The 57,671-nt window shown below is 65.6% G+C and carries 37 protein-coding genes (1 of these 37 running past the window's edge); 19 read left to right on the plus strand and 18 right to left on the minus strand.

What is annotated here, in order from left to right:
* The first annotated feature begins 74 nt into the window (after positions 1-74).
* Positions 75-1,493 carry a TIGR00366 family protein gene (locus tag N7422_RS06660; protein ID WP_279805767.1) on the plus strand — a complete coding sequence of 473 codons (1,419 nt, stop codon included), beginning with the start codon at positions 75-77 and terminating at the stop codon, positions 1,491-1,493.
* Between the two features lie 178 nt (positions 1,494-1,671).
* On the plus strand, positions 1,672-3,897 hold the full coding sequence (locus N7422_RS06665) for a TonB-dependent siderophore receptor (RefSeq protein WP_279805768.1): 2,226 nt from the start codon (positions 1,672-1,674) through the stop codon (positions 3,895-3,897).
* A gap of 133 nt (positions 3,898-4,030) precedes the next feature.
* Here the strand turns inward: N7422_RS06665 and N7422_RS06670 are convergent, their stop codons facing one another.
* The gene (locus tag N7422_RS06670) at positions 4,031-4,924 is read right to left on the minus strand and encodes a dihydrodipicolinate synthase family protein (protein ID WP_279805769.1); all 894 of its coding nucleotides are present in this window, start codon (positions 4,922-4,924) and stop codon (positions 4,031-4,033) included.
* Between the two features lie 33 nt (positions 4,925-4,957).
* The gene (locus N7422_RS06675) at positions 4,958-5,740 is read right to left on the minus strand and encodes an aldolase (protein WP_279805770.1); all 783 of its coding nucleotides are present in this window, start codon (positions 5,738-5,740) and stop codon (positions 4,958-4,960) included.
* A 152-nt stretch (positions 5,741-5,892) separates the two neighbouring features.
* Here N7422_RS06675 and N7422_RS06680 point away from each other — a divergent pair, with 152 nt between their 5' ends.
* Genes N7422_RS06680 through N7422_RS06690 form a run of 3 tightly spaced genes read left to right on the plus strand, consistent with a single transcriptional unit; the run spans position 5,893 to position 7,995 of the window.
* Complete coding sequence (locus N7422_RS06680; protein WP_279805771.1) at positions 5,893-6,435, plus strand: XRE family transcriptional regulator; 543 nt, start codon at positions 5,893-5,895, stop codon at positions 6,433-6,435.
* 10 nt (positions 6,436-6,445) lie between these two features.
* A complete protein-coding gene (locus tag N7422_RS06685; protein WP_279805772.1) occupies positions 6,446-7,246 on the plus strand; it encodes an AraC family transcriptional regulator in 801 nt (266 codons plus the stop codon).
* Entirely contained in the window at positions 7,243-7,995 is a 753-nt protein-coding gene (locus N7422_RS06690) for a helix-turn-helix transcriptional regulator (protein ID WP_279805773.1), read from the plus strand. The genes N7422_RS06685 and N7422_RS06690 overlap by 4 nt, the downstream gene beginning before the upstream one ends.
* Positions 7,996-8,034: 39 nt before the next feature.
* Here N7422_RS06690 and N7422_RS06695 read toward each other — a convergent pair whose 3' ends face one another.
* The 3 genes from N7422_RS06695 to N7422_RS06705 form a co-directional block, all read right to left on the minus strand.
* Positions 8,035-10,203 carry a TonB-dependent siderophore receptor gene (locus tag N7422_RS06695; RefSeq protein WP_279805774.1) on the minus strand — a complete coding sequence of 723 codons (2,169 nt, stop codon included), beginning with the start codon at positions 10,201-10,203 and terminating at the stop codon, positions 8,035-8,037.
* A 240-nt stretch (positions 10,204-10,443) separates the two neighbouring features.
* The gene (locus N7422_RS06700) at positions 10,444-11,283 is read right to left on the minus strand and encodes a TIGR03915 family putative DNA repair protein (RefSeq protein WP_279805775.1); all 840 of its coding nucleotides are present in this window, start codon (positions 11,281-11,283) and stop codon (positions 10,444-10,446) included.
* Complete coding sequence (locus N7422_RS06705) at positions 11,280-12,500, minus strand: putative DNA modification/repair radical SAM protein (RefSeq protein ID WP_279805776.1); 1,221 nt, start codon at positions 12,498-12,500, stop codon at positions 11,280-11,282. The genes N7422_RS06700 and N7422_RS06705 overlap by 4 nt, the downstream gene beginning before the upstream one ends.
* Before the next feature lie 187 nt (positions 12,501-12,687).
* On the opposite strand from N7422_RS06705, the gene mqo reads away from it, so the two are divergent.
* The 3 genes from mqo (at position 12,688) to N7422_RS06720 (ending at position 28,477) form a co-directional block, all read left to right on the plus strand.
* On the plus strand, positions 12,688-14,262 hold the full coding sequence (mqo, locus tag N7422_RS06710) for a malate dehydrogenase (quinone) (RefSeq protein WP_279805777.1): 1,575 nt from the start codon (positions 12,688-12,690) through the stop codon (positions 14,260-14,262).
* Positions 14,263-14,785: 523 nt separating this feature from the next.
* Positions 14,786-15,931 (plus strand): substrate-binding domain-containing protein, encoded by a 1,146-nt coding sequence (locus N7422_RS06715; RefSeq protein ID WP_279805778.1) that lies wholly within the window; start codon positions 14,786-14,788, stop codon positions 15,929-15,931.
* 276 nt (positions 15,932-16,207) lie between these two features.
* Positions 16,208-28,477, plus strand: coding sequence for a filamentous haemagglutinin family protein (locus N7422_RS06720; RefSeq protein WP_279805779.1), 12,270 nt, complete (start codon positions 16,208-16,210; stop codon positions 28,475-28,477).
* Between the two features lie 39 nt (positions 28,478-28,516).
* Here N7422_RS06720 and N7422_RS06725 read toward each other — a convergent pair whose 3' ends face one another.
* A complete protein-coding gene (locus N7422_RS06725) occupies positions 28,517-29,101 on the minus strand; it encodes a LysE family translocator (RefSeq protein ID WP_279805780.1) in 585 nt (194 codons plus the stop codon).
* 261 nt (positions 29,102-29,362) lie between these two features.
* Between N7422_RS06725 and N7422_RS06730 the strand changes: the two genes are divergently transcribed.
* Entirely contained in the window at positions 29,363-30,934 is a 1,572-nt protein-coding gene (locus tag N7422_RS06730; protein ID WP_279805781.1) for a TerC family protein, read from the plus strand.
* On the opposite strand, the gene rarD is transcribed toward N7422_RS06730, so the two are convergent.
* Both rarD and N7422_RS06740 read right to left on the minus strand, forming a co-directional pair.
* On the minus strand, positions 30,897-31,784 hold the full coding sequence (gene rarD, locus N7422_RS06735; protein ID WP_279805782.1) for an EamA family transporter RarD: 888 nt from the start codon (positions 31,782-31,784) through the stop codon (positions 30,897-30,899). The genes N7422_RS06730 and rarD overlap by 38 nt on opposite strands.
* A 36-nt stretch (positions 31,785-31,820) precedes the next feature.
* Positions 31,821-33,407: an EAL domain-containing protein gene (locus N7422_RS06740; protein ID WP_279805783.1), complete on the minus strand. Its 1,587-nt coding sequence runs from the start codon at positions 33,405-33,407 to the stop codon at positions 31,821-31,823.
* A 307-nt stretch (positions 33,408-33,714) separates the two neighbouring features.
* On the opposite strand from N7422_RS06740, the gene hppD reads away from it, so the two are divergent.
* The gene (hppD, locus tag N7422_RS06745; RefSeq protein WP_279805784.1) at positions 33,715-34,791 is read left to right on the plus strand and encodes a 4-hydroxyphenylpyruvate dioxygenase; all 1,077 of its coding nucleotides are present in this window, start codon (positions 33,715-33,717) and stop codon (positions 34,789-34,791) included.
* 78 nt (positions 34,792-34,869) lie between these two features.
* Here hppD and N7422_RS06750 read toward each other — a convergent pair whose 3' ends face one another.
* A complete protein-coding gene (locus tag N7422_RS06750) occupies positions 34,870-35,559 on the minus strand; it encodes a type 1 glutamine amidotransferase domain-containing protein (protein WP_279805785.1) in 690 nt (229 codons plus the stop codon).
* Positions 35,560-35,704: 145 nt separating this feature from the next.
* Here N7422_RS06750 and N7422_RS06755 point away from each other — a divergent pair, with 145 nt between their 5' ends.
* Positions 35,705-36,163, plus strand: a complete 459-nt coding sequence (locus tag N7422_RS06755; protein WP_279805786.1) for a nucleoside deaminase — start codon at positions 35,705-35,707, stop codon at positions 36,161-36,163.
* 64 nt (positions 36,164-36,227) lie between these two features.
* The gene (locus N7422_RS06760; protein ID WP_279805787.1) at positions 36,228-38,216 is read left to right on the plus strand and encodes a PAS domain-containing sensor histidine kinase; all 1,989 of its coding nucleotides are present in this window, start codon (positions 36,228-36,230) and stop codon (positions 38,214-38,216) included.
* A gap of 15 nt (positions 38,217-38,231) precedes the next feature.
* On the opposite strand, the gene N7422_RS06765 is transcribed toward N7422_RS06760, so the two are convergent.
* Both N7422_RS06765 and xthA read right to left on the minus strand, forming a co-directional pair.
* Positions 38,232-39,287, minus strand: coding sequence for a tetratricopeptide repeat protein (locus N7422_RS06765; protein WP_279805788.1), 1,056 nt, complete (start codon positions 39,285-39,287; stop codon positions 38,232-38,234).
* Positions 39,288-39,448: 161 nt separating this feature from the next.
* Positions 39,449-40,261 (minus strand): exodeoxyribonuclease III, encoded by an 813-nt coding sequence (gene xthA / locus N7422_RS06770; protein WP_279805789.1) that lies wholly within the window; start codon positions 40,259-40,261, stop codon positions 39,449-39,451.
* 163 nt (positions 40,262-40,424) lie between these two features.
* Between xthA and N7422_RS06775 the strand changes: the two genes are divergently transcribed.
* Genes N7422_RS06775 through N7422_RS06785 form a run of 3 tightly spaced genes read left to right on the plus strand, consistent with a single transcriptional unit; the run spans position 40,425 to position 46,548 of the window.
* Positions 40,425-41,081 carry a GNAT family N-acetyltransferase gene (locus tag N7422_RS06775; protein WP_279805790.1) on the plus strand — a complete coding sequence of 219 codons (657 nt, stop codon included), beginning with the start codon at positions 40,425-40,427 and terminating at the stop codon, positions 41,079-41,081.
* Between the two features lie 53 nt (positions 41,082-41,134).
* Positions 41,135-42,877 carry an autotransporter assembly complex protein TamA gene (locus tag N7422_RS06780; protein WP_279805791.1) on the plus strand — a complete coding sequence of 581 codons (1,743 nt, stop codon included), beginning with the start codon at positions 41,135-41,137 and terminating at the stop codon, positions 42,875-42,877.
* Positions 42,877-46,548 carry a translocation/assembly module TamB gene (locus N7422_RS06785; protein ID WP_279805792.1) on the plus strand — a complete coding sequence of 1,224 codons (3,672 nt, stop codon included), beginning with the start codon at positions 42,877-42,879 and terminating at the stop codon, positions 46,546-46,548. Before N7422_RS06780 ends, N7422_RS06785 begins: the two co-directional genes overlap by 1 nt.
* Before the next feature lie 114 nt (positions 46,549-46,662).
* Here N7422_RS06785 and N7422_RS06790 read toward each other — a convergent pair whose 3' ends face one another.
* On the minus strand, positions 46,663-47,043 hold the full coding sequence (locus N7422_RS06790; RefSeq protein WP_279805793.1) for a Mor transcription activator family protein: 381 nt from the start codon (positions 47,041-47,043) through the stop codon (positions 46,663-46,665).
* A 454-nt stretch (positions 47,044-47,497) separates the two neighbouring features.
* Between N7422_RS06790 and N7422_RS06795 the strand changes: the two genes are divergently transcribed.
* Complete coding sequence (locus tag N7422_RS06795; RefSeq protein WP_011533313.1) at positions 47,498-47,686, plus strand: hypothetical protein; 189 nt, start codon at positions 47,498-47,500, stop codon at positions 47,684-47,686.
* 36 nt (positions 47,687-47,722) lie between these two features.
* On the opposite strand, the gene N7422_RS06800 is transcribed toward N7422_RS06795, so the two are convergent.
* Positions 47,723-48,085, minus strand: coding sequence for a fe2+ zn2+ uptake regulation protein (locus N7422_RS06800; RefSeq protein WP_279805794.1), 363 nt, complete (start codon positions 48,083-48,085; stop codon positions 47,723-47,725).
* Positions 48,086-48,257: 172 nt separating this feature from the next.
* Between N7422_RS06800 and N7422_RS06805 the strand changes: the two genes are divergently transcribed.
* Entirely contained in the window at positions 48,258-50,600 is a 2,343-nt protein-coding gene (locus N7422_RS06805) for a penicillin acylase family protein (RefSeq protein WP_279805795.1), read from the plus strand.
* 45 nt (positions 50,601-50,645) lie between these two features.
* Here N7422_RS06805 and N7422_RS06810 read toward each other — a convergent pair whose 3' ends face one another.
* Both N7422_RS06810 and N7422_RS06815 read right to left on the minus strand, forming a co-directional pair.
* Entirely contained in the window at positions 50,646-51,368 is a 723-nt protein-coding gene (locus N7422_RS06810) for a UDP-2,3-diacylglucosamine diphosphatase (RefSeq protein ID WP_279805796.1), read from the minus strand.
* Positions 51,369-51,866 carry a peptidylprolyl isomerase gene (locus N7422_RS06815; RefSeq protein WP_279805797.1) on the minus strand — a complete coding sequence of 166 codons (498 nt, stop codon included), beginning with the start codon at positions 51,864-51,866 and terminating at the stop codon, positions 51,369-51,371.
* Between the two features lie 247 nt (positions 51,867-52,113).
* Here N7422_RS06815 and N7422_RS06820 point away from each other — a divergent pair, with 247 nt between their 5' ends.
* Together N7422_RS06820 and cysS are read left to right on the plus strand one after the other, a co-directional pair.
* Positions 52,114-53,817 carry a glutamine--tRNA ligase/YqeY domain fusion protein gene (locus tag N7422_RS06820; protein ID WP_279805798.1) on the plus strand — a complete coding sequence of 568 codons (1,704 nt, stop codon included), beginning with the start codon at positions 52,114-52,116 and terminating at the stop codon, positions 53,815-53,817.
* 9 nt (positions 53,818-53,826) lie between these two features.
* Positions 53,827-55,209 carry a cysteine--tRNA ligase gene (cysS, locus tag N7422_RS06825; RefSeq protein ID WP_279805799.1) on the plus strand — a complete coding sequence of 461 codons (1,383 nt, stop codon included), beginning with the start codon at positions 53,827-53,829 and terminating at the stop codon, positions 55,207-55,209.
* A gap of 122 nt (positions 55,210-55,331) precedes the next feature.
* Here cysS and N7422_RS06830 read toward each other — a convergent pair whose 3' ends face one another.
* The 3 genes from N7422_RS06830 to N7422_RS06840 form a co-directional block, all read right to left on the minus strand.
* A complete protein-coding gene (locus tag N7422_RS06830) occupies positions 55,332-56,723 on the minus strand; it encodes a HAMP domain-containing sensor histidine kinase (protein ID WP_279805800.1) in 1,392 nt (463 codons plus the stop codon).
* Positions 56,701-57,381 carry a response regulator transcription factor gene (locus N7422_RS06835; RefSeq protein WP_279805801.1) on the minus strand — a complete coding sequence of 227 codons (681 nt, stop codon included), beginning with the start codon at positions 57,379-57,381 and terminating at the stop codon, positions 56,701-56,703. The genes N7422_RS06830 and N7422_RS06835 overlap by 23 nt, the downstream gene beginning before the upstream one ends.
* Before the next feature lie 142 nt (positions 57,382-57,523).
* Positions 57,524-57,671: the 3' end of a branched-chain amino acid aminotransferase gene (locus N7422_RS06840; RefSeq protein ID WP_279805802.1), read on the minus strand. The gene runs 872 nt beyond the window's last position; the window shows 148 of its 1,020 coding nt (coding positions 873-1,020); its start codon lies off the right edge, out of view — the gene reads right to left on this strand; it ends in the stop codon at positions 57,524-57,526.

Raw genomic sequence — 57,671 nt, forward strand, 5'->3', positions numbered from 1 at the left:
CAAGGCCGCTCCTACAGGGGTTTTGCAATACCTGTTGAAAAATCCACCAATAAAACCAAAAAAGGAAAAACATCGTGGCCGCTGAAATCCAAGATAGCCGCTCCGCCCGTTTTGCCCTGCGCTGCTCCAACTGGGCCGAACGCTGGTTCCCCGACTCCTGGGTGTTCGCCGCCCTGGCCGTCATGCTGGTATCGCTCGGCGCCCTGGTCATGGGCGGCAAGCCGACCGACACCGCCAAGGCTTTCGGCGATGGTTTCTGGAGCCTGATCCCGTTCACCATGCAGATGGCCTTCGTGGTCATCGGCGGCTACGTGGTGGCCAGTTCGCCACCCGCCGCGCGCCTGATCGACCGCCTCGCGCGCTTGCCGAAGAACGGTCGCTCGGCGGTGTGCTGGGTGGCCCTGATCTCGATGCTCGCCTCGCTGCTCAACTGGGGGCTGTCGCTGGTGTTCGGCGGCCTGCTGGTACGCGCCCTGGCGCGTCGCACCGACCTGAAGATGGATTACCGCGCCGCCGGCGCCGCGGCCTACCTGGGCCTGGGCGCGGTCTGGGCCCTGGGCCTGTCTTCCTCGGCCGCGCAGCTGCAGGCCAACCCGGCCAGCCTGCCGCCGTCGATCCTGTCGATCACCGGGGTGATCCCGTTCACCGAAACCATCTTCCTCTGGCAGTCCGGCGTGATGCTGGCCGCGCTGGTGATCGTTTCGCTGATCGTCGCCTATGCCACCGCCCCCGGGCCGAACAGCGCCCGTAGCGCGCAGGACTGCGGCGTCGACCCGAGCTTCACCGCGCCGCCTTCGCCACAGCGCACGCGTCCGGGCGAGTGGCTTGAATACAGCCCGATCCTGATCCTGCTGCTGGTGGCCCTGGCCGCTGGCTGGTTGTACCAGGAGTTCGCCACCAAGCCTGCGATCACCGCGATTTCCGGGCTGAACACCTACAACCTGCTGTTCATCATGCTCGGCGCCTTGCTGCACTGGCGTCCACGTAGCTTTCTCGACGCCGTGGCCCGCGCCGTGCCGACCACCACCGGGGTGCTGATCCAGTTCCCGCTGTATGGCTCGATCGCCGCCATCCTCACCCAGGTCAAGGGGGGCGACGGCGAGACCCTGGCCCACCATATCTCGCTGTTCTTCACCCAGATCGCCACCCATGACACCTATGCGCTGCTGATGGGCGTGTACTCGGCGGTGCTCGGCTTCTTCATCCCCTCCGGCGGTGGCAAGTGGATCATCGAGGCGCCGTACGTGATGCTGGTGGCCAACGACCTGCAGTACCACCTGGGCTGGGCGGTGCAGATCTACAACGCCGCCGAGGCGCTGCCGAACCTGATCAACCCGTTCTACATGCTGCCGCTGCTGGGCGTGCTGGGGCTGAAGGCACGCGACCTGATCGGCTTCTCGTTCGTGCAGTTGCTGGTGCACGTGCCCCTGGTGCTGGTGTTGCTGTGGGCGCTGGGCACGACCTTGCAGTACGTGCCGCCCGTGATGCCGTGACCCTGTAGGCCCTTTCGCTTATTGGCGAGTGAAAGGGCCTCATCCCACGCGAAGCCCCCCTTTCTTTACGTTCTGATGATAAATCGATAATGAATCTCAAACGAGATTCGTTTTCATGTGAATGCCGCCTGCCGGCAGTCAATGGACTTCATCGAAACGAACAAGGAGAAAGGCAGCGATGTTCGCGCCCATCAGCCGTTCCATGACCCTCACCCTGGGCCTGTGTGCCACCGTGGCCAGCCCGCTATCGCTGGCCGAGCAGACCGAGCCCAGGCCTGAAGGCGAGGCCCTGGAACTCGGTTCCACCGAAATCTTCGCCCTGGGCCTGGGCAGCACCACAGAGCACACCGGCTCCTACACCACCGGTAGCATGAGCGCGGCGACGCGGCTTAACCTGTCGATCAAGGACACCCCGCAATCGGTGTCGGTGCTGACCCGCCAGCAGCTCGACGATTTCCAGCTTGGCACGCTTTCCGAAGCGATGGGCCGCGTCACCGGTGTCACCGTACAGCGCCGCGACTCGGAGCGGCCGGCTTACTATTCCCGTGGCTATGAGATCAACAACTTCCAGGTCGACGGGATGCTCAACACCTTCGCCGGGCTCAAGTCCGACTCGGACACCATCATCTACGACCGCATCGAAGTGGTGCGCGGCGCCACCGGCCTGACCACCGGGGCCGGCGACCCGTCCGGGACCATCGCCATGGTGCGCAAGCGCCCGACCGCGCAGCTGGCGGTACAGAGCGGGGTGACTGCCGGCAGCCATGACGACTACCACAGCTACGTCGATGTCGGCGGGCCGCTGGGCTGGGATGGCCGCCTGCGCGGACGCACGGTGCTGGCCTACCGTGACAGCAAATCGTTCATGGACCACTACGCCAGCCAGCGCGAGGTGGCCTACGGCATTCTCGAGGCGGACCTGAGCGACAGCACCGTGCTGGCGGTGGGCTACGACTACCAGAACAAGCATGTGCAGGGCGCCTCCTGGGGCACCGTGCCGTACTGGAACGCCGACGGCGGCAAGGCCAACCTGCCACGCTCGACCAACATGGCCGCGCCATGGTCGTCCTGGCCGCTCAAGGACCAGACGCTGTTCGCCACCCTGGACCAGAACCTGGGCAACGACTGGCTGCTCAAGGCGGCCCTTACCCATCGCTGGAGCGACAGCGACGGCAAGGTCTATTACGGCGGGGCGGGCTTCCCCGCCGCCGACCGCAGCGGCATGGGCGCCTGGTACAGCCATTTCTCCGGCGAGGAGAAGATGACCGCCGTCGACCTGAACCTGGCCGGCCCTTATCAACTGTTCGGCCGCCGCCACGACTTCATGGTCGGCTACGGCGAGTCCGAACGCCGCAACGACTCACCTTACCTGCTCGATCCGGTGGTGCCCGCCGACTACGGCAAGATCCCGGACTGGAAGTACCTGAGCTCGATCGCCAAGTTCCATGACCCGTCCACGGGCCTGGATGGCTCGCGCGATGAAACCCGCCAGAAGGCTGGCTACATCGCCACGCGCCTCAATCCCACCGACCGATTGCACTTCGTGCTGGGCAGCCGCTACGGCAGCTGGGAGACCCGAAGCCGCGAGTGGCGCTACGACGAGAACCTGGTCTTAACGGGCGTGTCGACCAGCTCCCAGACCCACAACGACCAGTGGACGCCCTATGCCGGCGTGCTCTACGACCTCACCGAGCAATACACCGTGTATGCGAGCTACACCGACATCTTCCAGCCCCAGGATGTGCGTGACGTCAATCGCAAGTACCTGGAGCCGGTGGTTGGCAAGGTGTACGAGATCGGCCTGAAGGGCAGCCTGTTCGACGACCGCGCCAACCTGAGCACCGCGGTGTACCGCAGCAAGCAGGACAACGTGCCGGAAATCGACGATTCGGTGCCCTTGGGGCCCAATGGCGAGCAGTACTACAAGTCGGGCGGCAAGGGCGTGGTGGTCGAGGGCTTCGAGGCCGAGCTGGCCGGCGAGGTGATGACGGACTGGCAGATGAGCCTGGGGTACAGCTACACCCATGCCAGCCGCGCCGACAAGACCCGCAAGAACACCGAGCGGCCGCTGAACCTGGTGCGCTTCTCCACCACCTACAAGCTGCAGCCGAAGCTGACCGTCGGCGGCACGCTCGACTGGCAGAGCGACACCTTCGGCACGGGCCGACGCCCGGTGGGCCGCGACGCCGACGGCAACATCGTCACCACCCCGGGGCGCATGACCCAGGATGCCTTCGCCGTGGTCGGGCTGATGGGACGCTACCAGTTCGACGAGCACCTGTCGGCGTCGCTGAACGTGAAGAACCTGTTCGACCAGCACTACTTCAACAACGTCGGCTTCTACAACGGGGTGTACATGGGCCAGCCGCGCACGTTGATGGTGAGCCTGGACTGGAAACTGTAGGACCGTGATCGCGCGCGACGCAGGCGGCTCGCAGCCTGGCACCTGCTGCGCAGGTGTTCGCGGTTGAAGCCGCTCCCACAGGAGTCGCAGCTGCGCTGCTGCCGTGGGAGCGGGGGTGGCCGGCGAAGCCGCGCTAGCTCCCTTGTGACAACGCCTCGAGCAGCGCCTCGAGCTTCACCCGGCCGGGTTCGTCCAACCCGAACACCGGCCGCCGAGGCTCACCCACCGGCAACCCGGTCATGCCCAGGCCGGCCTTGATGGTCGCCGGCAAGCCACCCTTGAGGATGAAGTCCAGCAACGGCAGTTGGCGGTAGAACAGCGCCCTGGCCTGTTCCAGCTCGCCCGCCAGCACCGCCTGGTACAGCCGCTGGTTCAAGCTGGGGATCAGGTTGGCCGCCGCCGTGCACCAGCCCTTGGCGCCCGCGACGAAGGCCTCCAGCGCCAGCGGGTTGCAACCGTTGTAGAACGGTACCTGGCCCTCGCCGAGCAGCTGCAGCTTGTGCATGCGCTGGATGTCGCCGGTGCTCTCCTTGACCATGGTCACGTTGTCGACCTCGCGCACGATGCGCAGGATCAGCTCCACCGGCATGTCGGTGCCGCTGGTGGCCGGGTTGTTGTAGAGCATGATCGGGATATCGACGGCGGCGCCGATGGCGCGGTAGTGCTCGAGGATCTCGGCTTCGCCGAGCTTCCAGTAGGCCGCGGGCAGCACCATCACCGCATCGGCGCCATGCTGCTGGGCGAAGCGGGCGCGGCGCACGGCGCCAGCGGTGGTCAGGTCGGAGACGCTGACGATGCTCGGCACGCGCTTGCCGATGCGCTCGAGACTGTACTGGGCGACCCGCTGCCATTCGCTGTCGCTCAGATAAGCGCCTTCGCCGGTGCTGCCCAGCGGGGCGATGGCCTGGACCTGGCCGTCGATCAGGCGGTCGATGGACTGGCCGAGGGCGGGCAGATCGAGCTGTTCGCCGTCCTGGCTGAACGGGGTGATGGTGTAGCCGATGATGCCGTGGAATTCAGTGGTCATGGTTTTAGGCTCCGCAAGCAAGGCATTCAGGGATCAGTTCAGGCAGTCGGCGTGGGCGCGCAGGGCCTGTCGGGCAAAATAGTTGAACGCGGCGCCATGGCGCTTGGGCCGGTCGATCCAGTCGTGGGCGTCACGGCCCAGCTCCGGGGCGATCGGCTTGATGGTGCCAGCGGCCATGGCCAGCAACTGCAGGCGCGCGGCGCGCTCGATCAACTGGGCGTACACGCAGGCCTGTTCGATGCTGGTGCCGGTGGACAGCTGGCCGTGGTGCGAGAGCAGGATGGCGCGCTTGTCGCCGAGCGCGGCGCTGATGATCTCGCCTTCCTCGTTGCCCACCGGCACCCCTGGCCAGGCCTCGAGGAACGCGCAGTCCTCGTACAACGGGCACAGGTCCATGTGCGAGACCACCAATGGCACTTCCAGCATCGACAGTGCCGCGACATGGGTGGGGTGGGTGTGGATGATGCAGTTGACGTCGGGGCGGGCGCGGTACACCCAGCTATGGAAGCGGTTGGCCGGGTTGGGCATGCCTTCGCCCTCCAGCACCTCGAGGTCTTCGTTGACCAGCAGCAGGTTGCCGGCGGTGATCTCGTCGAAGCCCAGGCCCAGTTGCTGGGTGTAGAAAGTACCGGGTTGCGGGCCGCGGGCGCTGATCTGCCCGGCCAGACCGGAGTCGTGGCCGTGGTCGAACAGAATTCGGCAGGTCAGGGCCAGCTTTTCGCGCACAGTCCACGTATTATCCGCGAGCGAGCCTTGCATCTGCGTCAGCGCCTTTTGCACCAACTGGTCTTTGCCGAGTGTCAGGGTAGTGGCCATGGGCTCAGTCCTCTGTGACGTGATGATGGGTGTCATGGCTGGCCCGCCCCGCTGCTTGGACGGTGGAGGGGCGGTCAACCAAATGACACAAATAATCCTATATGACACAAAGTGTCATAAGCAAGTGCGTTTGTTCGGGAAACCTGCGTTACATGTCTATCCGACTGAAACTGTTGAGAAAGAAACTGGGCATCACCCTTGAGCAGCTGGCCGAGAAGTCCGGCATGACCAAGAGCTACCTGTCCAAGGTCGAGCGAGGCCTGAACACGCCGTCCATCGCTGCCGCGCTGAAGCTGGCACGGGCGCTGAACGTCAATGTCGAGGAGCTGTTCGACGCCGAGCACGCCGACCAGGCGCGCTACAGCCTGGTGCGCCGCGGCGAGCGCCAGGCGCTGGTGGGCAGCGGCGAAGGGCCAGGTTATGCGGTGCTGACCTCGCAGGTCGGCCGGCGTAGCCTGTTGCCGTTCCTGATCCAGCCTCCGACCGAGTTCACTGACCCGACATTCAAGGAACACGAAGGCGAGGAATTTCTGTTCGTTCACGAAGGCCAGGTGGAAGTGGACTTCATGAGCGAGCGGGTGCTGCTGGAGGCCGGCGATGCCCTGCATTTCAATGCCCAGACCCCCCATCGCCTGCGCTCGGTGGGCGAGCGCCAGGCGCAGTTGCTGGTGGTGGTGCAGGGCGGCGAAGGGTGAGGGCAGGGCGATGATCGAGGTCTCGCGGTTCTGGCGCGATCCGGCATTGCCCTTCGTCGAAGCGCGGCGCGTGGGTGACGGGCGCCAGGTGTGCTACGCCGCGCATTCCCACGCAAGCTTTTCCCTCGGTGTGATCACAGGGGGGCGCAGTACCTACCTCACGGGGGATGTCCAGCATGAGGTGGCGGCGGGGGCCACGGTGCTGATGAAGCCCGGCGTGGTGCACAGCTGCAACCCGATCCAGGGCGAGCCCTGGTCGTACCTGATGCTGTTCGTCGACATGCCGTGGTTGAACGAGCGCGACTTCGTGCTGCCCGAGGCGACCCTGAGCTGGTCGCCGGCGCTGTATGGCCGGTTGCTGGAGCTGTTCGCCGAGCTGCTCGACGCCCATGTCACGGCCTTCGACAAGCAGGCGCACCTGGCCGCCTTCTTCGAGGGCCTGCCGGCGCATCTGGACCTGCCGCCAAAGGCTCCTGAAGCGGCGCATGCGTGTCTGGACAGGGCGGCGGCGTTCATCCGCGCGCATTGCCTGGACCCGCTGACGCTGGACGACATCTGTGCCGCGGCCGGATTGTCCCAGGGTTACCTGACTCGCGCGTTCGGCAAGCGTTTCGGGTTGTCTGCGCATGCTTACCTGCTCGACCAGCGGGTACAGCATGCCCGGGCTCAGCTGCGTCAGGGGCGGCCGATCGCCGAGGTGGCGCTGGAGTCGGGGTTCGCCGACCAGGCGCACCTGCAGCGGACATTCAAGCGGCACCTGGCGGTGACGCCGGGGGTTTATCGCCGCGCAGCGCCACGGTCAAACCGATGAGCCGCCCGATCATCCTGCCGCTGGCCGAGAACTACCGCCACGGCGAGCACATCGCGCCGCATTGCCATGACCGTGCCCAGCTGATCCACGCCATCAGCGGCGTGGTCACGGTCAATGCCCGCGAGGGCAGCTGGGTGGTGCCGCCCGGGCGTGGCGTCTGGGTGCCGGCGGCGACCGAGCACGAGCTGCGCATGGCCGGCGTGGTACGTATGCGCACGCTGTTCGTCGACTCCGACGCGCGCCCCGACCTGCCGCTTCAGTGCCAGGTGATCGAGATTTCGCCGCTGTTGCGCGAGCTGATCATCCGCGCCATGGATATCGCCCCCGACCACCCGCCCCAGGGCCGCGATGGGCGAATCATGCAACTGATCCTCGATGAAATCCGTGTCTTGCCAGTGTTCGCCCTGCATGTGCCCAGCCCGCACTCTGCGCACCTTCAGGTCCTGTGCGACGCCTTGCGCCAGGCCCCGGCCGAGGACTGGAGCCTGGCCCGCGCGGCGGCCCACAGTGGCTTGAACCCACGCACGCTGACCCGCGCGTTCCAGCGCGAGACCGGACTGAGCCTGGTGCAATGGTTGCGGCGCATGCGTCTGCTGGCCAGCCTCGATGCCCTGGCTGCGGGGCAATCGGTGCTGGAGGTGGCGCTGGACCTGGGCTACGACAGCCCCAGTGCGTTCAGCGCGATGTTCCGGCGCACGCTCGGGGTCTCGCCGGCGGTGTATTTCGGCAGGATGGTCGAGCGCTGGTAGGCTCGCGAGGCGAGTGGCGCGTCCGTGCGCCGACAGAGGTCAGAAGCTGTATTTGGCGGTGAGCATGAAGTTGCGCGGATCACCGAAGGTGTCGCCACCGTAGTCCACCGACTTGGAGATCGACGAGTAATAGTGCTTGTCGAAGACGTTGTTGGCGTTCAATTGCAGGTCCAGGTGCTGGCTGACCTGGTAGCCGGCCATCAGGTCGGTGACGGCGTAGGCGCCCTGGACCAGGCGGTAGTTGCCGTCGCTCAGAGCGATGTCGTTGTACATGCGGCTCTGCCAGGTGACGCCGCCACCGACTCGCAGTTTCTCCAGCGGCCCCTGGAAACGGTAGGTGGTGAACAGCTTGAACTGGTGCTCGGGGGTATCGGGGTTGAGCGGCTTGTTGATGCTGGCCGGATTCTTGTCGTCCTTGACCGTGTGCACGCGGGCATAGGTGTAGCCGGCGCCGATCTGCCATTGTTCGGTCAACGCCCCTTGCAGCTCGAAGTCGATACCCTGGCTGCGCACTTCGCCGGAGGCGGCGTAGCAGGTCATCTGCGGGCAGTTCGCTACGCCCACCTCGACCTGGCGGTTTTCCTGATCGATGCGGAACACCGCCAGGCTGGCGTTGAGCGCGCCATCGAAGTACTCGCCCTTGATGCCGACCTCGTAGTTCTTGCCGACGATCGGAGTGACCGGCTTGCCGGAAGTGTCGCGGCCGTCCTGCGGGGTGAAGATGTCGGTGTAGCTGGCGTAGACCGAGTGATGGTCGTCCAGTTCGTAGATCAGGCCGCCATAGCGGGTGACCTTGCGGGTCACCTTGTAGTCGCCGGCGTCGTTGTCGCGCTGGTCGTAGTCGTACCAGTCCAGGCGCCCGCCGAGGATCAGCTTGAGCGGGTCGGCCAGGCTCAGGCGAGTGGTGGCGTAGACGCCGTCCTGGTCGATGACGTGGCGGTTGTTCGAGGTATGCAGGAAGTTCGGCTTGCCGCTGCTCAGCGGGTAGTTGGTGTCGTACGGGCTGTAGTTGCGCTCGTTCATGTCGTACAGGCGCTTGCTGGCGCCGAGCACCAGTTCGTGGGTGCGGCCGAAGGCCTGGAACGGGCCGCTGGCGAAGGTGTCGAGCCCCAGCTGGTTTTCGTCGTGCGCCGACTGGTACACCGTTCGGCTCAAGGTCTTGGCGGCGTTCCAGCGCGATTGGTAGGAGCCGCGGAACAGCGCGTTCTGCTCGCTGTAGGTGGCGTTGACCTGCAGCTTCCAGTCGTTGGCCAGGCGCTGGCGCAGCTCGGCGAACAGGGTGTTGATCTCCTGGTCCTTGGACTCCCAGTCGGTGGCCGGGTTGTACGAGCGCGACACGTCCAGGTGATGGCCGTTGAGGTCGGTGGGGATCGCGCCCCAGAAGAAGTTGGTCTTGTCCTTCTGGTGGGAGAGGCCGAGGGTGAGGGTGGTGTCCTCGCCCAGGTCGGCCTCGGTCACGGCGTAGAACAGCCCGTGATCTTCCTCCTGGCCATCGCGGAAGCTGTTGGCGTCGCGGTACGACGTCACCACCCGACCGCGCAGGGTGCCGCTGTCGTTGAGCGGGCTGGAGGCGTCGAGTTCGCCGCGGTAGTTGTCCCAGCTGCCGGCGGCACCGGTGAGGGTGACCTTCTGCTCGGCCAGCGGTCGCTTGCGCACCAGGTTGATCGCCGCCGATGGCGTACCGGCGCCGGTCACCAGGCCGGTGGAGCCGCGCACCACTTCCACCCGGTCGAACATCGCCAGGTTCGGCTGGGCACCGACCACCCAACCGGTGTAGGCGCTGGGGATGCCGTCGTACATGATGTTGTCGACGTCGAAGCCGCGGGCGGTGTAGGACTGCCGGCCTGGGCCGCTGGATTGGTTGAGGAACAGGCCCGGGGTGTACCTGGCCACGTCGTTGATGCTGGTCATGCCCTGGTCGTCCATGCGCTGGCGGGTGATCACGGTCACCGCCTGCGGGGTTTCGCGCATGCTCAGGGGCAGCTTGGTGGCGGTCGACATGGTGCCGGTGGTGTAGGACCGCGACCCTTCGGTGGTGCTGCCCAGGCTGCTGTCGTTGATGGCGGTGGCGCCCAGCTCGAGCACCGCCGGTGCCTCGCCTGGCGGCTGCTCGGCGGCGATGGCGGGGCTGAGGCTGGCCATGCAGATGGCCATGGCCAGCAGGTTGTGCGTGGGCGTGAAGCGGTGGGGCGCAGCGAGCGGTGACATGCCTGACGTGTCCTTGTTGCTAGTAATTATGAGAATGATTAGCAATAAGTTTGTCAGGAATATCGGATCTGTAACAGTCTGAATGGATATTAATTTGACAAGATTTTCACGAAATACACTCAAGTGAATATCTTTGGCGACAGAGCCATACGCAGGCCTTTCGTGACACAAGGCCGGCCCGCCAGCAAACGTGTCAGTCCTGGCCATCATGCAAGGCCGTCGCTCCCGCTTGGTGTGGGCCTATCCGCCTGTTCTGCCGACCACCTGCTTGCCGCGTTGCAGCGCCACTTCACGGGCTTGCCCGTCACGTTGCTTGCCCTGGCGCGCCTGCCCGACCAGCTCGGGGATCAGCGGCCCCTCGGGCAGATTGCGCCAGAACCGCGCAGGCAGGTGCTGACGCAACGCGTCGGGGTTGACGCGCGCCGGGTTGAAGGTGTGCCGGTAGTAGGCCAGCCACAGTTCGGCACCCGGGTCCTCGGCGTTGAGCGCCCACTGGCGCCACTCATCGGGGCAGCGACGCCGATAATCGAGGGCCTGGCCATCGTGACGAATGCCGTCGGTGGGCGTCGCGATCAGCCAGCGCTGGCGCCCCAGGCGCTCGGCGAAATGCCCGCTGGCGCTGTCGAGCACGTCGTGCGCCGGTTCGTGGTAGGCCACCAGGTCCAGTTGCAGGCGCTCGGCGAGGGCCTCGGGCAGCGGTACGAAGCGCACGAAAGCATGCAGGTGGTGGGCCTCGCGGCCGACCTGACGGATGCGCCGTTGCAGTTCGCTGCCCAGGCGGTCACCGGCAAGCATTGCGGTACGGTCACCGTGGGCGACGCGCCAGAGCACTTCGTACAGCAGGTTCCAGCGCTGTTCGCCGCGAAAGCGTGCGGCCTGTTCGAGTTGGGCCAGCAGCGCTGCCGGCACGCGGGCGCGGAACGGGCCCGGGCCTTCGGGCAACGGCGTGGGCTGGGCCAGCAGATCGTCGATCGGGCCCTGGCTCCAGGTCACCTCGGCCGGGTCGATGCCATGGCCGAGCAGCGCGCGGGCTTGCTCACGCCAGGTGGCGAAGTGATCGGCGCAGTCCAGCGCGATCATCCCCACAACCCCATCTGCACCGGCGCCTGGGGTTCGCGCAGGCGTGCGCGCAGCAGGCCGCTGCGCAGCTCGGCCTGGGCTGGGCGGTAATCGCTGGTGACGACGAAGGGCCGGGCTTTCTCCAGTACACAGCGCAACTGGATCAGGTCGTCATAGCGGATACGTCGTTCGCGGCGCAGGGCCACCATGCGCTGCACGCTGCGCAGCCCGATCCCCGGGATGCGCGCCAGCAGCGCGGGGTCCGCGCGGTTGACATCGAGTGGAAACACCTCGCGATTGGCCAGGGCCCAGGCCAGCTTGGGATCGATGTCCAGGGCCAGGTTGCCGGTGTCGCCGAGCAGTTCGCCGGCGCTGTAGCCATAGCCGCGCAGCAGGAAGTCGGCCTGGTACAGACGATGCTCGCGCAGTAGCGGCGGGGCGGCCAGCGGGACACTGGAGGGGCTGTCGGGGATCGGACTGAAGGCGGAGTAGTAGACGCGCTTGAGGCCGTAATCCTGATACAGCGCCTGGGCGTTGCGCAGCAGCGTGCTGTCGTCGGTGGCATCGGCGCCGACGATGACCTGGGTGCTCTGCCCGGCGGGCGTGAAGCGAGGGGCCCTGGGTTCGCCCGCCACCGACTGCTGGCCGTGGTGGATCACCCCCATGGCCCGGCGGATGGTGCTGGCGCGCTTTTCCGGCGCCAGGCGCTCGAGACTGGCATCGGTCGGCAGTTCGATGTTCACGCTCAGGCGATCGGCCAGGCGCCCGGCCTGCTCGATCAGCAGCGGGTCGGCGTCGGGGATGGTCTTGAGGTGAATGTAGCCGCGAAAGTCATGGGTTTCGCGCAACAGGCGCGCCACCCGGATCAGCTGCTCCATGGTGTAGTCGGGCGAGCGGATGATGCCTGAGCTCAGGAACAGCCCGCTGATGCAGTTGCGCCGGTAGAAGTCCAGGGTCACGCGCACCACTTCCTCCGGGCTGAAACGGGCCCGCGGCACATTGCTGGAGCGGCGGTTGACGCAGTACTGGCAGTCGTACAGGCAGAAATTGGTCAGCAGTACCTTGAGCAGCGATACACAGCGGCCGTCGGGTGTGTAGCTGTGGCAGATGCCGGTGCCATCGGTGGCGCCGATTCCGTCGCGGCCGCGGGAACTGCGTTTGGGCGCACCGCTGCTGGCGCAGGACGCATCGTACTTGGCAGCGTCGGCGAGGATGCCGAGCTTGGCGATCAGTTGCATGGGAAGGCACCGAAATACTGAATATTCATACAGTATTTCGAGATTGGGATGATGGCAAGCGCCTGTTGTCAGGGCAAGGCGACGCCAGGGTGGATTGGCAATAAAAAACACGGCAACGATACCCGAGCGGATCGCTCGGCTAAGCTTGATCCCGCAGGCGCACGGAATGTCGAACACGGGAGAGCACATGAACATCAAGAACAAGCCTAAATGGGCGGTGGCGGCCCTTACCCTGGCCCTGGGGCTCCACGCCCACGCCGCGGACAGCAAGCGCGTGGATGTGTTGCTGGTGGGGGGCGGCATCATGAGTTCCACGCTGGCGGTCTGGCTCAACGAGCTGGAACCGGGTTGGTCGATGGAGATGGTCGAGCGCCTGGACAAGGTGGCCGAGGAGAGCTCCAACGGCTGGAACAACGCCGGCACTGGCCACTCGGCGCTGGCCGAGCTCAACTACACGCCGGAGAAGGACGGCAAGATCGACATCAGCAAGGCGGTGGAGATCAACGAGTCGTTCCAGATCACCCGTCAGTTCCTCGCCTGGCAGGTGAAGCAGGGCGTGCTGAAGAACCCACGGTCGTTCATCAACACCACGCCGCACATGAGCTTCGTCTGGGGCGACGATAACATCCGCTTCCTCAGGAAACGCTACGAAGCGCTGCAGACCAGCCCGCTGTTCAAGCCCATGCAGTATTCCGAGGACCCTGTGCAGATCGCCAAGTGGGTACCGCTGATGATGGAAGGGCGCGACCCCAACCAGAAACTCGCGGTGACCTGGACGCCCATCGGCACCGACGTCAACTTCGGCGAGATCACCCGCCAGTATGTGGGCTACCTGCAGACTCGGCCCAACTTCGACCTCAAGCTGTCCAGTGAGGTGGAAAACATCACCCGCAACGACGACGGCAGCTGGCACGTCGAATACAAGAACCTCAAGGACGGCAGCACGTCCGCCACCGACGCCAAGTTCCTGTTCATCGGTGCCGGCGGCGCCGCGTTGCCGTTGCTGCAGAAATCAGGCATCGACGAGGCCAAGGACTATGCCGGGTTCCCGGTGGGCGGCTCGTTCCTGGTCACCGACAACCCGACGATCGCCCAGCGCCACATGGCCAAGGCCTACGGCATCGCCGCCACCGGCGCGCCGCCCATGTCGGTGCCGCACCTGGACACCCGGGTGCTGGACGGCAAGCGCATGATCCTGTTCGGACCGTTCGCCACCTTCTCCACCAAGTTCCTCAAGGAAGGCTCGCTGCTCGACCTGTTCGCCAGCATGTCGCTGCACAACACCTGGCCGATGGTGCGGGTCGGGGTGCGTGAGTTCGATCTGGTGCAGTACCTGATCGGCCAGCTGATGCAGTCCGACGACGACCGCTTCGCCGCGCTGCAGACCTACTTCCCCGAAGCGAAGAAGGAAGACTGGCGTCTGTGGCAGGCCGGCCAGCGGGTGCAGATCATCAAGAAGGACGAGAACCAGGGCGGGGTGCTGAAGCTGGGTACCGAGGTGGTGACCTCCAAGGATGGCAGCATCGCCGGATTGCTGGGGGCATCGCCGGGTGCCTCGACCGCGCCACCGATCATGCTCGACCTGCTGAACAAGGTGTTCAAGGACAAGGTGGCCACGCCTGAGTGGCAAGCGAAGATCAAGCAGATCATCCCGTCCTATGGCATTCGCCTGAACGAGCATCCGGACAAGGTCCAGCAAGAGTGGGCCTACACCAGCGAGGTCCTGCAACTGGCCACGCCCAGCGAGGTGGCCGCACCCTGAATGGCCAGCAGCCACGGGTGCAGCACATGACTTGAGGTCAGCGCGGTCGCAGGGTTCGCTCCACAGGTACGGCGCTTAGCGTCAAAGCGGCGCGTATCCTGTGGGAGCGGGCTTGCCCGCGAACACCGGCGCAGCCGGTGCCAGGTACCGCGTCGCCTGCTTCGCGGGTAAATCGCATCGGCGATATGACGCCCCAGGCGCTGTGAACCACTCGACACTGACGGATTCTTTTTCTCTTCGCTGACCAAGCTCCCGAGTGCTTCGTCCGCCATCCTCCGGAGCGATCGCTCCCGCATCGTCTGTCCGGGCGCCTGGCGACGCTGTCGCAAGCGCAAAAACCACCCCGCGACACCCGAGCTTTTCCCTGCCGAACTCCCGATGTTTTTTCCTCTGGCTGTCACCACAAGCTGCGAATGTTGCCTGCGTGGACAGGTCGCCAGCCCCTCTGGAACAGGGGCTCGGCCTGTGCCATGGCAATGCGCGACCCACTCAACGTATGAACACGACGATAGGAGATTGCTTCATGTTTAAGCGTACTGTGATCGCCGCCTCCCTGGTGGCTGCTACCCTGGCTTCGGCCCAATCCATGGCTGCTGTTGTCGGTGGCGGGGCCACCCTGCCTGAGCCGCTGTACAACGGCAACGCTACCTGGGAAGGCATCCTGCCCAGCGGCTTCAGCTACACCGGCGTGGGCAGCGGCGGTGGCAAGACCGCTTTCCTGACCAATGCGCCTGCGTCGATCAACCAGCCGGCCGGCACCAACGTCGACTTCGCCGGTTCCGACTCGGTGCTCAGCGCCAGCGAACTGTCGACCTACGCGGCCAACCGCGCCGCGGCCTGGGGCAACCTGATCCAGATTCCGGCCGTCGGTACCACCGTCACCATCCCTTACCACCGCAACGGCGTCAGCGACCTGCAGGTCAACGCTTCGCAGCTGTGCGGCGTGTTCTCCGGCAGCATCGCCACCTGGGGCCAGTTGCTCGGCACCGCCGACACTACCCCGATCAAGGTGATCTACCGTTCCGGCAGCAGCGGTACCACTGAGCTGCTGGCTCGCTTCCTGAACGACTCCTGCCCGACCACCTTCTCGGTCAGCAGCACCTTCACCAGCGCCAACGTCGGTGCCGAACCAAGCACCTGGCAGGGCGTGGCCGGCAGTGCCGACGTGATCACCGCCGTCAACGCCACCGATGGCGCCATCGGTTACGTCAGCCCTGATTTCGTCGATACCTCCAACAACGCTCAGGTTGCCCGTGTCAGCAAGCTGGCCACCGGCACCGCCGAGCTGCCCACCGTCGCCAACGCCCAGGCTGCCCTGGAAAGTGCCGTTGCCCCGACCGCCGACCGTGACAAACCGGCCAACTGGGCTGTGACCTTCGGCCGTGGCGCCACCGACAAGCCGGTTCCTGTCACTGGCTATCCAATCGTTGGCTACACCAACCTGCTGGTTGGCCAGTGCTACCAGGACGCCGCCGACGCCGCCGCCATTCGTGGCTTCCTCAACGACCTGTACAGCGGCAACCACGACCTGGCCATCGGTATCCACTCCTTCGTACCGGTTCCGGCTGCCTTCGCCGCCGAAGTCAAGAAAGCCTTCCTGACCAACGAAGGCAACGAAGGCCTGGATATCGCCAACAGCAACGTGTGCAACGGTATCGGTCGCTCGTAATCCACCCATCCCCAGCGGTCCGTACCCCTGGGGTGCGGGCATGGGCCCTGGTGGTGCCTGCGGGCGCCGCCGGGGCCTTTTCATGTTCATGTCTGCGCCAAGGGCACCGAGATCGGTCTGTCCTGGCTTGCGGTGGACACGGGCGCTCGCCATACCCCAGCCCCATGAACTTTGCATGACAAAGCTTCGGTCCGGTGGCGACCCAGGCGCCTTATGGCAAAGCGGCATCATCGCCGCCCTTTGCTGATTTCGAGAACCCGTACAAGGAACCCTGCGATGTCGCTCGGCATGCCCCAGCCAGCCCTTTCAGCCACCGCCGTGCAGCGTCGCGGCAAACCTGCCGGCAGCGAACCGATGCTGCTCAAGCCCCTGGCCCAGGCCATCGCCTTGCTGATGCTGGCGAGCGGTGCCCAGGCCGCCCAGCCGTTCAGCTCGGCGTGGTTCAACGCCAAGGGGGCCTCCGGCGCCCCGGGCGGCGCCGTCGGTGCGGGTGGGGCAGGGCAGGTGCTGCCAGGGTCGCCACCGCCACTGGCCCAGCAGCAACGGCTGAACCAGCAGTTCCAGCGTTCGGTGGGCAACCTCAACAACACGGTGGCCGCCATCGCCGCGCAACAGGCGGCTCAGGCCAATGGTCGCACCCTGGCCCAGGTGCAGCCGCAGGTGGTGCCCAATGGCCTGGGCGAAGGTGGCCTGAAGGTCGACGAGAATCCTCTCACCCAGGGCTGGCTCAACGCCAAGGCGCCACAGCAGAGCCAGGCTGGCGGCAAGACCCAGGTGAGCATCGAGCAGACCGCCGACAAGGCCATCCTCAATTGGGAGACCTTCAACGTCGGGCGCGATACCACCGTGCGATTCCAGCAGCAGGCGGACTGGGCCGTGCTCAACCGGGTCAATGACCCGAGCGCCCGGCCGAGCCAGATCCACGGCCAGATCGAGGCGCCCGGCACGGTGATGCTGATCAACCGCAATGGCGTGGTGTTCAACGGCGCCAGCCAGGTCAACGTGCGCAATCTGGTGGCCGCCGCCGCGCAGATCAGCGACGAGCAGTTCACACAACGTGGCCTCTACGTCGACAACAACGGCAGCCAGGCCACCTTCACCAATGCCGGCGGCAAGGTGGTGGTCGAGCGTGGCGCGCAGATCAGCACCCAGGAACCGCCCAGCTCCACCCAGGGCGGCGGCTATGTACTGTTGCTGGGCAGCGAGGTGGGCAACGACGGGCAGATCATTGCCAGCAAGGGCCAGGCGACCTTGGCGGCGGCTGACGATTTCTATATCCGGCGTGGCCAGGGCACCGAGGCAAACCGCTATTCGACCACGCGCGGCAATGAAGTGGCGGGTAGTCTCAAGGCCGGCAGCACGGCCGGCACGGTGGTCAACAGCGGCCTGGTTCAAGCCACTGGTGGCGACATCACGCTGACGGGGCACCAGGTCCGCCAGCAGGGCGTGGCGCTGGCCAGCACCTCGGTGGACCGGCGTGGCAGCATCCACCTGCTCAACGCTGCCAGCGATGCCACCGGCAGCGTCAGCGTCGGTCCAGGCAGTGTCACCGCGGTACTGCTCGACGACAGCGCGGCGCTCGACAGCCAGCGCGAAGCCTCGCTGGCGCTGGTCAACGGCATCAACGGCAATCTGGCCACGGGCCGCTTCGACAACCTCAGCACCGTGATCGACCGTCCCGAGCAGTCGCGGGTGGAACTGGTCAGTGGTGGCACTGTGCATTTCCAGGACGGCTCGCTGACCCTGGCCACCGGTGGTCAAGTGGCGGTGAGCGCCGGTCGGCGCAGCCTGGTCGACGACGGTGCGCGCATCGATGTGTCCGGCGCGCTCGGGGTCAAGGTGGCGATGGAAAGCAACGTCATCAAGGTCAATGTCCAGGGCAACGAGCAGCGCGACGCTGCCGGCAACCGCGACAAGGGCGGACTGATCAACAGCGATGTGTGGGTCGACGTGCGCGAGCTGGTGCACGTGGCGGCCGGCGTCAATGGTCATGCCAGCGACCGCTGGTACACCGCCGGCGGCCTGCTGGAAGTGGGGGGCTACCTGGGCACGCGCAACCACAGCGTGGGCGAGTGGATGGCCCAGGGCGGTACCGTGACTTTCACGGGCCAGGACCTGGTCACCCGCGGCGGCGCCGAGATCAACCTGTCCGGTGGTACCCTGGCGGTGCAGGACGGCGTGGTGCGGCAAACCTGGCTGCGCGGCGAGGACGGGCGTCTGTACGAATTGTCCCGGGCGCCGGGCGATCTGCTCTACAGCGGTATTTACCAAGGTTTCGAGGACAGTTCGGCGCGCTGGAACCAGACCCGCCTGTTCTACAACCCGCTGATCGCGCCGCAACAACGCTTCGAACAGGGCTACACGGTCGGCCGCGATGCCGGCAGTCTGGTGGTGGCCACCCAGAGCGCGTTGCTCGACGGCTTGCTGCTTGGCCAGACCTGGCAGGACGAGCGTCAGGTCCAGGCGCCGGTGGCCGGCCTGGATGGCTACAAGCAGCTGCACAGTGCCCGCGCCCGTGGCGCTCAACTGGTCATCGGCCAACAGCTGCCGGGCTATCTCAGCGACAAGAAGGGCCTGGCGTTCAGCTTGAGCCCCATGTTGCGCCAGGTGGCCTTGACCGCCGGCAGCCGTGGCGCCAGTGCCGACGTGCAGTTGCTCGCCCCGTTGGCGGACGAGCGACGCGGGCGGCTGGTATTGGACAGCGACCTGCTCAACGCTTTCGCGCTGGGGGGGTTGACCGTGGCCGCCAGTGAGTCGGTCCAGGTCGACGACGCGCTGCGCCTGGCCAATGGCGGCCAGTTGAATCTTTACGCGCCAGAGGTGCGGATCGCTGCCGACCTGACGGCCAAGGGCGGGCAGATGGCGCTGGGCGATGTAATGCGCCAGCGCGATGGCGCCGACCTGCGGGATGTCGCGCTGGCCACGCCGAGCGGCTTGCGCGCGCAGGTGCTGATCGGCGATGGCGTGCGCCTGGATGTCGGCGGTGCGCGCAGCGACCGCAACCTCACCGAAGCCATGGCCTGGCGCAACGCGGGCAGCCTGTCGCTGCGCAGCACCGGCGACGTGCTGCTGGGGCAGGGCAGCGTGCTGGAGGTGTCCGGTGGCGTGGTGCGCGGCGAGCGCAACCAGCTGAGCGGCGGCAACGGCGGTAACCTGACCTTGCATGCCGGCGTGTTCGACACCGGTGGCAACGGGCGTCTGCAATTGGCGGGTGAGCTGCGTGGCTATGGCAGCGACGCTGCCGGTACCCTCGACCTGCAGGGCGATCGCGTGCGCATCGGCGGCATCGCCGATGGCAACGCCGTGCACCTCGGTGAGGAGCTGTTCACCCGTGGCTTTGCCCATTACGCCGTGCGCGGCATTCACCAGTTGACCGTGGCCGAAGGCGTCCAGTTACAGGTCGCGCGGCCGGTGGAGATGCTTGATGCTGGTCTGCCGGTCAGCGACCAGGCGACCTTGTGGTTGCCACCGCAGGTACGCGAGAACCCGATCAAGGGCGAGCTGGGGCTGCGTGGCGGTGCCAGCCTGAGCCTCGTCGCCGGTGACACCCGCCTTGCCCAGGTGGATCGCGAGGCGGCGTTGCTGGAGGTACGGCCTGGCGCCAGCATCCGTGTCGATGCGCTGCAGTCGATCGCCCTGAGCAGCACCGCGCAGTTGAACATGGACGGTTCGCTGTTGGCCGCCGGTGGCAAGGTGAGCCTGTTGCAGGCGCTGCCCGAATCCGTCGCCACCGGGATCCAGGAAAGCCTTCATAGCCGCTCGATCCGTCTGGGCGCCGACGCCTTGATCGATGTCTCCGGCCAGGCGCTCACGGCCCTGGACGGCCAGGGGCGACGCTACGGCCGGGTGACCGCCGGCGGCAGCATCGTCGTCGGCGGGCAGATCGACCACGCCAAGGGCGTCAGTGACGGCGCCTACCTGTTCGTCGATGTGGCGCGTGGCGCCCGCCTTCGCGCCGATGGCGCCAGCGCGGTGCTGGACATCCGAGGCCAGGAGCCATTGCCGATGGCCAGTGCCGGCGGCAGCATCAGCCTGGCCTCCAGCTATGGCCTGCGCCTGGACGGCTCGCTCAGTGCCATGGCCGGCGGCGCAGGTGCCGTTGGCGGCAGCCTCGGTGTGGCGCTCGATACCGGTCTGTACCGCAAGGACAACTTGGATGATGGCCTGAACGTGCCGCGCGAACTGGTGCTCGGCCAGGGGCGCGGCACTGATGACGGGTTGCGCTATGGCCATGCTCGCCTGGATGTGGATGCGGTCGAGCGCGGCGGCTTCGCCAGCCTGGCACTGCTCAGCGACGGGGTGCTGGCCTTCGACGGGTCGCTGCAGCTGACCCTGGCCCAGGGCCTGCAGTTGTATGCCGGCTCGCTGGTGCTGGCCGAGGGCGGTGCCGACGACGCCCGCATCCGCCTGCGTGCCCCTTATGTGCGCTTGGCTGGCAGCAATCATCTGGGGGGGGACCTGACCGTGCGCCCCACCGTCAAGGGCGGGCTGTCGCAGCGGGCGTCCAACGCCCTGCTGCAGGTCGAGGCCAATTTGCTCGAGGTGCGTGACGAACTGAGCCTGGGCGCTCGCGGCAACCTTGCCCTCAGTGGTGGGCAACAACTGCTGTTCGATCGCCGAGGCTTTGCCCTGACCCGACTGCGCAGTGAAGGCGACATCCGCTTCCTCGGTCGGGAGATTGCCTCATCGCCGACCGACTTGAGCGGCAATGCCGACCTGGAGCTGCTGGCCGCCCAACTGTATCCGGTGAGCGGCGCCTATGCCCGGGTGCGGACCACCCAGGATGCCACGCTGCGTGTCGGCCGGGTCGGCGCGGCCACGCCCGATGCACCGTTGTCGGTGTTCGGGCGCCTTCACCTCAGTGCCGGTTACGTGGAGCAGGGCGGGGTGGTGCGGGCGCCGCTCGGCCAGGTGCAGCTGGGTGATGCCGGCGCGCTCGGGCAGGACGTGCGCCTGCTGCCGGGCAGCATCACCTCGGTCAGTGCCGCGGGGCTGCACATGCCTTATGGTGGTACCGTCGATGGCCTGAGCTATCTGTATGACGGCAAACCGGTAGACCTGCTCGGCGGCAGCGGCGATATCGACCATGGCGTGGTTTTGGCTGGCAAGCGTATCGATGTGCAGGCCGGGGCGCTGATCGACCTGGCCGGCGGCGGCGAACTGACCGGTGCCGGCTTCGTCTCCGGGCGCGGCGGCTCCACCGACGCCCGTTACCATCCGCTGTTGCAGCTCGATGGCGACGGTCGCCTGGTGTTGCCGTCGGTGGCGAGCAACCCGGTCTATGCCATCGTACCTGGGCTGGCCGTCGACTATGCGCCGGTGGCCGGCGAGGCAGGCGTGGCCGACCCGGCCATCGGCCAGCGCATCACCCTCGACCAGGGCGTTCCGGGGCTGGCGGCGGGCACCTACACCTTGCTGCCGGCCAGCTACGCGCTGTTGCCGGGCGCCTACCGCGTCGAGCTCAACGGCTTGGCCATGGCGGGCCCGCGCGGCGCAAGCCAGGCCATGCGCAACGGTTCCTGGACCACGTCGGGCAGCCTGTCGGTGGTCAACACCTCCATCCAGCAGCCATTGCCGGGGCAGGTCATCCTGACTGCCGCCGACACCCTGCGGCGCTATAGCCAGTACAACGAAATGTCCTACGCCAGCTTCGTCAAGGCGGACGCCTTGGCCAAGGGCGTTCCGCGAGCGGCGCTCGAGGCCGACGGCAAGTGGCTGACCCTGCGCCTGAAGCCCAATGCCGACCCCGAGACCACGTTCCGCTTTGCCGGTCAGGCCCGTTTCGACGCCGCCCGCGACGGTCGCGGCGGCAGCGTGAGCGTGCTGGGCCTGGATGCCATCGAGATCCTCGCCGATGGCCAGGCCAGCGATTGGAACCAGCCCAATCGGGTTGCGCTGCGCGCCAGCGACCTCAGCGCGCTCAAGGCGTCGCGCCTGAGCATCGGCGCGCGCCCGGAGGTGTTGTATGGCCAGGGTGGCAACATGCTGCGCCTCAAGGAGTCGACCGCGGACATCTTGGTGCGCAGTGGTGCCGAGCTGCGCGGCGGCGAGGTGTTCCTCGCCACCGATACGGCGCGTGGCGCGATCGTCGTCGAGCAAGGGGCCGCGATCATTACCCTGGGCCAAGGCGCGGCGCCGTTCGATGCCAATGACGGCTACTTGATCGACCCCAATGCCCATAGCCTGCTGGCGCTGTCCAACGGTCGCCTGGACGTGCTGCCATCGGTGGCTGGCGACTTCTTCGCGCCAGGCAGCATACTGATCGGGGGCTGCCCGTCGGGCACCTGCGCGGGGGAGACCCGGCTGTATTCGGAGGGCTCGTTGTTCGCCGCGACCGACCGTACCTTCAGCCTCGACGATCAGGTCAGTTTCGGCACTCGCCACCTCGGCCTGGCGGTGGGGCGGATCAACGTCGGCTCTGCCGACGCACTGGCCGCGGCGGCCAGTGCCGGGGTGCTGGGCCAGGGCTTGACGCTCAACCAGCAGGTGTTTGACCGCCTGTTCCAGGGGCGCGCGAGCGACGGCATCCCGGGCCTCGAGACCTTGTCGCTGAGCGCGGCGGATTCGCTGAACTTCTTTGGCGACAGTCGGCTCGACACCTATGACCCACTGACCGGGCGCAACCGGGTACAACAACTGATCCTCGGTACACCGGCCATATACGGCCTGGGTGAGGCCAGCACGCGCGCGACCATCCGTACCGGCAGCCTGGTGTGGAACGGTGCCCGCACAGCGCCCGGCGCACCCATCGCCGGTGGCGCGGGCAGTGGCGACGGCGTGCTCGAGCTGCGCGTGGAAGACCTGACCTTCGGCTACGGCCCTGCCAGCCAGCCTGATGGGACCGCCAGTATGAGCCGTCAGACCCTGGGCTTCAGCCAGGTCGATATCCATGCCAGCCGCCAGGTCACTGCCAATCACACCGGCGCGTTGCAGGTGTATCACCAGCGTGGCGCCTGGCAGCAAGAGGGCGGCTTCCAGTACAGCGGCGGCAATCTGCTGGTGGACACACCGCTGTGGACAGGCGCCGCCGGGTCGATCAATCGCATCACTGCCGGCGGCCAATTGCGCGTGACCGGGGGCGGTGGCGTACTGGCCAGCGGCCGCGATGGCGTAGGTGCCGAGCTGGCGCTCAGCGGCCAACAGGTGAGCCTGGACGGCACCTTCAGCCTGCCCAGCGGCAAGCTGAGCGTCACGGCGCAACAGGATCTGATCCTTGGCGAGCGCGCGCGCATCGACCTGGCCGGGCGCCGTCTGACCTTCAACGACGTGACGCAGTACAGCTGGGGCGGCGACCTGCTGCTGAGCAGCACTACGGGAGACATCCGCCAGGCGGGTGGCAGCGTGGTCGACTTCAGCGCCGGCAACAACCGCGCCGGTCGCCTGAGCGCCACGGCCCTCGGCGGCCAGGTCAGCCTGCAGGGGCAGGTGCTCGGCGCCGCCAGTGGCGACTATGACGCGGGCGGTACGCGGGTGCCTTATGCCCAGGGTTCGCTGGAGATCCGGGCACGCCAGGTCGACGACTTCGCCGGGCTCAACCAGCGCCTGAATCGCGATCAGATATTTGGGGGGCGCAGCTTCCAGATCACCCAGGGAGACCTGGTCATCGGCAGCGAGCTCAAGGCTCGCGCGATCAATGTCTCGCTGGATAATGGCCAGTTGACTGTGAGGGGCACCGTCGATGCCAGCGGCGCCCAGGTCGGCAGCATCCGTCTGGCGGCCAATCGTGGCCTGACCCTGGACAGCGGTGCCGTGCTGGATGCCCATGGCAGCCTGCTGCGGGTCGACAGCCAGGGCGCGATCATCGATGCGCCGAACCGGGCGGTGATCGAACTTGACAGTGGTGACGGGCGGCTGACGTTGAGCCCCGGCGCCCGCCTGGATCTGCGCCACGGCACCGCGGCCACCGCTGGCCAGCACGACGGGCGCGCCCGTGGCACGTTGCTGCTCACGGCGCCACGGGTAGGCGGCGACATCGCCGGCGATATCGCCATCGATGCCCGTGGCCGCCTGGACATCCTGGGCGCCCAGTCCATCGCCGTGGTCGGCAACCAGCGCTACATCGATGCGCCCGACGGCGGCAGCGCGGCCAGTGGTCGCCCGTACCAGTACATCGATCAGGCCTACCTCGATGCCAAGCATGCGCGCAACGTGCTGTTCATCAATGCCGCGCTGGCCAACCGCGACCTGCTGGACAAGCGCCTGGCTGCGCTGAGCGATGCGGCCTACGCCCAGGCCCTGCACCTGCGTCCGGGCCTGGAAATAGCCACCCGCGACGGCCACACCGACCTGGTGGTGCGCGGCGACCTCGACCTGTCCGGCCATCGCTACGCCAGTCTCGACCCGGCCAAGCCGCAGACCGTGGTCCGTGGCTCTGGCGAGGTCGGCCACCTGACGCTGCGCGCCGGTGGCAATCTCGAAGTCCACGGCAGCATCAGCGACGGCTTCCTGCCCCCGGAGCTGGCGAGCGGCAGCGATCGCCTGGATGGTCGTGGCTGGATCCTGGTCCCGGGCACACAGCCGTTCAAGAGCGACCTGGTGATCCCACGCAGCGGTGTCGAGCTGGCTGCCGGCACACGGTACCCGGCCGGCAGCACGTTGAATTTCGACCTGCCGTTCGCCGATACCTCGCTGCCGGCCAACACGCGCCTGCCGAGCGCGTTGACCTTGGCCACGGCCCTGACCCTGCCTGCCGGTACCGTGCTCGACGCCGCGGTGCGCGATGCCGCCGGCAATGTGCTGTATGCCGCCGGCAGCCTGCTCGAGCAGGCGGTGACCCTGGCCGCCGATACCCGGCTGGATGCCGGCAGTCGCCTGCCGGTAAGCGTGGCGGTGCGCGGCGGGGTATGGCGCAAGGGCGTCGCCCTGCCCACGGGAGGGCTGACCCAGCGTGGCGCGCTGGCCCTGGCGGTGGGCGCGCTGCTGCCGGCCGGCACCGACGTCAAGCTACCCACGGGGGTGTTCTGGGTAGACCTGCGCCAGGAAATAGCGGGTCAGCAAGGGCGCAACTGGGCGCTCGGACGGATGCTGCCGGAGGGTTCGCAATCCTGGTCGATCCGCCTGGTGGCCGGTGCCGACCTGGACGCCGCGGATAGCCGCATCACCCGCCCAGAGCCCCAGGCCGGCGCGTTGCGCCTGGCCGATCAGCACTACATCGCCACGCGCGTGGTGGAGACCACCCCGCCGACCATCAGCTATGTCTGGACCAATCAGGCCGTTGGCCGGGTGCCCGGCCAGCCGGTGCCGGCCAACCTCCTGCCGCTGTGTACCGCACGGCCAACCTGGTGCCAGAAGATCGAGACCCCTGGGGGCGTGACCAAGGCCCAGATAACCCCGCAGACCCAGTTGTTCAGTGTGCTGCGCACCGGTACCGGTGATCTCGAGCTGCTCAGCGCCGGCGACTGGCGGATGGACTCGCTGTATGGCGTCTACACCGCAGGCACTCAGGCCCCAGCCCTGTTGCAACAGGGCACAGACCCGCACCAGCTGCCCCGTGGCCTGCAGGCCAACGGCAGCGTGCTTGGCCCCCTGGGCGCGGCCTACGAATCGACCACGGCGCAGTACCGTGCCTGGTATCCACATCAGGGCGGCAACCTGCTGATTGCCGCCGGCGGCGAGCTGACCGGCAACCTGGTCGGCCCCAAGAGCAACGATCTGGTGACCCGTCGCCAGACGCCGTCCGCCGCTGTCGGCAACTGGCTGTGGCGCCAAGGACAGGCCGAGGCAGGCACGCCGGCCGCCTGGTGGCTCAACTTCGGCAGTTTCGCCCAGGATCCGGCCAGCAGCGCGGCTTTGCCGTACCTGGTCGGCTTCACGGGCTTGGGCACGCTTGGCGGCGGCAACCTGGACGTTCGCGTGGCAGGCGCGGCCGGCCTGGTACGGGCCAATGGCGTCGACGTTGTCGCAGTCGAGCGCAGCCAGGGCCTGAACCTGGTGGTTGCCAGCACCGGCCGGGTGACCGCCGATGGCCGCCTGGTGCAAACCGGTGGTGGCGATCTCGACCTGCGCGTAGGGGGCGGACTGAACCCGGGACTGGCAGCGATGACGGCTGCGGACACCTTGATGGACCTGCAGGGCACGTTGGTCAACCTGCGTGGCGCCTTGCAGGTGGAGGCGGCCAGCATCGGGCTGCTGCAGTCCATCTATGGCAGCTACGGGGTCGAGCAGGACAACAGTGAGTCCCGTGCCTACGACCCCTATACCGCCACCCGGGCTAAGGCCTGGGGGGGCGTCACGCTGATGCCAGGCGACAGCGGCGTGCGTCTGCTCAGCCGTGGCGATCTGGTGGTGCAGGGGGTGGCTGATCCGGGGCGGGTACCGACGTTCAACAGCACACCGTTCACGTCTGCCAGTGGTGCATGGATGCCGGGGCGCGGCAACAGTTGGTTCTCACTGTGGACACCCCAGACCTCGGTCGAACTGGTCAGCCTGGGGGGAGACCTGGCGCCGATCGTGCCTAACCGTTCCAGTGTCGCGACCCGCAACCTGACGATCTATGGCGGTCGTGTGTTCTACCCGACGTCACTCAGTGCCAGTGCGATCAATGGCAGCCTGTACTATGGCGACTCGGTGCGCAGTTCGGCGGGCCTGGCATCACCGGAAAGCCTGATGACCGCACCCTCGGCCAACACGCGTCTGCAGTTGCTCGCGGGGGATTCGATCTATGCCGGGGGCTATGCGGTCAGCCAGGCGGGCACCGATGCCTCGGCATTGCCAACGCCGTTGCGCCCGGCTTTCCTGGGCACCAGCACCGGCAACCTCGTGCTGTCGACCAACCTGCACGGCGAGCTGCCGCGCAACGTCTGGGACAATCCGCTTTACAGCTTCGGACTCAACACCTATGCCCAAGGCAGCGTGCGGCCGTTGGAGCCGGTGCGTTTCTATGCCCTGGACGGCGATATTGTCGGTCTCAACACCGGCGAGATCATCGAGTACCCCTTGTTGGGGCGCAAGCTCTACCAGGGCAGCGGGCCGCTACGGATCATGGCCGGTCGCGACATCGTCAACGCCGGTACGGTGCTGGGTAGCCCGCGCGAGGCCGCCAACGGCCTGGTGGCCGGTGGCGGGGGCGCCAACCTGTCTCGCGGCAACCTGATCATCCATGGCGACAGCCAGGATGTCTCGCTGGTCAGCGCGGGCCGCGACATCCGCCTGAGCAGTTTCAACGTCGCCGGCCCCGGTCAGCTCGAGGTGGTCGCCGGGCGCAACCTGTTCCAGTCCGGCCCTGGGGTGGGCTCGACCTACCAGGAGGCGGCGATCACCAGCATCGGCCGGGTCGGTGGCAGTGGTGGCGGCAATGACGGCGCTTCCATCGCCATCATTGTCGGAGCCGGCAAGCAGGGACCGGATTACGCAGGTCTGCTGACGCGCTATCTGGACCCGGAGTCCCTGGCCGATCCTGCCCAGCCACTGAGTGCCCAGTCGGGCAAGGTCGCCAGGGTGTACGGTCAGGAGCTGCTCACCTGGCTGCGCGAGCGCTTTGCCTTCGATGGCGACGGCGAGGCGGCACGGGCCTACTTCGCCACGCTGCCCGCCGAGCAGCAGCGCATCTTCGCCCGGCAGGTCTATTTCGCCGAGCTGCGCGCGGGCGGTCGCGAGTACAACGATGCCGATGGCCCGCGCAGCGGTAGCTATCTGCGTGGTCGCCAGGCGATTGCCGCGCTGTTCCCGGACAGGGACGTGGCCGGCAACCCGATCAGCTACAGCGGCAACGCGACATTCTATGGCGGGGCCGGCATCCACACCGATTTCGGGGGCGGTATCCAGGTACTGACGCCGGGTGGCCAGCAGGTATTCGGTATCGAGGGCGAGGCGCCGCCGTCCTCGGCCGGGGTGATCACCCAGGGCAGTGGCGATATCGAGCTGTATTCACAAGGCAGCATCCTGCTCGGCCAGAGCCGGATCATGACCACGTTCGGTGGCTCGATCCTCGGTTGGTCGGCCCAAGGCGATATCAACGCCGGGCGTGGCTCCAAGACCACGGTGGTCTACACCCCACCCAAGCGCACCTACGACCTGTGGGGCAACGTCGGCCTGGCGCCGAGCGTGCCGAGCACCGGGGCCGGCATCGCCACGCTCAATCCGATCGCCGAGGTGCCGCCAGGCGATATCGACCTGATCGCGCCGCTTGGCACCATCGATGCCGGCGAGGCGGGGATTCGCGTCTCGGGCAACGTCAATATCGCCGCGCTGCAGGTGGTCAATGCCGCCAACATCCAGGTCCAGGGCGACGCCAAGGGCATGCCGGTGGTGGCTTCGGTGAATACCGGGGCGATCGCTTCGGCCAGCGCGGCAGCCTCTTCGGCAACCCAGGCGGCGGAGGAGGCCGGGCGTCAGCAGCAGGCTGCGGCGCGCCAGCGTCAGCCGTCGGTGATCACCGTGCAGGTGCTGGGCTTCGGTGGCGAGCGACTGGTGCCCGGGCGGGATGGCGCGAGCCTGAACCCGCAGTACAACCGCCAGAGCCCGGTGCAGGTGCTGGGCGCGGGTGCGCTGGATGAGCGTGCGAAGGCGCAGTTGACCGAGGAGGAACGCGGCAATCTGTTGCTGTAGCCATTGGGGACAGGCGTGGACCTGCTTGCTGTGCGCCAGTCACGCCAGCAGCAGGTAGCCCGCGCTGGCCACCAGCAACGCGGCCAGGCCACGGTTGAGCAGGCGCATCCACTTTGGCTCCGTGAGGTAGCGGCGTATGACGCTGCCCGCCCAGGCCCAGCTGGCTACCGAGATGAAGCAGATCGGCATGTAGATCCAGGTGAACAGCCACAGCAGTTGCTGTTCACCCCCGGTGTATGCGCCGACGCCGGCCACGGCCGCCAGCCAGGCCTTGGGGCTCAGCCACTGCATGGCCGCGCCATGCCAGGCGGTCGGTGCCCTGTGCGCGCCCTCGGTATCGAGTCGACCATCGTCGCTGGCCAGCTTCCAGGCCATGTACAGCAGAAACAGCACACCACCACCGTGCAACAGCTGTCCCACCAGCGGCCAGCGCAGCAGCAACTCGTGCACGCCCAGGCCGACCAGCACCAGCAACAGGCAGAAGCCAAGGGTCGCGCCGGCCGCGTGCCCGAGGCTGGCATTGAGACCGTGGCGGGCACCGCTGCCCAGGGCGACGATATTGACTGGACCGGGCGAAATGGAGGCGGCCAGGGCGAAGGCGGCCATGGACAGGGCAAGGCTCATGCAGGTGATTCCTGGTGACGGGGAGGTCGGTACATGCTGCGGAGGGGACATGGGTGAGGTATTGAACAAAAATGCCCTGGGCATCGGTTACAGCTTTTGTAATATTTTCGCGCTGTCGGAAAAACCTGCTTCGATTGTAGGATCACCTTCCCAATTTTGTATCAAGGTCTATATGAGCACCTTCGCGGAGCCCCCCAGTCTCTGGCCGTCCCGGCCTTTCTCCCTCCGTCCCCGTGACGTTTCCCTCGTGAGTACCCGCTAATGGAATGGCTAGCCGACCCCACGGCCTGGCTGGGCCTGTTGACGCTTATCGTCCTCGAGCTGGTGCTGGGTATCGACAACCTGGTGTTCATCGCCATCCTTGCCGACAAGCTGCCGCCCCATCAGCGCGACCGCGCGCGGTTGATCGGCCTGTCGCTGGCGCTGATCATGCGCCTGGGCCTGCTGGCCAGCATCTCGTGGATGGTCACCCTGACCGCGCCGCTGTTCGAGATCTTCGACAAGAGCTTCTCCGGCCGTGACCTGATCATGCTGTTCGGTGGTGTGTTCCTGCTGTTCAAGGCCACCATGGAGCTGCACGAGCGCCTGGAAGGGCATGTCATCCAGTCCAGCGGCGCGGTGCGCCATGCCGCGTTCTGGCCCATCGTCGCGCAGATCGTGGTACTGGACGCGGTGTTCTCGCTGGACGCGGTGATTACCGCCGTGGGCATGGTCGAGCAGTTGTCGGTGATGATGATCGCGGTGATCTTCTCCATCGGCATCATGATCGTCGCCAGCAAGCCGCTGACTCGCTTCGTCAACGCCCACCCCACGGTGATCATGCTGTGCCTGGGCTTCCTGATGATGATCGGCTTCAGCCTGACCGCCGAAGGCCTGGGCTTCCATATCCCGAAAGGCTACCTGTACGCGGCCATCGGCTTCTCGTTGCTGATCGAGCTGTTCAACCAGCTGGCCCGTGCCCGCCGCAAGCGCAGCGTGCAGCAGCATCGGCCGTTGCGGGAACGTACCGCGCATGCGGTGTTGCGCCTGATGGGCGGGCGTCGGGTGGAAGCCGACGAGGTGGGCGAGGAGATCGCCGACCTGATCGAGGGCGGTGAAGAGCAGGTGGTGTTCGATCGCCGCGAGCGGGTCATGATCAGCGGTGTCCTCAACCTGGCCGAGCGGCCGATCCGCACGGTGATGACCGTGCGGGCCAAGGTCGACGCCATCGACCTGTCGCAGCCGGCCGAGGCGATCAGCCAGGCGCTGGTGAACTCGTCGTATTCGCGTCTGCCGCTGATCCGCGACGGCCGCATCGAGGAACCGCTGGGCTACGTGCACAAGAAGGAACTGCTCAAGGAGCTGCTGGCCGGCAACCAGCCGTCGTTGGAGAACCTGGCCCGGACGCCGCTGAACCTGCTGGAGAGCTTCAGCATTCTCAACGCCCTGGAGCAGATGCGCAGCCAGTCCACCCATATCGCCTTCGTGGTCAACGAGTTCGGTGATTTCACCGGCGTGCTGACCATTACCGACATCCTCGAGTCGATTGCCGGCGAGTTGCCCGACGCCAGCGAGGTCGAGGGGCCTGGCGTGGTCGAGGAGGAGGACGGCTTCGTGGTCAGCGGCGCCTTGAACCTGGCCCAGGTGCAGGCGCGGACCGGTTTCGCCGCGCGTGCCACCGAGGATTACCAGACCCTTGCGGGCCTGGTGATGAGCCTGCTGGACCGCCTGCCGGTGGTCGGCGATCGCCTGGCCTGGAACGGCTGGACCTTGACCGTGGTCGCGGTGGAGGAGCGCCGGGTGCGGCAGGTGCGCCTCACACAGAGCGTCGCCGCTGACGCAGCAGGTGCTTGAAGCCTTCCAGCACCAGCACCAGCACCGCGGCCCAGATCGGCAGGTAGGTTAGCCACTGATCCGGGCCGATGGTCTCGCCCAGCAGCAGGGCCACCGCCACCAGCAGCACAGGCTCGACATAGCTGAGCAGGCCGAACAGGCTGAACGGCAACAGGCGGCTGGCCAGCACGTAGGCGATCAGGGCGCTGGCGCTGATCGCCCCGAGCAGCGGGATCAACCCGTACAGGCCCGGATGCTCGGCCAGATCCGCCGTCGACAGTGGGCCCTGGATCACGAAATACAGGGCCCACGGCAGCAACAGGCACATGTCGCACCACAGGCCACCCAGGTGGTCGGTGCGGCAACGTCGACGCAGCACGAAGTAGATCGGGTAACCGATCATCACCAGCAACGTCTCCCAGGCGAAACTGCCGTGCTGGTACAGCTCGTGGCCCACACCCAGGGCCGCGCAGCCCACCGCCACCTTCTGCAGGCGCGACAGGCGTTCGCCGTAGACCAGCCGTCCGGTCAGGACCATCGCCAGCGGCAGCAGGAAATAGCCCATCGACACTTCCAGGCTGCGCCCGTGCAGCGGCGCCCAGAGGAACAGCCACAGCTGCACGCCCATCAACCATGAGGTGCCAAGCATGCCGAGCAGCAGCATCGGGGTGTGGCGCACCCGCCCGAGCAGCTCGCCAATCCGTTTCCAGTCACCCGACAGCCACATGAACAGCGTCAGGCAGGGCAGGGTCAGCAAGGTCCGCCAGCCGAAGATCTCCTCGCCGTCGAGGGGCTTGAGGAAGGAGGTATAGAAGTACATCACGGCGAACAGACAGGACGCCATGACCGACGAGAGAATGCCTTTTGACACGAGTGCCTCGGAAACGGGAAGGGGTGAGCGGGTGGATCAGCCGCGCATGATCTCAGGGGCGCTGCCTTGCGGCAACCGTGGGCTGCCGGGGCGCGCGGCCAGGCTCAGGAGCAGCTCGCTGGCCGGCATCGGCCGGGCGAACAGGTAGCCTTGCTGGAAGTCCACGCCGTGGCGTTCCAAATAGTCGCGCTGAACTTCGGTTTCCACCCCTTCGGCGACGATGCCCAGGTCCAGCTTGGCCGAGAGTTCGATGATGGTGTCGAGGATGTGCTGGGACAAGGCATCGCCGCCGATCATGGCGACGAAGCTCTGGTCGATCTTCAGGTAGTCGACGTTGAACTGGCGCAGGTAGTTGAGACTGGATTGGCCCGTGCCGAAGTCGTCGAGGGCGATCATCACGCCCATCGCGTGCAGCTTCTCGAACAGCTCCAGGGTGACCGGCGTCGGTTCGATCAGCTTGCGCTCGGTCAGCTCCAGGGTCAGGACCACGCGTCCGGGCGGGAAATGCTGGAGGAAGGTCTGGCAGTCGTCGAGCAGGCCGAGGTCGCGGCAGTGGTCGGCGGTGATGTTGATGCCGATGTGAAAGCCATCCTCGAGCAGGGCGGCGTGTGGGGCCAGCGCCTGCGCGGTGTTCAGCATCAGGCCGCGGGTCATGGCGACGATCTGCCCGCTGTGCTCGGCGTAGGGAATGAACAGGTCGGGGCGAACCAGGCCCTCGCGCGGATGCTGCCAGCGCATCAGCACCTCGACGCCGGCCCAGCGGTAGTCGCCTTTGCGCACCACCGGCTGGAAGTAGGGCACGAACTCGCCGGCCTCCAGTGCCCGGTTGAGCTCGGCGCGTGAGGAGGTGGCGCGGCGGATCTGCCAGCGGCAGGCGACGGCGGCAATCACGCCGAGGATCAGCAGCAGGCCCAGCAGCGCTGGGTAGCGTGCGCGCATCAGCTCTGCCGGTTTCGACGCGCCGTATCCGCCATGCACGCTGAATGGGTAGCGTGTGGAGGATACGGTCACCGGCGCGCTGGCCGCGACCGCTGGTGTGCCGCTGCGCACCAGGCCGTCCTGCCCCATCCAGTGGTTGCCCACTTGCACCTGCAGTTCATCGTCGTCGCCGAGGAAGCGCAGGGCGGTGAGCAGATGCCGGCCATCCACCGTGCTGATCGCGCCGCGGTCGCCCTGGCTGATGCGGTATGCCAGCAAGGCGTGACCCGGTGTCACCGAGTTGCCATCCATCAGCCACAGCTGTCCATCGGTGTAGTCACGGGCATCCACGGGCTCTTCGAAATCGCCGAACAATGACGTGCAATAGAGGTTGTTGTCGGCGAACAGGTTGGTCGAGCGCACGAACGCATTGCGGGTGACCTCCGTGCGCAATGCCAGCTGCACCTCCTGGCACGGTTTCCCGGCCTTGGGCAGCAAGTGCTGGGTGACCACGGAGAGACTGTCGAGGATCTCCTCGATATGCCCCATCACATCGCGGGCCGTGGCCTGGCTGCTGGCCTGCAGCTCATGCTCGGTCTGCCAGCGCATCACGCCCACGCCGCACAGCAATGGCAGCAGCCCTACGACCCAGGGCAGCAGGGTGCGCCAGCTCCAGCGGGCACGGTGTTTGGCTGTCAGGGGCATGCGTGGGTGAACCTTGTCCATGGCGGGTTTGCAGAGGATAGCCGTTTGCCGGCGTACTCCCAACTTAAAGCGCGACAAACCAATTTACGCAATGTAGAATCGCGTTACGAATACAACAATAAGGTTCTCCGCTTCCCGGGGAATCAAGCCCGCCGAGAATGGGTCCCTATGACATACCATGGGTTCAAGCTGATCATTGGTGACTTCCTTGCCCGCAGCGTGCGCGGCATTCCCTGCTCACCACCACCGCTGTTCGACATCCAAAGCATGTAATCAACCGTTTTTTGCTGCAGATGAGGACACGAACATGGCAGATATCTTCGACAACCCGATGGGCCTGGAAGGCTTCGAATTCATCGAGCTCGCCTCGCCGACCCCAGGCGTGCTGGAACCGGTGTTCCAGATACTCGGCTTCACCAAGGTCGCGACTCACCGCTCCAAGGATGTGCACCTGTACCGTCAGGGTGGCATCAACCTGATCCTCAACAACGAACCCAAGAGCATCGCCTCGTACTTCGCCGCCGAGCATGGCCCGTCGGTCTGTGGCATGGCCTTCCGTGTGCGCAACGCCCATGAAGCCTATGCCCGTGCCCTGGAACTGGGCGCTCAGCCCGTGGAGATCGAGACCGGCCCGATGGAGCTGCGCCTGCCAGCGATCAAAGGTATTGGCGGCGCGCCGTTGTACCTGATCGACCGCTACGAGGAAGGCAGCTCGATCTACGACATCGACTTCAAGTTCATCGAAGGCGTCGATCGTAATCCGGTCGGTGCCGGCCTGAAGATCATCGACCACCTCACCCATAACGTCTATCGCGGGCGCATGGCCTACTGGGCCGGGTTCTACGAGAAACTGTTCAACTTCCGCGAAATCCGTTACTTCGACATCAAGGGCGAATATACCGGCCTGACTTCCAAGGCCATGACTGCGCCGGATGGCATGATTCGCATCCCGCTCAACGAAGAGTCGTCCAAGGGCGCGGGGCAGATCGAAGAGTTCCTGATGCAGTTCAACGGTGAAGGCATTCAGCATGTGGCCTTCCTCACCGATGACCTGCTCAAGACCTGGGACGCGCTCAAGGGCTTCGGCATGCGCTTCATGACCCCGCCGCCGCAGACCTACTATGAAATGCTCGAGGAGCGCCTGCCAGGGCATGGCGAGCCGGTCGACCAGTTGCAGGCCCGCGGTATTCTGCTGGACGGCGCTTTGGAGTCGAACGACAAGCGCCTGTTGCTGCAGATCTTCTCGGAAACCCTGCTGGGGCCGGTGTTCTTCGAGTTCATCCAGCGCAAGGGTGACGATGGCTTCGGCGAAGGCAACTTCAAGGCACTGTTCGAGTCGATCGAGCGTGATCAGGTGCGTCGTGGCGTGCTGAACGCCGAGTAACCTGCCTCAGGAGCAAGACCCGTCGCGGGGCAAATCGCATCGGTGCGCCGATGCAATTTGCCCCGCGACGCTTTTCGGCTACTTCCGCCCGCCCAGGTAGCGCAGCACCGCTTCGGCCACGCCAGCGGTGGATGCTGGGTTCTGCCCGGTGATCAGGTTGCCGTCCTCCACCACGAACGGCGCCCAGGGGTCGTCCGCCTTGCGGTACTCGCCCCCGCGGGCACCCAGTTCGTTCTCGGTCAGGAACGGTACCACCTTGTCCAGCTCCGCCAGTTTTTCCTCGGTGTTGGAGAAGCCGGTCACTGCGCGTCCCCTGAGCAGCAGGCTGTTGTCGCCGAGCTTGATGTTGAGCAGGCCGGCAACGCCATGGCATACCGCCGCGACCGCGCCGCCGTGCTCGTGAATGCGCCGTGCCAGCTCCTGTAGCGGCTGGTTGTCGGGGAAGTCCCACATCACGCCGTGCCCGCCGGTGTAGTAGATGGCGCAGTACTGCTCGGCCTTGACCAGGCCGGGACTCGTGGTGGCGCCAAGGCGGTTCATGAAGGCCTTGTCGTTGTACCACTGCCAGTCCAGTTCCGGCGCCATCTGCAGGCTGTGCGGGTCGATCGGCACATAACCTCCCGCCGGGCTGACATAGTCGACCGCGTAACCGGCCTGCTGCACCTTGTCGACGAAGTGCACGGCCTCACCTAGCCACAGCCCTGTGGCCCGCTTCAAATCCGGATACTTGGCGGTATTGGTCAACACGACCAGAATCTTCTTGTTCATCTGCGCATGCCCGTCGAATTCATGGGAAAACGTTTGGCCAGCGATATTGAAAGCCTTATGAGCATAGCCGGGCATGGCCATGGCGCCATGTGTAACAGGGGATGTGCTAGTCTGCTGCGCACCAGACGCATCAACGGGAGACTCCATGGAACAGGCCACCTCCGCAACTGCGGCATTCATGCAGGCAGCCATCGACGAAGCACGCAAGGGATTGGCCGAAGGCGGTATTCCGATCGGCTCGGTGCTGGTGCACGATGGCCGGATCATCGGCCGCGGGCACAACCGCCGGGTGCAGAGCGGTAGCGCTATCCTCCATGGCGAAATGGACGCACTGGAAAATGCCGGGCGTCAGCCCGCCAGCGTCTACAAGGACGCGACCCTCTATACCACCTTGTCACCCTGCGCCATGTGCAGTGGCGCGATCCTGCTCTACGGCATCAAGCATGTGGTGGTAGGCGAGAACCAGACATTCATGGGCGAGGAGCAGTTGCTGCAAAGCCGGGGGGTGAAACTGGATGTGCGCCACGACGAAACCTGCAAGGCCCTGATGAAACAGTTCATCGAGAATCATCCGCAGCTGTGGAATGAAGACATTGGCCGCTGACCTGGACCCTTCGCCCGGAAGCATTCAGGTCGTTCACCTGGCCCCTCCGGCAACCGAAGCCATCATGCACCACAAGGCCATCGCCTCCTTCGACTGGCGCTGCACGCCGCTGGGGCCCTTGTCGCAGTGGCCGCCCGCCCTGCGCATTGCCGTGGACATGCTGCTGTTGTCGCCGTTTCCGTGCGCCTTGGTCTGGGGGCCGGAAATGACCCTCATTCACAACGACGCCTACCAGGCGTTGCTCGGTAGTCCGGGCGATCACCAGGGAGGGCGTTTCGACATGCTCTGGGCGCGCGCCTGGGACAGCATCGGGTCCACGGTGTTCAAGGTCCTCCAAGGGCAGGGCTGCGTGCTGGAGGATGCGCCGCTGCAAGTCGAGCGGGCCGGCGTGGTGAAAACAGTGTGGGTCACGGGGTGCTATTCACCGATTCGCGATGATCAGGGCCGCGTTGCCGGGTTCCTGCATGCGTTGATCGACACCACCGCGAGTGTCGAGACCAGCCATGAGTGGCGGGAACTGGCCCAATCGTTCGAAGCCCGGCTGCTGAACTACCTGGCCGACCCTGAGCATACCTGGCAATTGTCTCCGGACGTGATGCTGATGCTCGACGTCGACCTGCGTCTGCGCATGGCCAATCCGACGTGGCAGCGTTTGCTGGGCTGGCGCGTCGAGGAACAGTTCGGGGTGGCGCTGCCGGAACTGTTCCACCCTGCCGATCGTACCGAGGCGCGGCTGGCGTTGATGGCGCTGCTGCAGGGCAAGGCCGTGGCGCCCGTGGAGGCGCGCATCCGCCATTGCGACGGTCATTATCGTTGGTTCCGTTGCCATGGCGTGGCGGATCAGTCGATGCCGATGCTGGTCGCCCGGGACATCACCGACGATCGTCAGGCCATCCAGCTTCGGGCCGAGGCGGCGATGCGCGAAAGTCAGCGCATGGAAACCGTGGTCAAGGTGGCGGGCGGCCTGGCGCACGAGATGAACAATGTCTTGTCAGGGGTCGGCAGCAGCCTGGAACTGCTGGAGCGGCGCATCGGCCAAGGACGCATGGAGCGTGTTGAAAGTTACGTGCAGATGGCCCACGAATGCGCCCAGCGGGCCATAGCCCTGACCCAGAACCTGCTGGCCTTTGCCCGTAGCCAGCCTTTGTCGCCGCGCCCGTTGGACGTCAATCGACTGATGCGGCAGGTCACGCCGTTGTTGCAGCAGTCCCTCGGCAGCGAGATGCGCCTGCAGTGCCAGCTCGACGTGGCGCCCTGGCCGGTGTTGCTCGATGCCGACCAGTTACGCAACGCATTGCTGCACCTGTGCAGCAATGCCCGCGACGCCTCACTTGGCCGAGGGGTGGTGTCGATCCGCACTGCCAATGAGCGGCTTGTCGAAACGACCGATGAGCGCAGTGCTCTGGCGGCGGGCGATTATGTCGCGATTTACATTGAAGACAACGGCCACGGCATGTCGCAGCAGGATGTCGCGCGGGCCTTCGAGCCGTTCTTCACCACCAAGCCGCCAGGGCAGGGGGTGGGGCTCGGGCTGCCGATGGTGCATGGTTTCGTCCGCCAGTCGGGCGGGCAGATCTGGATCGAGTCGAAGCCGGATCAGGGCACTCGAGTGGTGCTGATGTTCCCTCGTTATGCCGGCAGCCTGCCGGAGCCGGATTACTCGGAAGTGCCCTTGCCGCAGGCGCGGGGTGAAAGACTGCTGCTGGTCGATGATGAGATCAATCTGCGCGGGGTGATGAAGGAGGCACTGGTCGAGCATGGCTTCGAGGTGTGCGACGTGCCCGATGCCAACAGCGCGCTGGGGCAGTTCCGCCATGGTGAACCTTTCGACCTGGTGATCACCGATATCGGCTTGCCGGGGGGCTTCAGCGGCAGTCAGGTCGCCAGGGCGCTGCGCTTGATCAAGCCCGAACAGAAAATCCTGTTCATCACCGGCTTTACCGAGGATCCGGTGGAGCAGGTATTGCTGGATGAGCCTGGCACCGCACTGTTGCTCAAGCCCTTTTCGCTGGAGACCCTGGTCGCGCAGGTGCTGCGGATGCTGCAACCCTGACGGTCAGCGGCTGCCTCAAAGGCCTTGCTGGAGGAACGGGTCGTCCGGGTTCTGTCGCTCCAGTTCGGCCAGCAGCACCTGGACGTTCTGCAGTTGGCCGGTCTCTTTCCAATACTGGATGAGCAGCACCCGCGCCCGGCGATTGGCCGGTTCGCGGCTGAGTACGGCTTCCAGCTGCTGTTGCGCGGCATCGACCTGCTCCAGCTGGTGCAGGGTGGTGGCGAGGGTATAGCGATAATCGCTGTTGTCCGGCTCCAGTTCGACGGCCCGTGACAGGGCGAGCAGGGCATATTCCTGCTGCTGGTGGCGAATCAGCCACAAGCCCAGTTCATATTGCAGGAACGCCGAGTCGGGGCGCAGGGCCAGCGCCTTGGCCAGGATTTCCCGGGAAGCATCGTGCTGCTCCTGGCGTTCGAGCAGACGTACCTGGGTAGCCAGGGCATCCAGGTTGTCGGGGGCCAGGGCCAGGCTGCGCTGCAGCGCCCTGGTCGCGGGCTCGAACGCCTGCTCGTGCATGTACAGCCTGGCCAGGTGCACCTGTGCCGCGGCATCGTCCGGCTGCCGCTCCAGGGTCTGTTCGTACTGCTCCAGGGCATCCTGCAACGGTCCGAAGTACAGGCCGATGGCGTCGGGGTCGAGCCCCAGCAGCGCGTCCACGGCGGCAAAGCGCACGCTCTGCTCGTCATCCTCGAGCAGCGGGCCCAGTACCAGGCTGCGCTGAGACGCGGGTATGAGCCCCCGAATGCTGGCGATGGCTGCGCGACGGACAATGGGGTCGGCGTGTTCGAGGTCCTGGCTTGCCAGTTTCAGGGCCTGGGGTGAGGGGTAGTTGGGCAGTTCGGCGAACAGCGCGGCGCGGCGGATCGGTGGCAGGTCGTCGCGTTGCAGCTGTTGATACAGCACCCGTGCCGCGCCCGGTTGGCCGTCATGGGCCTGGCGCAGCGCCTTGGCATAGCTGTGGGGCGGCAGACTGGGCGGTGCCGGTTGCGGGGCGCGCCACAGGTAACCGATCGTGACTGGCAGCAGAATCAGCAGCAGCAGGGCGATCAGGATGAGGGGGCGTCTGGGCATCGGACGGTCCGTGGCGGCGGGAACGACAGAGCTTGGGGCAGGAGGGGGGCAAATGCAACGTCCACGGGCGCGGGCCTGGCCGCTACCGGTGGCTGCCGGCTTCGACGGTCATCCTGGCACGGGACCTTGCAAAGCCGGCATTCGCAACACCGCGATCCGACTCAGCTCAATTCGAGCCAGATCGGCGCATGGTCCGAAGGTTTCTCCATCCCGCGCAGCTCATAGTCGACCCCTGCCGCCTTCAACCGTGGCAGCAATCCCTGAGAAGTCATGATCAGATCGATGCGCAGGCCGCGCTTGGGGTCGTCCTCGAAGCCACGACTGCGGTAGTCGAACCAGCTGAAGCGGTCGGCCACCTCCGGGTGCAGATGCCGGAAGCTGTCGACCAGCCCCCAGCCCTTGAGCCGCTCCATCCATTCGCGCTCCTCGGGCAGGAAGCTGCACTTGCCGGTCTTGAGCCAGCGCTTGGCATTGTCCGCGCCGATGCCGATATCGCAATCCTGGGGCGAGATGTTCAGGTCGCCCATCACCACCACCGGCTGACTGTTCTGGAACTCGTTCTCCAGCAGCGCCTGCAGGTCGCTGTAGAAACGCTGCTTGGCCGGGAACTTGGTGGGATGGTCGCGGCTTTCGCCCTGGGGGAAGTAGCCATTCATCACGGTGATCGGCGTGCCGTCGCGGTCGGCGAAGGTGCCCCAGATGAAGCGGCGCTGGGCTTCTTCTTCGTCACTGGCAAAGCCTTTGAACAACGACAGAGGCTTCTCCCGCGACAACAGGGCGACGCCGTAGTGGCCTTTCTGGCCGTGATAATGCACGTGGTAGCCGAGCGCCTCGACGTCGGCCAAGGGGAACTGCTCGTCGCTGACCTTGGTTTCCTGCAGGCCGATCACGTCCGGCTGGTGCTTTTCGATCAAGGCCGCCAGCTGGTGGGGGCGGGCGCGCAGGCCGTTGATGTTGAACGAGACGATCTTCATGGAAAGATGATCCTGGTAAAAGCCTCGGATGCTAGCCGACATCGCCCGTCACGGCCAGCGTGGCGCCGTGGTGCGGGCGCTGCTAACGTGCTGGGGGAGGTGAACGAAGCGCAGTGGAGCACCTCCAAGGCAATGTAATGCCCATTCCAGGAGGTCGCCCGCGATGCCCGATGCCACTGCCACTGCAGCTCCCGCCAAGGTCTGCCTGCTGGACCAAGGCTATGCGCGTGAAGCGCGCTCGCTGCTCTATCATGCCTACCGTCACGAACCGACTTTCGCCTGGTTGTTCGAGGCTCAGCGTCCAGGGTATGAACGTCGTTTGAGAGTGATGGTGCGTGAATGGGCGCGTCAGCATTTTTACCTGCAACTGCCGGCCATCGGCCTGCTGGTGGAGGACCGGCTGGTCGGCCTGGCGCTGATCGTGCCACCGCAACGGCGCCTGGGTGTGGCCGACAGCTGGGCCTGGCGCCTGCGCATGATCCTTGGCACCGGGCTGCGCTGTACCCGGCGCTATCTGGATTACCAGGCCGCGCTGGCCGGCTGTCTGCCGGGCGAGTCGGTGCATGTCTTGCCGTTGTTGGGGGTCCACCCGCAATTCCAGGGCCGACACTATGGCGAGCAACTGCTGCAAGCGGTGCACGACTGGTGCGCCGAGGACCCGACCACCGAAGGCGTGGTGCTGGATACCGGCAATGCACATTACCTGGCGTTCTATGAGCGGCAGGGTTATCAGGAGATTGGTGAGATTGCTGTAGGGCCAATCCGGGAGCGGGTGTTCTTTCATCCCAATCCAGTGTCATCCAAGATCTCAAACCTGTGACAGGCATTTACCAACCGCTCCGTTGAACCTTGTGCTCTGGTAGCATGCGCGGCATGACGTATTCAGGAAGACTTGGCTGGGGCCTGTTGCTATTGGCCGCCAGCTCCATGGCATGGGCGCAGAGCGAATTGCTGGTGCGGGTCAAACCCGCCAACAAGGCACTCAAGTCCAATATCGAAGGCTATATCGGCAGCCTCGGCGACCGCGACGAAGAGGCACTGCTGCGTTTCAGCCGTGGGGCCGAGGAGCAGGCGCGCAAGGCGGCCCAGGCATTGGGCTATTACCAGGCGCGGATCGACACCGAGGTCAAGCCGCCGAGCGAGAAGGACAAGCCCCCGCAACTGATCATCCGGGTCGAGCCCGGCGAACCGGTGCACTTGCGCAACGTCACCGTGCGGATCGAAGGGCCGGCCAGTGAGCTGAAGGTGTTCCGGATTCCTGACAGCAAGGCGTTGCGTCCTGGCGAGCAGCTCAATCATGGCACGTACGAGGACGCCAAGCGGCTGATCCAGAACCAGGCCTCGCGCTACGGCTTTTTCAGCGGTCGCTTCGAGCGCCAGCGCCTGGCGATCGACCCTCAGGCCGGGGTGGCCGATATCGAACTCATCTACCAGAGCGGGCCGCGCTACCGGCTCGGCGCGGTGACCTTCGGCGGCGACACGCCGCTGGATAACGACCTGCTGCAGCGCATGGTCTCGTTCAAGCCCGGCACCCCTTACGATTCGGAACTGATCGCCGAACTCAACAATGACCTGCAGTCCAGCGGCTATTTCGAAGGCGTGCGCGTGGACGCGGCGCCCACTGCCGCAGTGGGCCAGGACATTCCCGTGGACGTCCACCTCGATACCCGCAAACCGCGCACCATGGGCCTGGGCCTGGGTTTCTCGACCGACGTCGGTCCGCGCGGCAAGGCCAACTGGACCCGTCACTGGGTCAACCCGCAAGGCCACAGCTACGGTTGGGAAACCGAACTGTCGGCACCACGACAGAACGTCGGGCTGTGGTACGACATCCCCCTCGACCCGCCGCTGACCGACAAGCTGCGGTTCGCTGGCGGCTACCAGAACGAAGACATCTCCGGCACGGACACCCTGAGCAAGTTGCTCACCGTCGGCCCTGAATGGCACAGCAAGCTGCCCAGCGGCTGGCAGCGGGTGATCTCGCTCAAGTACCAGCGTGAAGAGTATCGCCTGGGCGACGACTCGGGTCTGAGCAACCTGCTGATGCCGGGCGTCAGCTTCTCCTACCTGCGCAGTGACAACCGCATCGACCCGCACAATGGCTACCGCCTGCAGTTTGACCTGCAAGCGGCCAAGGAGGGTCTGGGTTCGGACACCAACCTGGTGCATGGCAACGTGCTGCTCAAGGGGCTGACCACGCTGGGGCAGAACCATCGTCTGCTCGGGCGGGTGCAGTTCGGCGGCAGTGCCACCAACGGCTATCAGCAGAATGTGCCGCCGTCGCTGCGCTTCTTCGCCGGTGGCGACCAGAGCGTGCGAGGCTACGACTACCAGTCGCTGTCGCCGAAGAACAGCCAGGGCGACCGCATTGGCGGCCGTTATCTGGTGGCCGGCAGTGCCGAGTATCAATACTCGATCGCCGAGAAATGGCGGTTGGCCACCTTCATCGATCAGGGCAACTCGTTCAACTCCCTGGAGCTGCCCAGCCTCAAGACCGGCGTCGGTATTGGCGTGCGTTGGGTTTCTCCGGTCGGGCCGCTGCGCCTGGACCTGGCCCGCGCGTTGGATGACGACGGTGGTTTTCGTCTGCACTTTTCCATGGGGCCCGAGCTGTGATGCGCATGTTCAGAATCGTCCTGCTCGCGGTGCTTGGCCTGCTGGCATTGTTCGTCCTGGCGCTGGGAATGGTGCTGGGCACCCAGGCCGGCAGCCGTTGGCTGCTGGAGCGGGTGCCGGGGCTAGAGGTCAGCGATTTCAGCGGTCGGCTGGGCGGCAGCTGGCAAGCAGGCCAGCTGCGTTGGATCGATGGCGGCAATCGGGTCGAACTGCAGGCGCCACAGCTGACCTGGTCGCCTGGCTGCCTGTTGCGTGCCACCTTGTGCATCGAGCGGCTGCAGGCCGAACGTATCGACATGGCCTTCGCGCCCGGCGAGCCCCAGCCCGACAGCGACCCGCTGCAGCTACCGGGCTTGCGCCTGCCCCTGGCCATCGAGCTGGGTGAGCTCAAGGTGGGTCAGCTGCGCCTGGACGGCAGCGACTTGTTGGCAGATCTTCAGCTCGCCGCACATTGGACATCGACAGGCCTGCGTGTGGACTCCCTGAAACTGCAGCGTGATGACCTGCGGCTTGATCTTGCCGGCGATCTGCAGCCTGAGGGCGACTGGCCGGTGGAGCTGCAAGGCACGTTGCAGCTGCCAGAGGTCGAAGGCAAGGCCTGGCAGCTGGCACTGCACGCCAAGGGTGAATTGCAGAAGACTCTTGTACTGGATGCCATCAGCAGTGGTTATCTGCAGGCGCGGCTGAACGGCGAGCTACAGGCATTGGCCGAGCACCTGCCAGCGCGCTTGAGCATTCGCGCCGACGCCTTCAAGCCGGCTACCAGCCTGCCCGATACGCTGCAGCTGAACCAGCTGCGCCTCGATGCCCAGGGCGACCTGCTCAAGGGCTATCAGCTCACCGGTGGCGCCACGCTGCCCGCCGAGCAGGGGCCGATCGGCCTGGTGCTGGCCGGCAAGGTCGACGCCAAAGGGGCCCAGCTTGCGGCGCTGGATCTCAATGCCAGTGACAGCCAGCGCGTGAAGCTGCAAGCCAGCGCGCACTGGCACCAAGGGTTGAGCGCCGACGCCAGCGTCGACTGGCTGGATTTCCCCTGGCTGCGACTCTACCCGATGGAAGCGGCGCCCCAGGTCACGCTGAAGCGCTTCAATGCGCAGGTGCAGTACCGCGACGGCACCTACAAGGGGGCGTTCAAGGGCGATCTGGATGGCCCGGCGGGTGCCTTCAACCTGGCCAGCCCGTTCGAGGGCGATCTGACCCAGATACGCCTGCCGCAGCTCGCCTTGAATGCGGGGCAAGGCAAGGCTGCCGGCAGTGTCGCGCTGCGCTTCGCCGATACCCTGGCCTGGGATGTCGACCTGCAACTGTCTGCGCTCGACCCAGCCTACTGGTTGGCGGAGCTGCCAGGTACACTCGCTGGCCCGTTGCGCAGCCAGGGCGAACTGAAGAACGAGACTCTCAAGCTCAAGGCTCAGCTCGATCTGAAAGGGCGCCTGCGCGGGCAGCCGGCGATGCTCAAGGTCGACGCCGATGGTGCAGGTGAAAACTGGACCTTGGGCAGCCTTGCCGTGCAACTGGGGGCCAACCAGATCAACGGCAGTGCCAGCCTGCAGCAGCGCCTGGCCGGACGGATCGACCTCGACTTGCCGCGCTTGGGCCAGCTATGGCCGCAGTTGCAGGGCCAGGTCAAGGGCCGTCTTGACCTGGCCGGCACCCTGGCGGCGCCACAAGGCACCCTGACTGTGCAGGGCCAGCAGCTCGCCCAGGCGGAAAACCGGATTCAGCGCCTGCAGCTGGAGGCGCGGCTGGACAGTGCCCAGCGTGGGCAACTTCTGCTCGAGGCGGGCACCATTCGCCTGGGCGACACGGCGCTGGGCAACCTCAAGCTGCAGGGCAAGGGCGATATCCGCCAGCAGGCGACGACACTGGCCCTCGATGGTCCGCAACTCAAGCTGGACATGGCCCTCGACGGCGCCTTGAACAAAGGCGATTGGCGTGGACGCCTGGCCAGCGGACGTATCCAGGCCGGTGGCCAGGACTGGCAACTGCAGGCGCCCGCGCGTCTGCAGCGCCTGGCCAGTGGTCAGCTGGACTTTGGCGCCCACTGCTGGCGCTCCGGTCAGGCAAGCCTGTGTGGCGACGACCAGCGCCTGGCGCCGGAGCCTCGACTGCGCTACCACCTCAAGCAGTTCCCGCTGGACAGCCTGGCGCAATGGCTGCCCAAGGATTTCGCCTGGCAAGGGTTGCTCAATGCCGACATCAACCTCGACATTCCGGCCGCCGGGCCCAAGGGCAGCATCCGTGTCGACGCCAGCGGCGGGACCTTGCGCGTGCGCGACAAGGGTCGCTGGATCGACTTCCCATACCAGGTACTGCGCCTGGACAGCACCCTGGCGCCACGTCGGGTCGATACACGCCTGAACTTCCGCGGCGAGCGCCTGGGCGAGCTCGACCTGAGCACCCGACTCGACCCCCTGGGTCGAAACAAGCCATTGTCCGGTGAGTTCCGCCTGGCCGGGCTGGATCTCTCGGTCATCAGACCATTCCTGCCGATGGTCGAGCGCCTGGCCGGTCAACTCAATGGCAGCGGTCGTCTTTCCGGCAGTCTGCTGGCGCCGCAGGTCAATGGCAACCTGGCCTTGAGTGGCGGGCAGGTCAGCGGTGCCGAACTGCCGGTCAGTCTGGAAGATCTGTCGCTGCAGGCACTGATCGCCGGCGAGCATGTCCAGCTCGACGGCAACTGGCGCAGTGGTGACGCCGGACGCGGGCAGCTCACGGGGCAACTGACCTGGGGGCAGGTGCTGGGGCTGGACTTGCGCCTGCAGGGCCAGCAACTGCCGGTGAGCGTGGAACCCTACGCCGCACTGGAAGTGGCGCCCGACCTGACCATTCGCCTGGTCGACGACAAGCTAGCGGTCACCGGCAAGGTGCGGGTCCCCAAAGGCAAGATCACGGTTCGCGAGCTGCCGCCTTCCACGGTGAAGGTCTCGGACGACACGGTGATCGTCGGTCACCAGACCGAGGAGGGCAAGGCACCCATGGCGGTGGCCATGGACATTGATGTCGATGTTGGCAGCGACAAGCTGTCGTTCAGCGGTTTTGGCCTGACCGCCAATCTGCTGGGCCATGTCCATATCGGCGACAACCTCGACACTCGAGGCGAGCTGAACCTGGCGGACGGGCGATACCGGGCCTATGGCCAGCGCCTGACCATTCGCCGCGCACGGCTGCTGTTCGCCGGGCCGATCGATCAGCCATACCTGGATATCGAAGCGATTCGTCAGGTTGACGATGTGATCGCCGGCATTCGTCTTAGCGGCAGCGCCGAGCAGCCGACCACCAAGGTGTTCTCCGAACCGGCGATGAGCCAGGAGCAGGCCCTGTCGTACCTGGTGCTTGGCAGGCCGCTGGGCGGCTCGGGCGAAGACAGCAACATGTTGGCCGAGGCTGCCTTGGGGCTGGGGTTGATGGGAAGTTCAGGCCTGACGGGAAGCCTGGCGTCGAACCTGGGCATCGATGACTTCCAGCTCGATACCCAGGGCTCGGGCAATACCACCAGCGTAGTGGCCAGTGGCAACCTGACCGAGCGCTTGAGCTTGCGCTATGGCGTTGGGGTGTTCGAGCCTGCCAACACCATCGCCTTGCGCTACAAGCTGAGCAAGAAAGTCTATCTTGAAGCCGCCAGCGGCCTGGCCAGTTCGCTGGACATCTTCTACAAGCGCGATTTCTAGACGCGTGTCCTGATCCGCACCGGCCATCGAAGGCCGGTTGCGGATATCTCTGATCCAACTACCTTTTGCCTGATCTGGCGCTGCGGTGCAGTGGTCGGTGCCTGGCGCGTGACTTCAGCGGGCATGGCAGTCCTGGCGACGGATATTGCCGATCTGGCGCAGACTCAATCCGTACTTGTCGGCGAGCAGGCTGCGGGACAGGCCGCTGGCGCTCTCTTTCTGGATTTGCTGGTTGCGCAGTTGGCGCTGGAAATGGTCTGGCTTGGGAATTTCCAGGGCCAGGCCGGCAAAGCGCTGGATCAAGGCGTCGAGCGCCTCGGGTGGCAGCACATCGGCCAGCTTGGTGCGATCACGATGCTTGGGAATGTACTTTGGGCGACCACCGAAGGTACAGGTCAATCGGTAGGCGTTTTCAAGGCCGATGCATTCGATCAGCGACTGCAGCGAGTGAGGGAGTTGGGTGGTCTCGATGTTGCTCAGGTCTGGCATTTCCATGCAGGACTTCCTTTGGCTATGTCGGTTTACCTGACGCCTGGCCCATGAAGCTGGACGTCGCGAGGCGCCACCGTCGGGGTGGCTTGACTCGATTCTCGAACAGCATCGGAGCAGGTCGCTAGGCGGGAATCGGACCGGGGTTTGTAGCCTTTGCATCTTGTTGAGTGCAGGCAGCAGCCCAATTCTGCGTAGGAAATGCCTTCACCCCTGCTCTGCAAGCCCCAAACCACGCAGAGAAGGCTTTCCATGATGGCATTTTGGGTGCGCATACCTATGCAAGTGCATGGGAAATGCTCCCAGGGGCGCCGGCAGCGGGGAGGGCAGTGAAAGGGCTGGAGGGTGAGGATAAAAAAATACGCGCTGGCAGGAATTTCGGCGTAGGAAAAGGTTGCGAGGTATCATGTCGCCGGCTCCGTGGGAGCCTCATGTCCCCCGATGTCGCAAGGAACTTCCGATGACACATGTGCAGCGCCTGAAATACTCGATCCTGATCATCCTGGTAGTGCTGGGAATCATGCTCGGCCTAAGTTACCTGCAAAAGCAGGGGACGATCAGCGAGCAGACGTTCCAATACATCGCCATTGCCATTGCGGTGGTCGTGGTGGTGATCAATGGGATCCTGCGGCGCAAGGTCAAGCCCTGACCCAGGCGGGCCGGCGTATCCATGCCGGCCATGGGCTCAACGCGAGGCGGGTTGCTCGAGCACGGCCCGGGCCTGGGGATTGAGGCTGTAGCACTTGTCGTTGCCGAGGCTGATGACGCCTTCGCTGCACAAGCGCTTGAGCACTTCGCGCACGCTCAGGAACGACAGGGGAATGTCCAGCTGTTCAAGTTGCGCGTGCACCCCGCGCACACCGATGCTGCGGCCGTTGCGGTCGGCGGTATGCAGTGCGTCGATGACCTTCAGGCGGATCAGGCTGGTGCGCAGCCCATAGGCGCGCAGCAGCTCGCGGATCTGCTCGTTGCCCAGGCGTTCCGCCTGCCCGCCGTGGCTTTGACCACCGCTGTGCTCGGCCGGCAGGGACTGTTGCGGGTTATACATGTGAATGCTCCTTTTCGTGGACTGTCCCGAAATCATGGGTGCCTCACTACATAAGACGAATGAGATCGGCAAAACTGCAGTCCCCGTTGAAAAAAATCTGACACGTTCTGTTGAAAACGTTACAGCCGACCCTGGGCCGTAAAATTTTCATCCGGCCACTCGTCTGTTCGGGATGACCCCGATTGCACGAGGAGTGCCTGTGACCCATCTTTCGCGTCCCCTGTTTCGCGTTGGCCTTGCGGCTGCCCTGGTTGCCTCCAGCCTGACCGCCCAGGCCCGGGAAGCGGCTGGCGATGCCTCCGCGCAGATCCGTCGCACCAGTTTCGGCGTGCCGCATATCCTGGCCAAGGATGAGCGCGGCCTGGGCTACGGCATCGGCTACGCCTATGCCCAGGACAACCTCTGCCTGCTGGCCGGGGAGGTACTGACGGTCAATGGCGAGCGCTCTCGTTATTTCGGCGGCGCAGGCAAGACCATCGAGCAACGCGACAATCTTTCCAGTGACCTGTTCTTTACCTGGCTCAATCGTCCAGACCCCGTCGACGGATTCCTGCAGGCCCAGCCGGCGGCGGTGCGTGAGCTTCTGGACGGTTACGCCAGTGGCTATAACCGTGCACTGGGCGAGCGCAGGGCGCAGGGATTACCGGCTGAATGCGGGACGGGCGAGTGGGTGCGCCCGATCACCAGTCGCGATCTGGTCAAGCTGACCCGGCGCTTGCTGGCCGAAGGTGGCGTCGGTCAGTTTGCCGAGGCGGTGGTGGCAGCGACACCTCCCGAGCTGGCGGCACAACGGCCCGTGGTCGACTACAGCGCCGCGTTGGCACGCCAGGCGCGCTTTGCCGCCGAACGCGGCAGCAACGCGGTCGCCGTGGGGGCGGAGCGTTCGGCCAATGGCCGCGGCCTGTTGTTGGCCAACCCTCACTTCCCGTGGGTTGGCGGTTTGCGCTTCTACCAGATGCAACTGACCATTCCGGGCCAGCTCGATGTGATGGGCGCTGCATTGCCGGGGCTGCCGGTGGTCAACATCGGCTTCAACCGGCACCTGGCCTGGACGCACACCGTCGATACCTCGAAGCATTTCACGCTGTACCGGCTGCAACTCGATCCCAAGGACTCGACCCGCTATCTGTACGATGGCGCATCCGTGCCGCTCGAGCGCCAGACCCTGAGTGTCACGGTCAAGGCCGAGAATGGCACCCTGGACCAGGTCGAGCGAACGATCTACGTGTCGAGGTTCGGGCCTGTGGTGCAGATGCCGGGGCAACTGGACTGGGATCGGCAGGCGGCCTTCAGCCTGCGCGATGCCAACCTGGACAACACCCGGGTGCTGCAGCAGTGGTACCGGATCAACCGCGCCGATAGTCTCGACACACTGAAAGCATCGGTCGCGCAGCTGCAGGGTATCCCATGGGTCAACACCCTGGCCGTGGACAGCGCCGGCCATGCGTTGTACCTGAACCAGTCGGTGGTGCCCTATGTCGATCAGGCCATGCTCGAACAGTGCAGCAACCCGGAGGGCTCAGGCCCGCTGGTGGTGCTCGATGGCTCGCGCAGTGCCTGCCAGTGGAAGGTCGATGCGCAGGCGGCGCAGCCAGGCATCTTCCCGGCGCACCTGCTGCCGAACCTCGAGCGTCGTGATTACGTCCAGCATGCCAATGATTCGGCATGGATGGCCAATCCGGCGCAGCCATTGACCGGCTTCTCGCCGCTGGTCAGTCGTGCCGACCAGCCACTGGGCATGCGCAGCCGCTTTGCCCTGCAGCGTCTGCAGGGCAACGGCAAGCTCGGTGCCGCCGAGTTGCAGGACATGGTGTTCGGCGACGAGGTCTACCTGGCGAGCCTGGTCTTGCCGGACCTGTTGCAATGGTGCAAAGGCGTGGCGGCTGACCTGAAAGGCGTGTGCGACAGCCTGGCAGCCTGGAACGGCAAGGCCGATCAGGACAGTGGCATCGGCCTGGTTCACTTCGAAAATATCTTTGACGTGCTGTTGCAGCACCCGGAAAGCTGGCGCGTGCCATTCGATGCAGCCGACCCGCTGCATACGCCGCGCGGCCTGGCGGTAGAGCAGGCCGCGGTCGGCAAGTTGCTGCGCGAGGCCGCGTTGGCTTCGGTCGAGACGGTGCGGCAGGCCGGTGTGACCGCCGACCAGCGCTGGGGGCAGATTCAGCAGGCCGCGGACGGCACGCCGGTGCCGGGGGGGCCGCAGGCGCTGGGTGTGTACAACGCGATGGTGAGCATACCGGTCGGGCCGGGCAAGCGCCTGGTGGTCAGCGGTTCGAGCTATCTGCAGGTGGTCAGCTTCACCGAGCGCGGGCCCGAAGCCCAGGGACTGCTGGCGTTCTCGCTGTCGAGCGAGGCGGCATCGGCCCATGCCGGCGATCAAACGAGGGCGTTCGCGGCCAAGCAACTGGCGCCGATTCCGTTTACCGAAGCGCAGATCAAGGCCGATCCGCAATATCGGCAATATGTGATCAGCGAGCGGGACAAGGCGCAGGTGGCGAGCACCCGGGAATAGGGCAGGGCAACTCCGCTCCCACGAGAGCCGTGGGGGCGGGGTTGTTCAGGCGAACTCGAACGGGGCCAGCTGGAAGCCCTGTTCATCCACCTGCAAGGCCCAGCCACGTCGATCCCAGTCTCCCAGGACGATGCGCCTTGCCGGCTGGCCGTCGACCACCAGTTTGTGGATGGCCGGGCGATGAGTGTGGCCGTGCACCAGGGTGCGTACGCCGTGCGCCGCCATCACCTTGGGCACTTCGTCCGGGGTGACGTCGACGATCTCGGTGTTCTTCATGCGTGTTTGCGACTGGCTTTCGCTGCGCAGCTTGCGCGCCAGTTTCTGTCGCGTGGCCAGCGGCAGATGCCGCAGGATCCACAGGCTCAGCGGATTGCGCAGGTAGCGGCGCAGCTTCATGTAGCCCACATCGCGGGTGCACAGGGTGTCGCCGTGCATCAGCAATACCGCTTCGCCGCCAAGTTCGACGACGCAGGGGTCGTCCAGCAGCGTGCAGCCAGCGGCCTCGCAGAACGCCTGGCCGATGAGGAAGTCGCGGTTGCCGTGCATCAGGTAGATCGCCGTGCCGCTGTCGCTGAGCCGGCGCAGGGCCGTGCAGATCGACTGCTGGAACGGCGTCATGGCATCGTCGCCGATCCACGCCTCGAAGAAATCGCCAAGGATGTACAGCGCCTTGGCGTGCCGGGCGCGGCCGTCGAGCAGATCAAGAAACGCCCGGGTGATGTCCGGGCGTTCTTCTTGCAGGTGCAGATCGGAGATCAGCAGGATCACTCAAATGATCTCGGCTTTCTCGATGATCACGTCGTCTTTCGGCACGTCCTGGTGGCCGGCCTTGGAACCGGTGGCGACCTTTTCGATGGCGTCGACCACTTCACGGCCTTCGGTGACTTCGCCGAATACCGCGTAGCCCCAGCCCTGCACGTTCTTGCCGCTGTGGTTGAGGAAGTCGTTGTCGGAGGCGTTGATGAAGAACTGCGCCGAGGCCGAGTGCGGCTCCATGGTACGGGCCATGGCGATGCTGTACTTGGTGTTTTTCAGGCCGTTGTCAGCTTCGTTCTGGATGCTGGCGCGGGTCTTCTTCTGGCTCATGCCTGGCTCGAAACCGCCGCCCTGGATCATGAAGCCCTTGATCACGCGATGGAAGACGGTGCCGTCGTAGTGGCCTTCCTTGACGTACTGAACGAAGTTCTCGGTGGTCAGCGGGGCTTTTTCGGCATCCAGTTGCAGGACGATGTCGCCGTGGTTGGTGATCAGTTTGACTTTGGACATGCTGAAATTCGCTCTTTCAAGGCATACGGGAAATAGGGTGCGCGCTGCGCTCGGTTAACCTGACGCAGGATCAGGCAAACGCGACACACGCCACTGGGTGGTGATTTTGCCGGATTGTAGACCGCTGCGGCGACAAAACGCGCCACTTTGTCAGTGCTCCGGCTGTCAGCAGCTTGACTGCTTCGGCTATGATAGGCGCTTTGATTCAATCGGCCTACCCGGCCGGCTACCTGCATTCAAGGACACTATGAGCAAGCCCACTGCCGACAACGCGCCAAACGCCGCTGCCAAAGGCGCCCCCGCCGTCCCTGTGAACTTCCTGCGGCCGATCGTCCAGGCCGACCTGGACGCGGGCAAGCACCAGAGCATCGTCACCCGTTTCCCGCCGGAGCCCAATGGCTACCTGCATATCGGTCACGCCAAGTCGATCTGCGTCAACTTCGGCCTGGCCAAGGAATTCGGCGGCGTCTGTCACCTGCGTTTCGACGATACCAACCCGGCCAAGGAAGACCAGGAGTACATCGACTCCATCCAGCGTGACGTCAAGTGGCTGGGCTTCGAGTGGGCGGGCCCGGTGCGCTACGCCTCGGATTACTTCGAGCAGCTGCACGACTGGGCCGTGGACCTGATCAAGTCGGGCAATGCCTATGTCTGCGACCTCACTCCCGAGCAGGCCAAGGAGTACCGCGGCAGTCTGACCGAGGCGGGCAAGAACAGCCCGTTCCGCGAGCGTAGCGTCGAAGAGAACCTCGATCTCTTCGCGCGCATGAAGGCTGGCGAGTTCAAGGACGGCGAGCGTGTGCTGCGGGCCAAGATCGACATGGCCTCGCCGAACATGAACCTGCGCGATCCGATCCTGTACCGTATCCGCCACGCCCACCACCACCAGACCGGTGACAAGTGGTGCATCTACCCCAACTACGACTTCACCCACGGTCAGTCGGACGCCATCGAAGGCATCACCCATTCGATCTGCACCCTGGAGTTCGAAAGCCACCGCCCGCTGTACGACTGGTTCCTCGACAAGCTGCCGGTGCCGGCGCATCCGCGCCAGTACGAGTTCAGCCGCCTGAACCTGAACTACACCATCACCTCCAAGCGCAAGCTCAAGCAGCTGGTCGACGAAGGCCACGTCCAGGCCTGGGACGACCCGCGCATGTCGACCCTGTCCGGCTACCGCCGCCGCGGCTACACCCCAGCCTCGATCCGCAACTTCTGCGAGATGATCGGCACCAACCGTTCCGATGGCGTGGTCGACATGTCGATGCTCGAGTTCAGCATCCGTGACGACCTCGACCGCACCGCGCCACGCGCGATGTGCGTGCTGCGCCCGCTGAAGGTGGTGATCACCAACTACCCCGAGGGCCAGGTCGAACAGCTCGAACTGCCGCGTCATCCGAAGGAAGACATGGGCGTGCGCGTACTGCCGTTCGCCCGTGAGCTGTACATCGACCGCGATGACTTCATGGAAGAGCCGCCGAAGGGCTACAAGCGCCTGGAGCCGGCCGGTGAGGTGCGCCTGCGCGGCAGCTATGTGATCCGCGCCGACGAGGCGATCAAGGACGCCGACGGCAACATCGTCGAGCTGCGCTGCTCGTACGACCCGGACACCCTCGGCAAGAACCCCGAGGGCCGCAAGGTCAAGGGCGTGATCCACTGGGTGCCGGCCGAAGGCAGCGTCGAGTGCGAAGTGCGCCTGTACGATCGCCTGTTCCGCTCCGCCAACCCGGAGAAGACCGAAGACGGCGGCAGCTTCCTCGACAACATCAACCCCGACTCGCTGCAGGTGCTCAGCGGTTGCCGCGCCGAGCCGTCGCTGGGCCAGGCGGCGCCTGAAGACCGCTTCCAGTTCGAGCGTGAAGGCTACTTCTGCGCCGACCTCAAGGACAGCCAGCCGGGCCGTCCGGTGTTCAACCGCACCGTCACCCTGCGTGACTCCTGGGGCAGCTAAGGATTACCCGTGCTTACCATCTACAACACGCTGAGCAAGACGAAGGAAACCTTCAAGCCGCTGGATGGCAACAAGGTGCGCATGTACGTGTGCGGCATGACCGTGTACGACTATTGCCACCTTGGGCACGGCCGCAGCATGGTGGCCTTCGACCTGGTCACCCGCTGGCTGCGCAAGAGCGGCTATGAGCTGACCTATGTGCGCAACATCACCGACATCGACGACAAGATCATCAACCGGGCCAACGAGAACGGCGAGTCGTTCGATGCGCTGACCGCCCGGATGATCGACGCGATGCACGAGGACGAACGCCGCCTGAACATCCTGCCGCCGGATCAGGAGCCCCGTGCCACCGACCATATCGCTGGCATGCACGCGATGATCCAGACCCTGATCGACAAGGGTTACGCCTACGCTCCCGGCAACGGCGACGTGTACTACCGGGTCGGCAAGTTCGCCGGCTACGGCAAGCTTTCGCGCAAGAAGATCGAGGACCTGCGCATCGGCGCGCGGATCGAGGTCGACGAGGCCAAGCAGGATCCGCTGGACTTCGTTCTGTGGAAGGGCGTGAAGCCGGGCGAGCCGTATTGGGATTCGCCGTGGGGGCCGGGGCGTCCTGGCTGGCACATCGAGTGCTCGGTGATGTCCACCTGCTGCCTGGGTGAAAGCTTCGACATCCATGGTGGCGGCAGCGACCTGGAGTTTCCGCACCACGAGAACGAGATCGCCCAGAGCGAGGCGGCCACCGGCAAGCCGTACGCCAACGCCTGGATGCACTGCGGCATGATCCGCATCAATGGCGAGAAGATGTCCAAGTCGTTGAACAACTTCTTCACCATTCGCGATGTGCTCGACAAATATCACCCGGAAGTGGTGCGCTACCTGCTGGTGGCCAGCCACTACCGCAGTGCCATCAACTACTCCGAAGACAGCCTGCGCGATGCCAAGGGTGCATTGGAGCGCTTCTACCACGCACTGCGCGGCCTGCCGCGTCTCGAGGCCAAGGGCGGCGAGGCGTTCGTCGAGCGCTTCACCGTGGCGATGAATGACGACTTCGGCACTCCCGAAGCCTGTGCCGTGCTGTTCGACCTGGTGCGTGAGATCAACCGACTGCGCGACAGCGACCTGGAGGCCGCCGCCGGCTTGGCCGGCCGCCTGCGTGAGCTGGGGGATGTGCTGGGCGTGCTGCAACTGGAGGCTGATGACTTCCTGCGTGCGGGGGCCGAAGGCAAGGTCGACGCCGCTGAAGTCGAGGCGCTGATCCAGGCGCGCCTGCAGGCGCGTACCGACAAGAACTGGGCCGAGTCCGACCGCATCCGTGACCAGTTGACGGCCATGGGCGTGGTGCTGGAAGACAGCAAGGGCGCGACCACCTGGCGCCTGGCTGACTGATCGAGCGCCACTGGGGCTGCTGCGCAGCCCTTTCGCGACACAAGGCCGCTCCTACAGGGTTGCGTGGTACCCCTGTAGGAGCGGCCTTGTGTCGCGAAAGGGCCGCAAAGCGGCCCCGCTCTTTATTGAGCTACCCCAGCCAATGGACAATGCAACACCAATCTCGCCCCACCCAGCTCGCTGGCACCCACCTCCAACCCGAACCCATGCAGGTCGACGATCGCCGCGACGATCGACAGTCCCAGCCCGAACCCCGGATGGCGATGACCTTCCTCGCTGCGGTAGAACCGCTTCAGCACCGCCTCGCGCTCATTCGCCGGAATCCCCGGCCCACTGTCCTCGACGGCGATCTGCACGCCATGAGCGTCCTCGATTGCCTCGATTCGCACCTGCCCACCTTCCGGGGTGAACTTGATCGCGTTGCCTACCAGGTTGGCCAGGGCCTCGAACAGCAACTCGCGGTCACCATGCAGCGCCGGCAACTGCGCGGGCTGCTTCAGTTGCAGGCGGATACCACCGTCTTCGGCCAGCGGCAGGTAGAAATCATGCAGCTCCAACAGCAACCCTTGCGGGTCGAGCTGCACGAAGCCGGCCCGGCGCTGGCGGTCTTCCAGCTCGCTGATGCGCAGCAGCCCTCGGAAACGCGCCATCAGCGTATCGGTCTCGCCGATCGCCTGATCCAGTGCCTCGCCTTCGGCAGAGTCGGCGCCACTCTGCTGGCGGATGCGGTAGAGCTGGGCACGCAGGCGGGTCAACGGCGTGCGCAGGTCGTGAGCGATATTGTCACAGACCCCCTTGACCTCATGCATCAGCCGTTCGATGCGGTCGAGCATTGCGTTGACGATGGCTGCCAGCATGTCCAGTTCATCGCGGCGCACCGACACCGGCAGGCGATGGGTCAGGTCACCCGCGACGATCAGCTCGGCCTGGGCCTGGATCGCCCGGATGCGCTTGAGTGGCCGGCGGCGCAGCAGGTACCAGCCGGCGAAGCCGGGAATCAGGGTCAGGGAAATGCCCCAGAGCAGCGCGTCGAGAATGATCCGGGTGACCACGAACAACGAGCCGTTGTCGCGCACCAGCACCAGCCAGCGACCATCCTGGACCTTGATCGCCACCGCGTCGCAGCTGTCGCGCGGCAGGTGCGGGTCGTCGGCATCCAGGCAGCGCTTGAGTTCATGGACCTTGCCGTCCAGGCCCAGCTCCGGGGGGATCGTGCGGATTCGCCCGCCAAGGGGGTTGAGTTGCGGGTCGAACAGACCGTAGGCATCGAAGCTGCGCTCCTCGAAGGCCTGGCTGGCGATCAGCGCGTCGTCCAGTTGCTTGCCGCTCATATGGGCGAACAGGTGCTGGCGTTGCAGCATGGAGTGGCGGGTGAGCTTGTTCAGGTAGCTGGTGACCTCGAAGTACAGCACCCCCATGAGGATGCTGCTCCAGGCCACGAACAGAAAGCTGTACAGCGCCAGCAGACGGCTGGTGGAGGAACTCCAGCCCTTAGACGGGTTCGGCAATGGCATAGCCGGAACCCCGCACGGTACGGATCAGGGGGCTTTGGCCGGGCGAGTCGATCTTCTTGCGCAGGCGGCCGATGTGCACGTCGATCAGGTTGGTTCCAGGGTCGAAGTGGTAGCCCCAGACTTCCTCGAAGATCATCATCCGGGTGATCACCTGCCCGGAGTGGCGCATCAGGTACTCGAGCAGCTTGTATTCGGTGGGCAGCAGGTTCAGCGACTGCTCGCCGCGACGAGCTTCGTGGCTGATCAGGTCCAGCTCCAGATCCGCGACCTGCAGGCGGGTCTGGGTCATCGGTACGCTGTTGCGACGCAGCAGCACTTCGACCCGGGCAGCCATTTCGTCGGAGGCGAACGGCTTGGTCAGGTAGTCGTCGCCGCCGGCACGCAGGCCGCGCACGCGTTCATCGACATCCGACAGGGCGCTGATCATCAGGATTGGCGTGGTGATCTTGAGGTTGCGCAGGGTGGTGACGATGGTCAGGCCGTCGACCTCGGGCAGCATGCGGTCGAGGGTGATCAGCTCGTAGCCACCGGCGATGGCCTTGGCCAGGCCTTCACGGCCATTGTCGGCCCAGTCGACTTCCAGGCCGTGGCTGGTCAGTTCGGCGACGATTTCCTGGGCGGTGACGGCGTCGTCTTCGATGGTCAGTACGCGAGGCATGCTGGTTCCTGGGCGGCGAATGGAGATTTGATTGTGCCAAAGAATAGACAGGCGGCGATTTAAGAAAAATTCATCTGGGACCGAATGCAAAACGGGGCATGCCATCGCTGGCATGCCCCGTTACGACCTGCAGGCGAATGCCTCAGGCGACCTTGACGATCCAGCCCGCCGGCGCTTCGACGTCACCGCTCTGGATACCGGTCAGCTCGGCGTAGAGCTTCTGGGTGACCGGGCCGACCTTTTCCAGGTCGTGGAAGACGTGCAGCTTGCCGTTGTACTCGATGCCGCCG

Origin of the sequence: Pseudomonas sp. GD04091 (assembly GCF_029836165.1) — a bacterium.
In the GTDB taxonomy this organism is placed as follows: domain Bacteria; phylum Pseudomonadota; class Gammaproteobacteria; order Pseudomonadales; family Pseudomonadaceae; genus Aquipseudomonas.

Coding starts and splice junctions, on each gene's coding strand:
- N7422_RS06740 (WP_279805783.1), bottom strand. CDS start 33,407: ATGCCCCTGACAGCCAAACACCGTGCCCGCTGGAGCTGGCGCACCCTG.
- N7422_RS06670 (WP_279805769.1), bottom strand. CDS start 4,924: ATGACCACTGAATTCCACGGCATCATCGGCTACACCATCACCCCGTTC.
- N7422_RS06785 (WP_279805792.1), top strand. CDS start 42,877: ATGCGCATGTTCAGAATCGTCCTGCTCGCGGTGCTTGGCCTGCTGGCA.
- N7422_RS06715 (WP_279805778.1), top strand. CDS start 14,786: ATGTTTAAGCGTACTGTGATCGCCGCCTCCCTGGTGGCTGCTACCCTG.
- N7422_RS06680 (WP_279805771.1), top strand. CDS start 5,893: ATGTCTATCCGACTGAAACTGTTGAGAAAGAAACTGGGCATCACCCTT.
- N7422_RS06820 (WP_279805798.1), top strand. CDS start 52,114: ATGAGCAAGCCCACTGCCGACAACGCGCCAAACGCCGCTGCCAAAGGC.
- xthA (WP_279805789.1), bottom strand. CDS start 40,261: ATGAAGATCGTCTCGTTCAACATCAACGGCCTGCGCGCCCGCCCCCAC.
- N7422_RS06725 (WP_279805780.1), bottom strand. CDS start 29,101: ATGAGCCTTGCCCTGTCCATGGCCGCCTTCGCCCTGGCCGCCTCCATT.
- N7422_RS06675 (WP_279805770.1), bottom strand. CDS start 5,740: ATGGCCACTACCCTGACACTCGGCAAAGACCAGTTGGTGCAAAAGGCG.
- N7422_RS06750 (WP_279805785.1), bottom strand. CDS start 35,559: ATGAACAAGAAGATTCTGGTCGTGTTGACCAATACCGCCAAGTATCCG.
- N7422_RS06690 (WP_279805773.1), top strand. CDS start 7,243: ATGAGCCGCCCGATCATCCTGCCGCTGGCCGAGAACTACCGCCACGGC.
- mqo (WP_279805777.1), top strand. CDS start 12,688: ATGAACATCAAGAACAAGCCTAAATGGGCGGTGGCGGCCCTTACCCTG.
- N7422_RS06720 (WP_279805779.1), top strand. CDS start 16,208: ATGTCGCTCGGCATGCCCCAGCCAGCCCTTTCAGCCACCGCCGTGCAG.
- N7422_RS06685 (WP_279805772.1), top strand. CDS start 6,446: ATGATCGAGGTCTCGCGGTTCTGGCGCGATCCGGCATTGCCCTTCGTC.
- N7422_RS06805 (WP_279805795.1), top strand. CDS start 48,258: ATGACCCCGATTGCACGAGGAGTGCCTGTGACCCATCTTTCGCGTCCC.
- N7422_RS06795 (WP_011533313.1), top strand. CDS start 47,498: ATGACACATGTGCAGCGCCTGAAATACTCGATCCTGATCATCCTGGTA.
- N7422_RS06775 (WP_279805790.1), top strand. CDS start 40,425: ATGCCCGATGCCACTGCCACTGCAGCTCCCGCCAAGGTCTGCCTGCTG.
- N7422_RS06815 (WP_279805797.1), bottom strand. CDS start 51,866: ATGTCCAAAGTCAAACTGATCACCAACCACGGCGACATCGTCCTGCAA.
- N7422_RS06800 (WP_279805794.1), bottom strand. CDS start 48,085: ATGTATAACCCGCAACAGTCCCTGCCGGCCGAGCACAGCGGTGGTCAA.
- N7422_RS06760 (WP_279805787.1), top strand. CDS start 36,228: ATGCACCACAAGGCCATCGCCTCCTTCGACTGGCGCTGCACGCCGCTG.
- N7422_RS06730 (WP_279805781.1), top strand. CDS start 29,363: ATGGAATGGCTAGCCGACCCCACGGCCTGGCTGGGCCTGTTGACGCTT.
- N7422_RS06835 (WP_279805801.1), bottom strand. CDS start 57,381: ATGCCTCGCGTACTGACCATCGAAGACGACGCCGTCACCGCCCAGGAA.
- N7422_RS06695 (WP_279805774.1), bottom strand. CDS start 10,203: ATGTCACCGCTCGCTGCGCCCCACCGCTTCACGCCCACGCACAACCTG.
- N7422_RS06700 (WP_279805775.1), bottom strand. CDS start 11,283: ATGATCGCGCTGGACTGCGCCGATCACTTCGCCACCTGGCGTGAGCAA.
- N7422_RS06665 (WP_279805768.1), top strand. CDS start 1,672: ATGTTCGCGCCCATCAGCCGTTCCATGACCCTCACCCTGGGCCTGTGT.
- hppD (WP_279805784.1), top strand. CDS start 33,715: ATGGCAGATATCTTCGACAACCCGATGGGCCTGGAAGGCTTCGAATTC.
- N7422_RS06780 (WP_279805791.1), top strand. CDS start 41,135: ATGACGTATTCAGGAAGACTTGGCTGGGGCCTGTTGCTATTGGCCGCC.
- N7422_RS06765 (WP_279805788.1), bottom strand. CDS start 39,287: ATGCCCAGACGCCCCCTCATCCTGATCGCCCTGCTGCTGCTGATTCTG.
- N7422_RS06830 (WP_279805800.1), bottom strand. CDS start 56,723: ATGCCATTGCCGAACCCGTCTAAGGGCTGGAGTTCCTCCACCAGCCGT.
- N7422_RS06755 (WP_279805786.1), top strand. CDS start 35,705: ATGGAACAGGCCACCTCCGCAACTGCGGCATTCATGCAGGCAGCCATC.
- N7422_RS06790 (WP_279805793.1), bottom strand. CDS start 47,043: ATGGAAATGCCAGACCTGAGCAACATCGAGACCACCCAACTCCCTCAC.
- N7422_RS06705 (WP_279805776.1), bottom strand. CDS start 12,500: ATGCAACTGATCGCCAAGCTCGGCATCCTCGCCGACGCTGCCAAGTAC.